The organism is Nonomuraea sp. NPDC048916 (genome assembly GCF_040649575.1).
Classification (GTDB): Bacteria; Actinomycetota; Actinomycetes; order Streptosporangiales; family Streptosporangiaceae; genus Nonomuraea.
The window spans coordinates 1-55,521 of sequence record NZ_JBEZFS010000024.1; the positions used below are offsets into that span (position 1 = coordinate 1).

The following is a 55,521-nucleotide window of genomic DNA, read 5'->3' on the forward strand; positions in this document are numbered from 1 at the left end:
GGGTCGTCCGGCCGCACGCCGATCGGGTCGTCCGGCCGCACGCCGATCGGGTCGTCCGGCCGCACGCCGATCGGGTCGTCCGGCCGCACGGCGATCGGGTCGTCCGGCCGCACGGCGATCGGGTCGTCCGGCCGCGCGGCGATCGGGTCGTCCGGCCGCGCGGCAACGGGGTCGTCCGGCCGTGCCTGAGCGAGGTCGTACGGGCGGACGAAGTCCTCGTCCTCGACGGGGAGCGCGCTCACGCGAACACCTCCAGGTGGATCGGGTGGGCCGGTGTGTCCGGCCGGGCCCCGAGCACCCGGCCAGGCATCACACACACGTGAACCGCAAGTGAGATCACCCTCGAATAGTGCTTTGAGGCCGTTTCGCCAACGGGTCTCTTCTGTTACCGCTGTGCTACATCACCCAGCCCGCGGGATTGATCACCGGACGGGTGGGAATCCTGCGGATGACGGCGCGACGAATCGGGGAGTTGCGGTGACAGTCCGGCCCATCCGTTTGTTCAGCGACCCTGTGCTCCGTTCGGTGGCGGAGCCGGTGCGCGATTTCGATCGTGAGCTGCGGGGGCTGGTGAAGTCCCTGACCGCGACCATCCGCGCGGGAGCCGGCCGAGCCGGTCTGGCCGCTCCGCAGATAGGGGTGCCGCTGCGCGTGCTCGCCTTCTCCTACGAGGGCAGGTCGGGTCACCTGGTCAACCCGAGGCTCGAGCTGTCGGAGCGGCGCATCACGGCCGACGAGGCCTGCCTGTCGGCTCCGGGCGTGTGGTGGCCGCTGGAACGCTCCTACCTGGTCACGGCGCGTGGCCGCGACATGTTCGGCAAGCCCGTGGTCGTGCGCGCGCTGGGCGTGCTGGCCAGGGTGCTGCAACACGAGAACGACCACCTCGACGGCGTGCTGTTCAGCGATCACCTCGAGGCGGACGAACGCGAGCGGTTCCTGGCCGCCGCCTTGCCCTCGGGTTGAGCGCGCCCCCGCGCGACCGGCCGCGCGGCGAGCGCGCGGCGTTGTGACGGATCGGCGCCACCCCAGATCCCGTAGGCCTGGCCGGTGCTGATGGCGTAGTCGAGGCAGGGCTGGCGCACCGGGCAGCCCTGGCAGATCGCCTTGGCGCGCTCCACCTGCTCCTGGCCCGGCCCTTCGGTCGAGATCGGGAAGAACAACTCCGGGTCCAGGGTCAGGCAGGCGGCTCCGCGCGACCAGTCGAACATCATCATGCCCGCCACGTCTACCCAGGCCTTTCGCGGTCATACCTGGCGAGTGTCGGCGCTTCGGCGGGCGCCGGGCCGATCATCACCAGCGGCTCCAGTCGGCCAGCCCGGTCCACAGCGCCGAGCCGGCCGCGGCGGCCGGGGCCGGCTGGCAGGTGTCGCCCCGCTGGGCGTCGCTCAGCACCCGGTCGACGGCCTCGGTCAGGTCGTCGGCCACCTCGGGGGCCTGCTGGATCTCCTCCTGCCGCGTCTCCCGTGTGGGCACCAGGATCCCGCGCGCCCCGGCGGCCCTGGCCGCCTCCATGTCCCTGCCGATGTCGCCGACCACCACGCAGTCGCGCGGGCTGACGTCCAGCACGGCGGCGGCCCTGATCAGCAGGCCGGGCGCGGGTTTGCGGCAGGTGCAGCCGTCGCCGTCGTCGTGGACGCAGATCGCCCACGCGTCGAACGGGCCGAGCAGCTCCTCCACCTTGGCGTTGACCTGATCCATCTCGTCGGGCGTGAGCAGCCCCCTGGCCACACCGGCCTGGTTCGTGACGACCGCCACCGGAACCTCGGCCCGGCGTAGCCGTACCAGCGCCTCGACCGCACCGGGCATGGGCTCCACCCGGTCCGGATCTCCGTTGTACGGGACGTTCCTGATCAGCGTCCCGTCACGGTCGAAGAGCACGGCACCTGGACGGCGTTGTTCGAACACCTCTCACCTCCGTTGAGCTGCCCGCCAGCTACCCGGAGCCCGCCCGCGCAAACAACCGCCGGCAGTGATCCGTGACCGCCGGATCCGCCTGTTTCCGCAGGTCCCCGGCTCCTTGATGTTTGGGGGCCGCTCCTGTCGGTAGCGACCCTCCAGTCTTGGGGGAGGACTTGGGGGAGGAAGAGATGAAGGCGCTGGTTACCGGCGGAGCCGGGTTCCTCGGTTCCTATCTGTGTGAACGCCTGCTGGACGCCGGAGCGGAAGTGGTCTGCATGGACAGCTTCCTCACCGGCGGGCCGCGCAACGTGGAGCACCTGATCGACCGGCCCGCTTTCCGGGTCATCGAGTGCGACCTGACCGGCTACGTGCACGTGCCCGACCGGCTGGACCTCGTGCTGCACTTCGCCTCGGCCGCCTCGCCCACCGACTACCTGCGCTACCCGATCGAGACGCTCCGGGTGGGCAGCGTCGGCACGCTGCACGCGCTGGGCCTGGCCAGGGAGAAGGGCGCCCGGTTCGTCCTGGCCTCGACCAGCGAGGTGTACGGCGACCCGCTGGAGCACCCGCAGCGGGAGACGTACTGGGGCAACGTCAACCCGGTCGGCCCGCGCAGCGTGTACGACGAGGCCAAGCGCTTCGCCGAGTCGCTGACCACCGCCTACCGCCACTCGCGCGCCACCGACACGGGCATCGTGCGGATCTTCAACACCTACGGCCCGCGCATGCGTCCCTACGACGGCCGGGCGATCCCGACGTTCATCAGGCAGGCGCTGACGGGCGAGCCGATCACGGTCACCGGCGACGGCTCGCAGAGCCGTTCCATCTGCTACGTGGACGACACGGTGTCGGGCATCCTCGCCATGGCCACCGGCGACTTCGGGGGCCCGGTCAACATCGGCAACCCGGACGAGCTGACCATGCTGGAGCTGGCCACGCTGATCAGGGAGCTGGCGGGGTCGTCCTCGCCGATCGAGTTCGTCGAGCGCCCGGCCGAGGATCCCATGATGCGCAGGCCCGACACGACGCTGGCCGCCGAGCGGCTGGGCTGGCGGGCCGTGGTCCCGGCGGCCGAGGGGCTGCGCCGTACCATCGACTGGTTCTCGGCGGAGTTGTCCGGGTTGTCCGGCGACAAGCGGCTGGAGCGGCTGGGCGCCTGAGCCCGCCGCCGGGGGGATCCGTCATGCCGAGGATCGCGATGATCGTGATCGACATGCTCAATCCGTATGGGCATCGGGATGCCGAGCGGCTCGAGCACGGGGTGGAGCCGATCGTGCCGCGGCTGGCCGAGCTGATCGGCCGGGCCCGCCGGCACGACGACGTGGAGCTGATCTACGTCAACGACAACCACGGCGACTTCTCGGCCACCCGCGACGACCTGGTTTCCAGGGCGCTGAGGGGGCGCCGCCCCGACCTGGTGGAGCCGGTCGCGCCACCGGACGACTGCGCGTTCCTGCCGAAGGTACGGCACAGCGTCTTCTACGGCACGGCCCTGGAGTATCTGCTGCGGCAGCTGGCCGTCGGCACCGTGCTGCTGACCGGGCAGGTGACCGAGCAGTGCGTGCTCTACAGCGCGCTCGACGCCTACGTCAGGCAGTTCGGCATCATGGTGCCGCCGGACTGCGTCGCGCCGATCCACGGCGATCTCGGCCGGGCCGCGCTGCGCATGATGGAGCGCAACATGTCGGCCGAGATCGTGCCCGCCCGCCGCTGCCTGCCCTAGAGGGCCGGCCCATCGGCCTGGAGCGCGACTCCGAGGAGGGCGTCGGCCAGGTCGCGGACCAGGCCGGGCGCCGTCTCGTCGGCGCCGCCGTGGCTGAGCGCCCGCTCGGCCCAGGCGTCGATCGCGGCCAGCGCTCCGGGCGCGTCGAGGTCGTCGGAGAGCCGCTCGCGCACCGTGGCCAGCAGCTCGTCGGCGGGCGGGGCGTCGGGGAGCGCCGTGGCCGCGCGCCAGCGGGCCAGCCTGTGCTCGGCCTCGGCCAGCTGGGCGGGGAGGTATTCCCAGTCGGCACGGTAGTGGTGGGCCAGCAGCACGAGCCGGACCGCCATCGGGTCGTGCTCGGCCCGCAGCCTGGACACGAACACCAGGTTGCCCTTGGACTTCGACATCTTCTCGCCGTCGAGCGCGACCATGCCGGCGTGCGTGTAGAACTTGGCGAACGGCCATTCGCCGGTCGCGGCGTGCCCTTCGGACGCGCCGCACTCGTGGTGGGGGAAGATCAGGTCGGAGCCGCCGCCCGCGACGTCGAAGCCGGAGCCCAGCCGGTCGAGCGCGATGCCGGTGCACTCGATGTGCCAGCCGGGCCGGCCTCTGCCCAACGGCGACTCCCAGGCCGGCTCACCCGGCCGTTCGGCCCGCCACAGCAGCCAGTCGAGCGGGTGGCGTTTGCCCGGCCTGTCAGGGTCGCCGCCACGCTCGGCGAACAGGGTGAGCATCCGTTCCTCGGCGTAGCCGGACACCTGACCGAACTTGGGCGCGTCGGCCGAGCTGAAGTAGACGTCGCCGTCGAGCACGTAGGTGAGGCCTTTGGCCGCCAGCCGCTCGACCAGGCCGGCGATCTGGCCGACGACCTCGGTGACGCCGACGTACTCGCGCGGGGGCAGGATGCGCAGCGCCTCCATGTCGGCGCGGAACAGCTCGGTCTCCCGCTCGGCCAGCTCCCGCCAGTCGACTCCGGTCTGCTGGGCGCGCTCCAGCAGCGGGTCGTCGACGTCGGTGGTGTTCTGCGTGTAGTGGACGTCGTGACCGGCGTCGCGCCACACCCTGCCGACCAGGTCGAAGGCGAGGTAGGTGTTGGCGTGGCCGAGGTGGGTGGCGTCGTAGGGGGTGATGCCGCAGACGTACATCCTGGCCGTGGGCCCGGGATCGGTCTGCCGTACCTGTCGTGCCGCGGTGTCGTGGAGTCGCAGCGGGACGCTCTCGCCGGGAAGCCTGGGAACCTTCGGGGCAGACCACGATCTCATAGCTTTGAGCCTATCTGTCCGGATCAGCGGTCAGGTCCGTGAACTCGTACGTCACGCCGCCCGGGTCCAGCTCGACCGTCATGACCGACAGGGACGCGAAGACCCTGCCGTCGGGCAGCTCGTGACGGACGATGAGCGCGCCGGGATCGTCGGAGGGCTCGCCGGTGATCAGCTCGCGCCAGTCGGCGCTGCTCTCGAACCTGGGCAGGAACCCGGCCACCCGCTCGCTGGCGGGGTCGAGGCCGGTGTTGACCACCATGCTGACGCCCTCGTCCAGCTCGGCCGTGGCGAGCCGGACGCCGTCCCAGCTGAACAGGCGAACCCCGGACGGCTCGGCGAGCACCAGGTGGAAGGGGTCGTAACCGGCGAGCGGGACCCGTGGCATGCCGCCGGTCGTGACCGCGCGGAGCGCCAGGTCGCCGCGGGAGATCCTGGCGGTCTCGGGGGCGGCCCTGCCCCGCCCGTTGAGCAGGGCGGCGGCGCGGCGGGCCGCCGGATGGACGGCCAGCCAGGTGCCGCCCGCCTTGAGGTCGAGTCCCCCGATCACGCCGGGGTATTCGGGCCAGTGCTCGCCCGGACCCTCCCATGGCCGGTCGGTGTGTTCGTCACGTACGCCCATCAGGGTCAGCGGTCGCCCCGTCTTCACGATCAGCGTGCACATGTGCCAAAGAGTAGTAAACCGGTTTAGATGGGCGGCCAGGGGATGGCAGGCCAGTCCTCCGACGGGTAGGGATGGACTCCGGTGTCGAGCAACCGCCTGACCCGCCGCCAGGTGGCCTCGACCTCGGCGAGCGACAGCAGCTCGCGCAGCCTGCGGCCCAGCGCGCCCGACTCGAGGTCGCGCTCCAGCTTGGCGAGCACGGCCACCGCCTCGCGTGCCAGCGGTTTGCCCCGCCACTGCCAGAGCACGGTGCGCAGTTTGTCCTCGACGGCGAAACAGACGCCGTGGTCGACCCCGAAGACGTGGCCGGTGGACAGGGGCAGCAGGTGGCCGCCCTTGCGGTCGGCGTTGTTGACCACGGCGTCGAACACCGCCATCCGGCGCACCACCGGGTTGCGGCTGCGGATCAGCCGTGTCAGGTCGATCTCGCGCTGGGTGTCGATCCACAGCTGGCACATGCCGGGCCCGAACGGGCCGTCGCGGTAGACGGTGGGCGGCACGATCTGCCAGCCGGTCGCCTGGGACACCTCGAACGCCGCCACCTCGCGGGCGGCCAGGGTGCCGTCGGGGAAGTCCCACAGCGGGCGCTCGCCGCGCACGGGCTTGTAGACGCAGGCGGCGGTCCGCCCGGCCAGCGTGACCGAGCAGTAGAGGGTCATGTTGGTGGCCTCGACCAGCCGCCCGGCCACCTCCAGGCGGCCGTCGCGCAGCAGGGTGAGCGCCCCCTCGGCCTCCATGGCCGACGGGGAGGATGGTCGGATGGCCGGCTCGCTCTCCGAGGCGCTCATGAAGCCGCTTCACCCCCGCGGTAGCCGTTGAGCCGGACACAGACGTGGCCTTCGGCGTCGAGCGGCTGCCCGCACAGGGGGCAGGGCGGCCGGCCCGCGGCGACGAGCCGGAGCGCCCGCTGGGTGAACGCCCGTGCGGCCCCGGCGCTGATGCGCACCCGGAGCACGGCCGGCTCGTCCGGATCGACGTCGTCGTCCTCGATGATCTCCTGCGCCTCGATGACCACCTGTGACGTCTCGGGATCCCAGGCCAGCGCCATGGTGCCGACCCGGAAGTCCTCGGCGAGCGGCACGTCAAGGGGGGCGTCGTCGGACAGGTCGGCGGGAGCCATGGCGGGCACGTGGGCGGTGCCCCCGCTGCGCCGCAGCACCTCGTCGAGCAGCTCGTCGAGCCGGCCCGCGAGCGCGGCCACCTGCAGCTTCTCCAGCGCGACAGTGGTCAGTCTGCCCTCGGCTCTGGCCTGCAGAAAGAAGGCCCGTGCACCCGGTTGCCCCAGGGCACCGGCCACGAACCTCTCCGGTGGGTCGTAGTCGAAGACCGGCATAGCCTGACCTTACGTGGTCCCGGGCCCGCCGCCGACGGCGGCATCGCTCCCGGTGATGTTTTCTCCCCCGTCTTTCTCCTCCGAATCCTCGGGAAGCCGCAATTCCCCCATATCGTTAAGTCGGAGAACAAAGGGACGCAAGGGGCTATAGCGAATCACGGTGAGGGCTCCCGGATCGGCGGTTATCCGCTGAAAGTGATCGAGGTGGAGCCCGAGAGCGTCGGCCACGATCGCCTTGATCACATCACCGTGACTGCACGCCAGGTAGACACCCTTCCCCCCGACGCGCTCGTTCCAGTCTCGGACCGCCTCCACCCCCCGCCGCTGCATGGCGGCCATGGACTCCCCGTCCGGGAACGTCACCGCGCTCGGATGCGCCTGCACCACCTGCCACAGCGGCTCCTTGGCCAGCTCGGCCAGCGGACGTCCGGTCCAGTCGCCGTAACCGCACTCGACGAACCGCTCGTCGGTCACCACCTCCATCCCCCGTTCCGCGGCGACGGCCTGCGCGGTCTCCTGGCAGCGTTCGAGCGGGCTGGAGACGACGGCGTCGAGCCGGACGCCCGCGATGCGCCGGGCGAGGGCCTCGGCCTGCCCCCGGCCGGCGTCGCTCAGCCGCACCCCCGGAGTGCGGCCGGCCAGGACGGGTCCGGTGAGCGCGGTGAGCCCATGACGGGCGAGAAGGAGGGTGGTCACGCACCAAGTGTCGCAGGCGTGGATCACGGCGTTCCAGCGGCCCGAGCGGTAACCTGGCGGGATCATGCAGCAACGCTATGTCGGCCGTAGCGGCCTGTCGGTGTCCCGTCTCGGGCTCGGCACGATGACCTGGGGGCGTGATACCGACGCCGACGACGCGTCGGTCCAGCTCCGGGCGTTCATGGACGCCGGCGGCACCCTCGTCGACACGGCCGACGTCTACACCGGCGGCGACGCCGAGCGGGTTCTCGGCCGGATGCTGCGCGACTCATTCCCCCGCTCGGAGCTGGTGATCTCCACCAAGGCGGTGGTGACCCCGGCGGGCCGCAGGCCCCGTGACGCCTCCCGGCGCCACCTGATCGCCGCGGTCGACGACTCCCTCAACCGGCTCGGCCTCGACTACGTCGACCTGTGGCAGCTGCACACCTACGACGAGGAGGTGCCCCTGGAGGAGACGCTGGCCGCGCTCGACGCGATCGTCTCCTCCGGCCGCGCGGTCTACGCGGGCGTCTGCGACTACACCGGCTGGCAGCTGGCCGCCGCCGGCGTCACCCAGCGGGCGATCCCCGGCCGGATCCCGATCACCTCCGCCCAGGTCGAATACTCGCTGCTGGCCCGCGAGCCGGAGCGCGAGCTGCTGCCCGCCGCCCATCACGTGGGGGCGGGCGTGCTGGCCTGGTCGCCGCTGGGCAGGGGCGTGCTGACCGGCAAATACCGCACGGGCATCCCGGCCGACTCGCGGGCCGCGACCCCGCACTTCGCCGAGTTCGTCAGGCCCTACCTCGACGAGCGGAGCCGCCGGGTGGTCGAGTCCGTCATGACCGCCGCCGACGGGCTCGGGGTGTCGCCGGTGGCGGTGGCCCTGTCGTGGGTACGCGATCAGCCGGGCGTGGCCTCGGCCATCGTCGGCGCCCGCACCTACGCCCAGCTCACCGGAGCGCTGCCCGCCGAGGACGTGGTGCTGCCGAGAGAGATCCGCGAGGCGCTGGACGACGTGTCCTCGATCGACTGACGGTGAAACGAGAACGGCACTCGCGTATCACTAGTCGATACCAAATCGCAACTTTCGCGAGAAACACCTGCCTCTTACCGCTGATGTCCGTAAAGATTTCCCCGAGGCGAATGCGGAAGGGGACTGATGGGGAGCAGGAGCGCGATCTCGGCCGGCGTCCTGGCGGTGACGCTGGCGGCGATCCCGCTGACCGCGCCACCCACGTCGGCGGCCGCCGCGGCCGCCGACTGCCCGAACGGAGGCGGCCTGCTCGGCGGCGTGACCGACGGTCTGTGCGACGTCGTCGACGTGGTCACCGGCACCGTCGACACGCTCACGGGCGACACGGTCAAGCCGGTCACCAAGGGCCTCAACGACACCACCGACGAGGTGCTCGGCACGGTGGGCAAGGTGGGGCCCACCGGCACTCCGTCCAGCGAGAACGCGCCCGAGCCGTCGCACGGCGCCACCCTGCTGCCCGAGACGCTCGGCAAGGTCTGCCTGCCCGTGCTGGCCTGCGGCGACCGCGACTCCGGCGACGAGGCCGCCCCCAAGCCGACGCCGAAGGTGTCCGACCCTGCTCCCGAGGCCACGGGCAGCGCCGACAAGCGGGCGCGCGAGGACGAGCGGGAGGACGCCACGGCGCCCACGACGGCGCCCACCATGGGGCCGACGCCGCCGCAGAGCGAGCCCTACCTGATGGACACCAGCGAGGATCCGGTCGCCGACGAGCCGACCGTCGACACCGACGACGCGCGCATCGACCTGCTGTGGCCGAATCCGTTCGCGCGGGAGCTGTCGGTGCCGATGCGCGAGCGGGTGGTGCGGCCGAGCGGCCCGGCGTCCGACGTGGTCGGCACCGGGCTGACGATCGCGCTCCTGGCCTCGGCCATCGCCGCCACCCGCATCGTGCAGCAGCGGCGGCAGCGCAGCGAGCGATCCGACTCGATCCCGTTCGAACCGGTCCGGGCGGCCGGCGGCCGGCACCGCCTGGCCTGACGCGCAGAAGTCTGACGCGCAGGGGCCTCGGCGCCGATCCGCGACGGTGACCCGAGACGGTGACCCCAGGCAGCGGGCACGGACGGGCGGCCGATCGCGGAAAGGGTCAGCCGCCGACCGCGTGGACACCGCCGTCCACGTGGACGATCTCGCCCGTGGTGGCGGGGAACCAGTCGGACATCAGCGCCACGCACGCCTTCGCGGCCGGGATCGTGTCGGCGAGGTCCCAGCCGAGCGGGGCCTTGGCCGGCCAGCTGTCCTCGAACTCCTTGAAGCCCGGGATCGACTTGGCCGCCATCGTGCGCAGCGGCCCGGCGGCGACCAGGTTGACCCTGATGCCCTGCTTGCCGAGATCGCGCGCGAGATAGCGGGAGGCCGACTCGAGACCGGCCTTGGCCACGCCCATCCAGTCGTAGACCGGCCACGCCTTGGAGGCGTCGAAGTCGAGGCCGACGACCGCGCCCCCCTCCTTCATCAGCGGCAGGCACGCGACGGCCAGCGACTTGAACGAGTAGGTGGACACGTGCAGGGCGGTCGAGACGTCCTCCCACGAGGTGTTGAGGAAGTTGCCGCCGAGGGCGGTCTGCGGGGCGAACCCGATCGAGTGGACGACGCCGTCGAGGCCCTCGACGTGTTCGCCGACCCTGGCGGCCAGGGTGTCGAGGTGGTCGGTGTCCTGGACGTCGAGCTCCAGCACCGGCGCCGGCGCGGGCAGCCGCTTGGCGATGCGCTCGACCAGGCTCAGCCGGCCGAACCCGGTGAGCACCACGGTGGCGCCCTCCTCCTGGGCCAGTTTGGCGACCGAGAACGCGATCGACGCGTCGGTCAGCACCCCGGTCACGAGGATCCGCTTGCCTTCGAGAATGCCCACGTCAGTGCCCCATTCCGAGTCCGCCGTCGACGGGGATCACGGCCCCGGTGATGTAGGAGGCGTCGTCGCTCGCCAGGAAACGGACGACACGCGCGACCTCGCCGGGCGACGCCTGCCGCCCGAGCGGGATGTTCTTCACGATGGCCTCGGTGTCGAGGTCGGCCGTCATGTCGGTGGCCACGAACCCCGGCGAGACCACGTTGACGGTGATGCCGCGCGAGCCGTACTCGCGGGCCATGGAGCGGGCGAAGCCGATCAGCCCGGCCTTCGAGGCGGCGTAGTTGGTCTGGCCCGCCTGGCCGAGCATCGCGATGACGGAGGAGACCAGGATGACCCGGCCCCGCTTGAGCTTCATCATAGGCCTGATGGCCCGCTTGGCGACCCGGTAGGCGCCGGTCAGGTTGGCGTCGACGACGTCGGTGAAGGTCTCTTCCTTCATCATCGCCAGCAAGGTGTCCTTGGTGATGCCGGCGTTGGAGACGAGGACCTCGACCGGCCCCTGCTCCGCCTCGACCTTGTCGAAGGCGGCCTCGACGTCGGCCATGCTGGTCACGTCGCACCGGACGCCGAACAACCCCTCGGGAGGCTCTCCGGATCGGTAGGTGACCGCGACGGCGTCGCCGTGCGCGGCGAGTTCACGGGCGATCGCGAGGCCTATGCCGCGATTGCCCCCGGTGACGAGTACTGAGCGTGCCATGACACATGACGCTATCCCCTACCGGCCGGTATCCGCTTATCCGGGTGACACAAGATCACGGGGTTAGGATCGTGGACATGCGCCAGATCGATCCCGATTTCCTGGAGCTGCCGCTGCGGCAGCTGGCGGAAGCCGCCCTGCAAAAAGCTCGTGACCTGGGCGCCGAGCACGCCGACTTCCGGCTGGAACGCGTCAGAGCCGAGACGCTCAGCCTCTACGACACCCGGCTCGAAGGCGCCATGGACGCCGACGACCTGGGCTACGCGGTCCGCGTCGTCAAGGGCGGCACCTGGGGGTTCGCCGCGGGCATCCACCTGACCCCGGAGGCCGCCGCGCGGGTGGCCGAGCAGGCGGTGCGGGTGGCGGAGGTGAGCGCTCCCATCAACAGGGAGCCCATCGAGCTGGCGCCCGAGCCGGTGCACGCCGACGTCACGTGGGTCTCCTCCTACGACGTCGACCCGTTCTCGGTGCCGTCGGCCGACAAGGTGACGCTGCTGGCCGACTGGTCGGCCGGGCTGCTCAAGGGCGCCGACCACGTCTCGGCCCGGCTGCACCAGGTCAAGGAGCAGAAGTTCTACGCCGACACGGCCGGCACCGTCACCACCCAGCAGCGGGTGCGGGTGCACCCGAGGCTCAACGCGATGAAGGCGGCCGACGGCGGCTTCGACGACATGTCGACGATCGCGCCGCCGGTGGGCCGGGGGTACGAATACCTGACGGGCACGGGCTGGGACTGGCCGGCCGAGCTGGCCCAGCTGCCCGAGCTGCTGGCGGAGAAGCTGGCGGCGCCGTCGGTGGAGGCGGGCGACTACGACCTGGTGATCCACCCGTCCAACCTGTGGCTGACCATCCACGAGTCGATCGGCCACGCCACCGAGCTCGACCGGGCGCTCGGCTACGAGGCCGCCTACGCCGGCACCAGCTTCGCCACCTTCGACCAGCTGGGCAAGCTCGTCTACGGCTCGCCGGTGCTGAACGTGACCGGTGACCGCACCGTCGAGCACGGCCTGGCGACGGTCGGGTTCGACGACGAGGGCGTGCGGGGCCAGAGCTTCGACATCGTCCGCGGCGGCATCCTGACCGGCTACCAGCTCGACCGGCGCATGGCGCTGATGAAGGGGTTCGGCCGCTCCAACGGGTGCGCGTTCGCCGACTCCCCCGGCCACATGCCGATCCAGCGCATGGCCAACGTCTCGCTGGCCGCGGCGCCCGGCGGCCCGTCCACCGAGGAGCTGATCTCGGGCGTCGAGCGGGGCCTCTACATCGTGGGCGACAAGAGCTGGTCGATCGACATGCAGCGTCACAACTTCCAGTTCACCGGCCAGCGGGCCTACCGGATCTCGCACGGCCGGCTGGCCGGGCAGGTCCGCGACTTCGCCTACCAGGCGACCACGACGGACTTCTGGCAGTCCATGGAGGCGGTCGGCGGGCCGCAGACCTACGTGCTCGGCGGCGCCTTCAACTGCGGCAAGGGCCAGCCGGGCCAGGTCGCGCCGGTCAGCCACGGCTGCCCCTCGGGGCTGTTTCGCGACGTCCGGATCCTCAACACGGTGCAGGAGGGCGGCAAGTGAGCGAGCGCGGATTCGCGGGGGGCGCCACGGCCTCCCCGCAGGAGATGGTGGAAAGGGCCCTGGAGCTCTCCACGGCCGACGGGTGCGTCGTGCTCGCCGACGAGGGCTCCACGGCCAACCTGCGTTTCGCGGGCAACACGCTCACCACCAACGGTGTCGCCCGTTCCGCGCAGCTGACCGTGATCTCGATCATGGGCGAGGGGGTCGGCGTGGTCTCCCGGGCCTCCGTACGACCGGAGCAGCTCGCCGACGTGGTCGCCGCGGCCGACCGGGCGGCCCGCGAGGCGCAACCCGCAGAGGACGCCCGGCCGCTGGTCGAGGGCGTGCCGGCGAGCGATGCCTGGGACGAGCCGGCGACGCCCACCGACATCGGGGTGTTCGAGCGCTTCGCGCCGGCGCTGGGCGACGCGTTCGCCGCCGCCGAGTCGGGCGGCCGCAAGCTCTACGGCTTCGCCGAGCACTCGCGCACGACGACCTTCCTCGGCACGTCCGCCGGGTTGCGGCTGCGCCACGACCAGCCGTCCGGGCGGCTGGAGCTCAACGCCAAGTCCGCCGACCTGAAGCGTTCGGCCTGGACGGGCGTGGCGACGCGCGACTTCTCCGACGTCGACGTGGCCGTGCTCGACGCGTCGCTGGCGCAGCGGCTCGACTGGGCCAAGAACCGCGTCGACCTGCCGGCCGGCCGTTACGAGACGCTGCTGCCGCCGAGCGCGGTGGCCGACCTGATGATCTACATGTTCTGGTCGTCGGGAGCCCGTGACGCGCTCGACGGCCGTTCGGTGTTCGCCAAGCCCGGCGGCGGCACCCGGGTGGGCGAGCAGCTGGCCGGCCTGCCGGTGACGTTGTCCGGCGACCCGTCCGCGCCGGGCATCGAGTGCGCGCCGTTCGTGATCGCGCACGCCTCCGGCCGCGAGACCTCCGTCTTCGACAACGGGCTGCCGCTGGCCCCGACCGACTGGATCAGAGACGGCAGGCTGGAGGCGCTGCTGCAGACCCGCTACTCCGCCGAGCTCAGCGGGCTGCCGGCGACGCCGACGATCGACAACCTGATCATGCGGGGTCCCGGCGACGGGCGGTCGCTGGAGGAGATGATCGCCTCCACCCAGCACGGCCTGCTGCTCACCTGCCTGTGGTACATCCGCGAGGTCGACCCGCAGACCCTGCTCGTGACCGGCCTGACCCGCGACGGCGTCTACCTGGTCGAGCACGGCGAGGTGGTGGGCGAGGTCAACAACTTCAGGTTCAACGAGAGCCCCGTCGACCTGCTCGGCCGGCTGAGCGAGGTCGGCGCCGCCGTGCAGACGCTGCCTCGCGAGTGGAACGACTACTGGACCCGTACGGTGATGCCGGCCGTGCGGGTGCCCGACTTCAACATGTCGACGGTCAGCCAGGCGAGCTGATCGCCGGCTCGATCACCCGGTCCCACCGCCGGCCGGGGACGAGCCGGGCGGTGCCGGCTTTCAGGTCGTAGACGACCGACCAGCGGGTGTGCGGCTGCGCGACCCGGCGCAGCAGGCCGAGGGCGTCGGCTTCGGTGCCGATGCCCTCGGTGAGCGTGCGGTAGCGGGGGTCGGCCAGGCGGGTGTCGCGGCTCGCGCCGGTCATCGTGATGTTGGTGAGCACGCGGTCGTCGATGACGTTCAGCCGGCCGTCGCCGTACTCGACGACGGCCGACCGGCCCGAGCGGTCGCCGATCAGGTAGTGGACCTGCGGGCCGCCGGAGAAGTCGAGGTCGTAGCGGCGCATGAGGGCGACGGCCTCGTCCACGGTGGCCGCCCGGTCGAGGAGGATCCGCATGATCCGCGCGCTGCCGACGACGGGGCGGCCGGGCGTGCGGGCGGGCGGCAGGGCGTCGGGCGTCTGGGCCAGGCCGACCGCCAGGCCCTTCTCGTTCATGCCGTCGAACGGGACCAGCACGGCGTGCGCCAGCCGCCGCCGGTCGCCGGGGTCGTCCAGGTCTGGGGCTCTCTGGTCGCCGAGGACGTACGAGACGTCGGAGATCGACAGGGAGGCGTAGCCGCCCGGCGGGCGGGCGTGCACCACCATGGCCGGGTGGGGGTCCCAGTCGAAATTGCGGCCGAACTCCGTGCCGCGCAGGAACAGCGAGCAGGCGAAGGCGTCGTCGCGGCGGGCCAGCTCCTGCTCGGTGAGCGGCGCCTCGGCGTCGTAGCCGCCGTGGAAGGTCATCTCGTACAGAGGCAGGTCGTCGAGCCGGCGCAGGCTCGCCGCCGTACGGGCCGCCTCCTCGGCGCTCTGGCGCAGGACGGGGCGCGGCTCCGGCCCTGACGCCGGCCGCGGCGGCGACGGGGCCGCCGCGCAGGCGGCGAGCAGGGTCAGGACCAGCAGGATCGGGACGAGCGCCGGCAGGATCCCCGTGGTACGGCTGCGCATGAGCGCAGTGTGGCGCGCCGCGCCGCGCCTGTCACGTTCCGCACGGAATCGTGGCAGAACGCGGAGCTCAGGCGTCCTCGAGGCGGAAGCCCACCTTCATCCCCACCTGGAAGTGGGCGACCTCTCCCGCGTCGATGTGCCCGCGGACCTCCGTCACCTCGAACCAGTCGAGGTGACGCAGCGTCTCGGACGCGCGCCTGATGCCGTTGCGGATGGCCTGGTCAACGCTCTCCCCCGACGTCCCGACTATCTCGGTGACCCGGTACGTTCGATCCGTCATCTCCACATCTCCTTACTAGAAGGCCATGATCGCATGACTCGCCGTACCCCTCCGGCAGGCGGTCGCAGCCTGCCCGTCGGAGGTCTAGCGTGGTAGGCATGAAGTGGTGGCGCAGAAAACAGGACGTCCACCAGGTCACTGACGCCAAACCCTCACTGACGGCGGACATCCGCCGCCGAGAGGTCAGCTACCTCATCAAGATGGGGATTCGCACGCTCTGCCTGATCCTGGCGGTGGTGGTGCCGGTGCCGTGGCCCTATCGGCTGCTGTTCATCGCGGGCGCCGTTTTTTTGCCATACATAGCCGTAATCGGGGCCAATGAGAGGGGCGCGGAGGTGCCACCTCCCACCTTTCACACACCCGAGGCTAACCAAAGCGAGATACCAAGGCACCGACGCGAGATCGGGTCGTGACTAAGTCTTGACGCATCCCATGGGTTGTAGGTGTACGCTTTAGCCAAGCGCTCCGGTCCCCCGTCGGAGTGCTGGTGCCGGCGTTCCGGGCCCCCGTCGGAACGCCGATGAAGCGACGCCGGGTGGTTTGCCCCCGTAACCACCCGGCGTCGCCCCTTTCCTGGGGAAACCTTTGTCTTTGGATGATCAGTCCGACAGCGGTGACCCGATTCGATAGGGCGTCTTTCCCGAAATCGTTTACGCTCCAACGCGTTCGGAATTCCCAGGAAATCTTCAGCTTCACGCAGAGGTTGACATCACGAGTTCGTCGGAGTGTCAGTCGTCGGTCAGCGTCTCGGCGGTGGCCTGCGCCCAGTTGCCGGCCAGGGTGGTCAGCCGGGCCACGGCGTCCGCCGGGGCGGTGCCGGAGCCCTCGGCGAGCCCCAGCAGATAGGCGGTCAGCGGCGCGGCGGGCCGGGCCACCCCGTGCGCCACCTCCTTGGTGAGGTCGAGGATCGCGTCGCGGTCGACGCGTGCGGGGTCGATGCCCAGCTCCTTGCAGGCCAGCGCGGTCCACTCGTTGAGCACGTTCATGTGAGCCTCCTTGAGATCGTCCATTGTGTCGCAGTCGAACGACGCCCTGCCGGGCAACGGCACCCGGCCGGCGACCAGTGGCCCGAGCAGCCCGCGCAGCGACCGCCCGTCGTAACCGTCCAGTGCCGCTCGCAGCGGCGCGACCCGCCACACGCCCAGCAGCCACTGCTCCCGCCCGCCGGCGTCGACGGCCACGACGCCGCCCGCGCCGGGTGTCCGCGCCTCCAGCAGCGGCGTCAGATGGGCGGGCGCCAGGAACGGCAGGTCTCCGGCCAGCAGCACCACCCAGGGCGCAGTGACCTCGCGCAGCCCGGCCCGCAGCGCGGGCACCGGCCCGCCGCCCGGAGGGTCCTCCCGTGCGGACACCACCCCGGCCAGCCGCCGCTCGGGCCCGACCACGACGACCCGCAGAGCGCCGGGAACGGCCGCCACGACCCGCTCGACCATCGTCCGGCCGCCCACGGCCAGGCCGGGTTTGTCCACCCCGCCGAGCCGGCGCGCCTGCCCTCCCGCCAGGATCACCGCGTCGTAGCCGCCGCTCACGCGCTCACCGTCCGTCGCACCGGCACAGGTCGCCACAGGCCGCGAACGGTCAGCCGCCGATGGCCGACATCGGCCGGGAGGGCTGCAGGAACGACGGATCGTCGATGCCGTGGCCGGCGCGTTTGCGTGACACGGCGGAGATCCAGCGCTCGGCCAGCTCGTCGTCCGAGGCGCCCGCGCGCAGGGCGGTCTTCAGGTCGGACTCCTCGGTGGCGAACAGGCAGTTGCGGATCTGCCCGTCCGCGGTGAGACGTACGCGGTCACAGGAGCCGCAGAACGGGCGGGTCACCGAGCCGATCACGCCGACCCGAGCGGGACCTCCGTCGACCAGGAACCGCTCCGCGGGGGCGCTGCCGCGCTCCTCCAGGTCGTCGGGGGTGAGCTCGAACGAGGCGGACAGCGAGGCGAGGATCTCGTCGGCGGTCACCATGCCCTCGCGGGTCCAGCCGTGCTGGGCGTCGAGCGGCATCTGCTCGATGAAGCGCAGCTCGTAGCCCCGCTCCAGGCACCAGCGGAGCAGGCTCACGGCCTCGTGGTCGTTGACGCCGCGCATCAGCACGGTGTTGACCTTGACGGGACGCAGGCCGGCCTCCTCGGCGGCGGCCAGGCCGGCGATCACGTCACCGAACCTGTCTCGGTGCGCGAGCCGCTTGAACACCTCGCGGTCGAGCGTGTCGAGTGAGACGTTGACCCGGTCGAGCCCGGCCTCGGCGAGCGGACCGGCCAGCTTGGCCAGGCCGATGCCGTTGGTGGTCAGCGAGACCTGCGGCCCGGGGCCGAGCGCGGTGGTGCGGCCGACGATGTCGACCAGCTCGCGGCGGAGCAACGGCTCGCCGCCGGTGTAGCGGACCTCGGTGATGCCGAGGCGTTCGACGCCGATCGTGACCAGCCGGACGACCTCGTCGGCGGTGAGCAGCTGGGCGTTGGGCAGCCACTCCAGTCCTTCGGGAGGCATGCAGTAGGCGCAGCGCAGATTGCACTTGTCCGTGAGGGACACCCGAAGATCAGTCGCCACCCGTCCGAACGAGTCTCGCAACATGGGGCGTCACCTCCTGTTCCGAATGGCCAGACGGCCAGCCTACGTGGCGCGCCGGCCGGCCCTCGAAGCCCGGGGTCAGCCGGGCGTCGACATCCGCCGAGCGGACGTGACCCCACCCTAGATCACCCTCGGGCACGGCACGCGGCCCGCCCGCCGCCCGCGCCGAGGGGGGGCGCCGAGCGGGGGGACAATGCAGGGGCGGGACCGATAAATGAGTGGGGATCCGCTCCAAGATCGCACAAACTGGATCATGTCCACGTAAGGAGATCCAGATCATGCCGAACCAGCCCGCACCGAACCTGCTGTCCTGGGCCAGTGAGATCGACGAAGGTGCGATCACGCAGGCCGCGCGCACCGCCCGCCTGCCGTTCGTGTCCGGCCACGTCGCTCTCATGCCGGACGCGCACGTCGGCATCGGGGCAACGGTCGGCTCGGTGATCCCCACCGAGGGAGCCATCATCCCGGCCGCCGTGGGCGTCGACATCGGCTGCGGCATGGTCGCCACCGAGACGACCCTGACGGCCGCGGACCTGCCCGACGACCTCGGCCCGCTGATGCCGCTGGTCGAGCGGCGCATCCCGGCCGGCGTCGGCAAGGGCCACGACGACCCGGCCCTCGACCGGGCGCTGAGCGACCTCGGCCGGCCGCACACCAGCCTCACGCCCCAGCAGGAGAAGAAGGTGTCGACGCAGTTCGGCACCCTCGGCTCGGGCAACCACTTCGTCGAGGTCTGCCTGGACGAGCGCGACCGGGTGTGGACGGTGCTGCACTCGGGCTCGCGCGGCATCGGCAACCAGCTGGCCGTCAAGCACATCGCCGACGCCAAGCGGCTGATGCGCCGCCAGGCGGTCGGCCTGGAGGATCCCGACCTGGCGTACCTGGTGCAGAACACGCCGGAGTTCACCGCGTACATCGAGGACATGCTGTGGGCGCAGCGCTACGCGATGGCCTCGCGCGCGCGGATGGACCGGGTGCTCAGCAACGCGCTGTTCCGCGTCGCCGGCCAGGGCGCCCGCGTCCGCACGATCAACTGCCATCACAACTTCACCCAGCAGGAGATCCACGGCGGCAAGGAGCTGTGGATCACCCGGAAGGGGGCCATCAAGGCCGACACCGGCGACGAGGGCGTGATCCCGGGCTCGATGGGGACCCGCTCCTACATCGTGCGCGGGCGCGGCAACCCCGACTCCTACAACTCCTGCTCTCACGGGGCGGGTCGGCGCATGTCGCGGAGCAGGGCCAAGCGGCAGCTGTCGGCGGCCTCGCTCACCGAGGCGATGCGGGGCCGCACCTGGAACTCCGGCCGGGCGGCCGCGCTGGTGGACGAGCACCCCGACGCCTACAAGCCGATCGATCAGGTCATGGCCGACCAGCAGGATCTGGTCGAGGTGCGGCACACGCTCAGCCAGGTGTTCAACTACAAGGGCTGATATCTACAAGGGCTGACATCGCTCCTGCGCGGTGGCTCAGTCTTCACTCCTGGGCCACCGCGGCGATCTACCGTACGCGCATGACGATGCGCAGGTTACTCGCGGGTGCGCTGGCGGTGCTGACCGGCGGTACGGTCGCCGTTGTGCTGATCCAGTCCGCCACCGCCGCCGCCACCACCACCTCCACCCCGGTCGCCGCCGAGCGCCGCGGCCAGGCCCCTCTCGTGATCGGGCATCGCGGCGCCAGCGCCCACCGCCCCGAGCACACGCTGCTGTCATACGAGGCCGCCATCGCGATGGGCGCCGACTACATCGAGCCTGACCTGGTCTCGACCAGGGACCACGTGCTGGTGGCCCGGCACGAGAACGAGATCTCCGGCACCACCGACGTGGCGCGGCGGCCGGAGTTCGCCGACCGGCGCACCACCAAGACGATCGACGGCCGGCCGGTCACCGGGTGGTTCACCGAGGACTTCACGCTGGCCGAGCTGAAGACGCTGCGCGCCCGCGAGCGCGTGCCGGACCTGCGGCCGGACAACACGGCGTTCGACGGGCTGGCCGAGATCCCCACGTTCGAGGAGGTCGTACGGCTGGCGCAACGCCACGGCGTGGGCGTCTACCCCGAGACCAAGCACCCCTCCTACTTCGACTCCATCGGCCTGTCGCTGGAGGAGCCGCTGCTCGCCGTGCTCGACGCCACCCGGATGCGCGAGGTCTTCATCCAGTCGTTCGAGACGGCCAACCTGCGCGAGCTGCGCACCAGGACGAAGCTGCCGCTGATCCAGCTGATCACCTGGGGCGGGGCGCCGTACGACTGGACCGCCGCGGGCGACCCGCGCACCTACGACGACATGGTGAAGCCGGACGGGCTGCGCGAGGTGTCCCGGTACGCCGACGGCATCGGGGTGGACACGCGGCGAGTGGTGCCCGTGGGGCCCGACGGGCGGCTGGGGACGCCGACCACGCTGGTGGCCGACGCCCACCGGCGGCGGCTGGACGTGCACGTGTGGACCGTGCGGAACGAGAACTCCCAGCTGCCGGCCGACCACCGGCTGGGTGATCCGGCGAGCCCGGTCTACGCGCGCGCCACCGGTGACGTGGCGGGCTGGCTCGCCAGGCTCCTCGATCTGGGCGTCGACGGCGCGTTCTGCGACGACCCGGCGATGGGCCGGGCGGTGGTCGCGCGCCGGACCGGCTGAGCGGTCATTGCCGGCCGGCCACGCCCGCGACGGCAGCGGCGGGCGGGTCGCGCCGCGGCCCCATCCAGACGTCGAGCGGGAGCCGCTGCCCCGGTGCCGGGGACGTGATCCGGCTGGGCCTGAGACCGGTTACCGGCGGGCGGCGCCGGTGCTCTCCCTGACCACGAGGTCGGGTTCGACCAGCCGCCGGGACTCGGCCGGCTCGCCCGCCATCCGATCGAGAAGCAGGTGGAAGGCGTGCCTGCCGACCTCGCGGAAGTCCTGGCGGACGGTGGTCAGCGGCGGGCAGTAGTAGGCCGACTCGGGCATGTCGTCGAAGCCGACCACGCTCACGTCCTCGGGGACCCGCCGGCCGGCCTCGCGCAGCGCCCGCAGCACGCCCAGCGCCATCTGGTCGTTGCCCGCGAAGACGGCTGTGACCGAGGGGTCCTCGGCCAGGCGCCGGCCGAGCTGGTAGCCCGAGCGGGGGCTCCAGTCGCCGCGCAGCGGGTCGGGCACCGGGCGGCCCTCGGCCTCCAGCACCCCTCGCCAGCCCTCGATCCGGCCGCTGGCGTCGATCCAGTCGACCGGGCCGCCCACGTGCCAGACCGTCTCGTGGCCGAGGCTGAGCAGGTGGCGGGTGGCCCGCGCGGCGCCGGCCCGCTGGTCGACCATGGCCACCGGGACCGGGCAGTCGTAGCCGGCGTCAACGGCGACCACGGGCAGGTCGGGAGGCAGGTGGAGCAGGCCGTCGGCCGCCGACTCGTGCGGCGCCACGATGACCACGCCGTCGACCGACTGCGCCCCGAGGCGGTGCACGGCCTCCTGGATGGACCGGCGATGCAGCGTGCTCAGGCTGGCGATGCTTACGGTGTAGCCGCTGAGCCTGGCCGCCTGCTCGATGCAGTAGAGGGTGGTGGCCGGGCCGTACAGGGTGGTGTCGATGCTGACCACGCCGAGCACGCCGGACCGGCCGGTGACGAGCCGGCGGGCGGCCGAGTTGGGCCAGTAGTCGAGCTCGCGCACCGCGGCGAGCACACGCTCGCGCGTCTCGGCGCGCACCCGGTCGGGGGCGTTGAGCACCCGTGACACGGTCATCGCCGAGACGCCGGCCAGCGCGGCCACGTCTCCCAGCACCGCGGGCCTGCCGCGCGGCCCCCGCCCCTCAGACCTCGTGGCCATCCGGCTCCACCCCCCTCAGGCGATAACGCTAACAGGCGGTCTGGCGGCGCGCGTCACCTGGGAGACCTCGGCCGACCGCGGTTGGGCGAGCGGCGAGATGATCGGCGGGATGTTTTGCCCTATACTGCCCGTCGTCCAGGCGCCGCGAGGATGAGGGTCTTTGACGGGCTCGGTGCCGGCCGCCCGAGAGGCGGCCCAGACGTTACGCTTCCCGGCGGGATCGCTGGTGATCCTCACCGGCCTGCCCGGCGCGGGCAAGACCACCCTGTTACGCCGCCTGTACGAACTCGACGGCACCGAACGCCGGCCGGTGGCGGCGGGCCCGGTCACGGTGATCGACTCGGCGCAGTCGCGCGTGCGGTGGGCCGGCCGGCTGGCCTGGGCGCCCAAACCGGCGCGCACCGCCGTCGTGTTCGCCACCCACCTGTGGCGCATCCACCGGGCCCTCGGATCCGGCCGCGCGGTGATCGCGCACAACCGCGGCTGCGGGCCGGGAGTGCTGCGGACCTTCGCCTGGCTGGCCCGGCGCTCGGGCGCGGCCTTCCACCTGCTGCTCCTCGACGCCTCGCCGGAGGCCGCGCGCGCCGGGCAGCGGGCCAGGAACCGGGTCGTCGGCGAGCGGACCTTCGCCTGGCACCGCCGCCACTGGGCCGCCCTGCTCGCGCGGGCCCGCGCCGGGCTGGCGGCGCCGGCGGCGGGCGCCGTCGTGCTGGACCGCGCCGGCGCCGATCTCCTGGCGGGCATCCGCTTCGACGGCCCGCCCCGGCCGCCCCGGCCGCCCCGGCCGAACGCGATGAGGTGATCTTGCTACGCTCGCCGCCGGTGCGCCGGGAAGCCTCGTCGGCAGGTCCGTGTCCCGTCGAGCGAAGGATTCGCCCGTGCACGCCTCCTCCCCCCTCCTCCTCCGCCCCGCCGCGGTCTCCCGATGAGCGGCCTCGCCTGGCTCAGCGTCGCCGTGTTCCTGGCCTCGTACGCGCTGATCGCCACCGAGAAGGTGCATCGGGTGGCGGCGGCGCTCGGCGGGGCCGGGATCATGCTGCTCGTCCACGCCAGCGACGCGGGGGCGGCGTTCTTCTCCGAGCACAGCGGCATCGACTGGAACGTCATCTTCCTGCTGCTCGGCATGATGGTCATCGTCGGCGTGCTGAAGCAGACGGGCGTCTTCGAATACCTCGCCATCTGGGCCGCCAAACGTGCCCGCGGCCGGCCGTACCGGCTGATGGTCCTGCTCGTGGTCATCACCGCGTCGGCCTCGGCGCTGCTCGACAACGTCACCACGGTGCTGCTGATCGCGCCGGTGACGTTCCTGGTCTGCGACCGGCTCGCGCTGCCGGTCGCGCCCTTCCTCATCGCCGAGGCGATGGCCTCCAACATCGGCGGCACCGCCACCCTGATCGGCGACCCGCCCAACATCATCATCGCCAGCCGCGGCGGGCTGACCTTCAACGACTTCCTCGTGCACATGGCGCCGATGGTCGTCGTGCTCATGGTGGTGTTCGCCGGGCTGTGCCGGGTGTTGTTCCGCGGAGCGTTCCGTTACGACCCCGAACGGGCGGCGGCGATCATGACGCTGGACGAGCGTGAGGCGATCGCCGACCACCGGCTGCTGTGGCAGAGCCTGGCCGTGCTCACCCTGGTGATGGCCGCGTTCGTGCTGCACCCGGTGCTGCACTACGAACCGTCGGTGGTCGCGCTGCTCGGCGCGGGCATCCTGGTCGCGGCCACCAGGGTGACCACCGAGGACGCCATCCGCGAGGTCGAGTGGCCCACCCTGGTCTTCTTCGCCGGGCTGTTCGTCATGGTCGGCGCGCTCGTCGAGACCGGCGTCATCGAGCAGATCGCGCGGGCCGCGGTGGCGGCCACCGACGGGCGGCCCGAGGTGACCGCGCTGGGCCTGCTCGGCGTCTCGGCCGTGCTGTCGGCCATCGTGGACAACATCCCCTACGTGGCCACGATGAGCCCGATCGTGGAGAGGCTCGTCGAGGCGGGCGGCGGCGAGCAGGCGCAGGTGCTGTGGTGGGCGCTGGCCTTCGGCGCCGACCTGGGCGGCAACGCCACCGCGGTCGGCGCCGCCGCCAACGTGGTCGTGATCGGCATCGCCGCCCGCAACCGCGTCCCGATCAGCTTCTGGCAGTTCACCAGGTACGGGCTGGTCGTCACCGCGGTCACGGTCGGCCTGGTGGCCCCCTACCTGTGGCTGCGTTATCTGGCGTGACGGCCGCCGGGATGCCCGCCGCCCTGCCGAGGTCGCCGGCGGAGGCCACGCCGACGTGGCCGAGAACCGAGCCGGCGGCCGGCTCACGAGCTGCAGTGGACGACCTCCCGCGACGAGCCGCGCCCCTTCGCCTTCCACGAATTTGTTTTACTAGTAAAATACAATTAAACTAGTAGAAGTGACCGCCACCACCCCGATCGAGAAGCCCGGACTCCAGGTCCGCATGCCCGTCCGCGCCGCGCTGCGGCTGCGGCCGCTCGGGGACATCTGGCACAAGCCGGCGCTCAGCGCCGTGGTGGCGACCGCGATCCCGCTCCTCGTCCTGCTGCTCGCCGGTCGGCTGGACGCCGCCCTCTACACCGTCGCCGGCGCGCTGTGCGCCCTGTATGGGCACGGCCTGCCGTACGCCACCCGCGCCAGGACCCTGGGCCTGGTCGTGCTGGGCATGCTGGCGGGCACCGCGGTCGCGCTCGTCACCTCCGCGCTCACCGACTCGACCGCCCTGCGGGTCGCCGTGGCCGCACTCCTCGCCGGGCTGCACAAGGCCGCCTGCGACGCCTCCCGGATCGGCCCGCCGGGCAACGTCGTGTTCACCTTCATCGCCGCGACCGCCGTCTTCACGCCGCAGCAGCTCACCGACGTCCCCGCGCACCTGGCGCTCGGCGTGGCCGGTGGGGCCGTGGCCTGGCTGGTGGGAATGGCCCCCAGCCTGGTCAGCCCCGACGGCCCCGAACGCATCGCGGTCGCGCGGGCCCTGGAGGCGGCCGCCCGCCTGCTGCGGGTGGGGCCGGCCGAACAGGACCGCCACCAGGCCGCTCACGCCGCGGCGGCCGCCGTCAACGCCGCGTGGCAGACGCTGCTGCGCGCGGATCCGGCCGCTCCCCGGCAGGCCGCGCTGCGGCGCCTGCTGATCCGCACCGAGTCCGCCGCCGCGCTCCCGGTCGCGCCCGCACCCGACCGGTCCGCGCCGCACGCGAAGCGCCACCCGGGGCACTCGGCGGACTCGACGCCGGACCGGCCGGCGCCGCACGCGGAGAGCGCCCAAAGGCACGCTTGGAGCGCCGGGCCGCCCGCTCTGGACGCCGACACGCACGCCGTGGACGCCGAGACGCAGGCGGAGCTGTTCGCGGGCTGGGCGCTGGACCTTCGCAAGGGGCGGACGATGCCTGCTCCGGCGCCGCCCTTCGCGCCTGACGAGGAGGCCGAACTGGCCGGGATCACGGCAGAGCGGGCCGAGTCGGCGGGGACGACGGCCGGGCGGGCGCGCGTGCTCCGGCCGGTGCGCGAGGTGGCCCGGAGGTGGCGCGTCGTCATGCTGGTCGCGGCGGGCAGCGCACTCGCCGGCTGGACGTCGATGGCGCTGGGCGTCGGGCGGCCCTACTGGGCCGTGGTGATCGCGACGGCGGTGTTCGCCACGAACACCACGCTGTCCTGGAGCCGCGCGCTGCAACGCGTCGTCGGCAACCTGCTCGGGGTCGCGCTGTTCACGGCGGTGGTGCCGTTGACCCGGCTCGGACCGCTCGTCCTCATCGCGGTCGTGCTCCTCATGCAGTTCCTCACCGAATGGGCGATCACCCGCAACATCTGGCTGGGCAGCGTCTTCCTCACGCCGATGGCCATCCTGATGACCCAGTTCGCCGCGGGCCAGCCGGTGCGCGTGCTCGTCACCGACCGCTGGCTCGACGTCTGCGTGGGCGCCGCCGCCGGGCTGCTGGTGTGCGTGCTCTTCCCCGACCGGCGCGCGAACCACCGGGTCCGGGAGTGCGTCGAGCGCCTGGAGCGCGCCGTCGCGGATGCCGGCCTCATGGAAGTGTCGTCCGCCGCGCGGGTCCGCGCCGCCCGCCACCGGCTCACCACCGCGCTGGTGGAGCTGCGCGAGGCCGCCGACGTCGCCGCGGGCGAGTGGTGGAGCGCGGCGCTCCCACAGGAGCGGATCGCCGCCGCCGAGCGCGCGGGCCACCGCACGCTCGCGGAGCTCACCCGCTGGTCCCGCATCCACGAGTCCGGCAGGGACGGCGCCGTTCACCACGGGTCAGCGTCGACCGAATGACGTGAGTCGGCCGATGTGGTTGCTGAGCCCCTCCACGTCACAGCCGTCTCCGATGTTGGTGTTCAGGTCCGGGAGCGCAGGTAGGTGGCCGGCGAATCCGGAGACCAGCACGAGGGTGCCAAGGTGCGGCCGCCCCTGCCGATACGGCGGGTGTGCGTACGATGTGTGCGCCCGGACATGCCCGGGACATACCCCAGACCTGGCAGCGAGGAAGCCGGCACGAGGAAAGGACGGGCACGTGGAGGACGCCGTGGCGATCGCGCTGCGCCAGTGGAGGCAGGTCCTGCCCGACACCGACCTCGACGCCATAGCGGTCATCGGCCGGCTCAACCGCTGCGCCGCGCTTCTCCAGCAGGTGGCCGAGGCCCCGCTCGGCCGGGCCGGAGTGAGCCGCCCGGAGTTCGACCTCCTCTGCGCCCTGCTGCGCGTCGGCGGCGAGCTCACCCCCGGCCGGCTGGCCCGCGAGACGTTCGCCTCCGGGGCCGCCGTGACCAAGCGGATCAAGCGCCTGGAGGTCGCCGGCATGGTCGAACGCCGGGTGGACGATCGAGATCGCCGGGTGACGCACCTGTCGCTGACCGGGCCGGGCAGGGAACTGGTCATGCGGCTGCTGCCCGAGCAGCTGGAGTACGAGAACGCGCTGCTCGCGGGGCTGTCCGCCGATCGCGAGCGGGAGCTGGCCGATCTGCTCGGCGAGCTGCTGCTGGTGCTCGAAGGCCGGCTGGGCGGCCTGCTCGGCTGAGACCGCCCCTCGGCACCGGGTGCTCGGGCCCGCGAGCGTGATCGGCCGTGAGGGCAACGGATCAGGCCGGGTGCGTGACGGGCTCGGTCAGGGTGGTCAGGGCGGTCGCGGCGCGCTCGCGGAACTCGGCGACGCGGGCCAGCTTGATGTCCTCGTAGCCGCGGATCAGCTCCGGCAGCGCCGCGATCTCCTCCACCGTGCCGGCGGTGTCGGGATTCAGCCGGTCGAGGGCCGCACGCACGAGGTCGCGGTATTCGGTGACGAGGCTCCGCTCGACACGGCGTACCCGGGCGTAGCCGAACACGTCGAGCGCGGTGCCCCGCACGACGCGGGCGGCGCGCAGCCCGCGGAACAGGATTCCGGCGGAGCGGCGCAGCCTGATCTTGCGCTTCATCCCCATCGCGCGCAGCAGCGGCGGGTGCAGCAGCACCGACACGACCGCGTCCGGCCCGAACTCCCGCTCCCGCCGCGCCTTCTCGGCCGGGTCCAGGTGCAGCCGGGCCACTTCGTACTCGTCCTTGTACGCCATCAGCTTGTGCAGCCCCTTGGCGTAGGCGAGCCCGATCCTCCCTCCGGCCTCCTCCCCCGCCTGCTCGACGGCGGCGGCCAGCACGCGGCGCACCTCCCCGGCGTAGCCGTCGGCGTAGGCCGCGTTCTGGTAGCCGGTCAGGTCCGCGACGCGGACGGCCAGCACCTCCTCCAGGTCGTCCAGGTCGTCCGGGTCGTCGCCCGCCCCGTGGCCGGAGCCGGCGAGCGAGAGGGAGCGGAGCACGGCGCCGAGGTCGGCGGCGGCGGCGCGGCCCCAGCGGAAGGCGGCCAGGTTCCGCTCGGCGGCGGCCCCGTTCAGCCGGATGGCCCGCTCGATCGAGGCGGCGGAGACGGGCACGCAGCCGTGCTGGAACGCCGCGCCGACGAGCAGCATGTTCGCCGGCAGGTGGTCGGCGAACAGCGCCTCGGACAGCCCGAGCGCGTCGAGGTAGAGGTTGCCGGAGCTCGCGGTGGCCGACTCGACGCGCGCGATGGCGCCGGCGGGTGTGCCGGGCACGGGGACGCGCCCGGTGACCATGGCGGCGGTCGGCACCAGGGTGGTGTTGACCACGGCGATCGTGCGCTCCGGTGTCGCGGCGGCCAGGTTGCCGTCGGCCGCGGCGCCGAGCAGGTCGAAGCCGATCAGCACGTCGGCGGTGCCGCGCGAGGCGCGCAGGGACCCGGTGACGGGCCGCGGGGAGATGCGGACGTCGCTGACGACGGGACCGCCCTTCTGCGCGAGCCCGGTCTGCTCCAGCCCGGCCGCGTGCAGGCCGTCGAGGTGGGCGGCCATCTGCAGGATCTGGGAGATCGTGACGACGCCGGTGCCGCCGATGCCGGGCATCCGCAGCAGCACCTCCGCGCCGGCGAGCCGGGTGACCGGCTCCGGCGGCTCGACCGGCGGCGACGGCGGGACCGGCCGCGCGCGCCCGCTGCCGGGCTCGACCAGCAGGAACGACGGGCAGTCGCCCTTGAGGCAGCTCAGGTCGGAGTTGCAGGACGGCTGGTGGATGCGGGTCTTGCGGCCGAACTCGGTCGGCACGGGCTGCACGGACAGGCAGGTGGAGACGTCACCGCAGTCGCCGCAGCCCTCGCACACCCGCTCGTTGACCACGACCTTCCGCACGGGTGTGGGCAGCTTGCCGCGCTTGCGCAGCCGGCGTTCCTCGGCGGCGCACCGGTCGTCGTGGATCAGCACGGTCACCCCGTCGATCGCCGCGAGCTCCCGCTCGGCCCCCGCGAGCTCGTCGCGGTGCCGGACGACGGCGATCGGGTCCAGCCGCACGCCCCGGTAGGTCTCCGGCTCGGGCGTGGTGATCACGATGCGCCGGACCCCCTCGACGGCCAGCGACCGTGTCAGCGCCGGCACGTCGAGCCGGCCCTCCGCGCGCTGGCCGCCGGTCATCGCCACGGCGTCGTTGTAGAGCAGCTTGTACGTCATGGTGACCCCGGCGGCGACGGCGGCCCGGATGGCCAGGGAGCCGGAGTGGTGGAAGGTGCCGTCGCCGAGGTTCTGCACGAAGTGGCGGTCATCGGTGAACGGCGACAGCCCGATCCACTGGGCGCCCTCGCCGCCCATCTGGGTGATGCCGACCTGGGTGCCGCGCCCGTCGCCGTCGATGGCGATCATGGCGTGGCAGCCGATGCCGACGCCGACCAGCGTGCTGTCGGACGTACGCGTGGAGGTGTTGTGCGGGCAGCCCGAGCAGAAGTACGGGGTGCGCGTGGCGACGATCGGCAGCGCGCGGCCGGGCTTCCCGGCGGTGGTCAGGCGAACGACCGCGTGCGGGAGCCGGTCGGGGCCGAGGAGACCGGCCAGCGCCTTGGCCACGTCCTCGGCGCCCAGGGTGCCGCGGGCGGTGAGCAGGTCGCGGCCGTGGACGGCGGGGGTGTGCCCGCCGCCGTAGAGCGCCTGCTTGACCTGGCCTTCCAGGAACGGCACCTTGTCCTCGACCACGAGCACCCGCTCGAGGCCGGCGGTCATCTCGGCGAGCCGGTCGGCGGCCAGCGGGAACGGCATGCCGAGCCTGATCAGCCGCAGCCCGAGGTCGTCCATCGCGCTCTCGTCCAGGCCGAGGTCGTTCAGCGCCCGCAGGAGCACCGCGTACGAGGTGCCGGAGGCGAGGAGGCCGAGACCCGTGCGCCCCTCGCCGGACATCACCCGGTTCAGGCCGCGGGCGGCGGCGTAGTCGCGGGCCAGGTCGAGCCGGCGGGTGAGCATGTCGTGCTCGGCGTCCAGCGAGGCGGGGCCGACCAGCGCGGGCGACGTGCCCCGGCCGGGGCCGGGAGCCGGGATGCCGTCGCGCAGCGAGCCGAGCTCGACGGTGGCGGAGGCGTCGGCGACGTCGGCGAGGATCTTCAGGCCGGTCCACAGGCCGGTCGCGCGCGACAGGGCGACGGCGTGCAGCCCGAACTCGATGATCTCCGCCACCGAGCCGGGGGCGAGCAGCGGCATGGACAGGCTCTGGCACATCGGCTCGCACGAGCTGGGCACCGTCGAGGACTTGCTGCCGGGGTCGTCGCCGATCCAGGCCACGGCGCCGCCGAGGGCGGAGGTGCCGGCCACGTTGCCGTGCCGGATGGCGTCCGCGGCCCGGTCCAGGCCGGGGTTCTTGCCGAACCAGAAGCCCGTCACGCCGTCGTGCCGGCGGCCGGGCAGCCCGTCCAGCAGCTGTGTCCCGGCCACGGCGGTGGCGGCCAGCTCCTCGTTCAGGCCGGGCCGGAACACCACGCCCTCGGGCTGGAGGAAGCGGGCGGCGCGCGCCATCTCCATGTCGACGCCGGCCAGCGGCGAGCCCTGGTAGCCGGAGACGAAGACGCGCGTGTCCAGCCCGCGTGACCGGTCCAGGCGGCGCTGTTCCAGCGTCAGGCGGACCAGGGCCTGGATGCCCGAGATCAGCACGCGGCCACTGCCGGCCGTGTACTTGTCCTCGAGCGACACCTCGGCGGGAACGGCGCTCACGCTAATCTCCTCGGCTTCGTGCACTGGGGGACCCCAGCACAGCAACCCGGCACGCCTTGCGCAAGTATGAGCCGGGAAAGCGCGACGAAGACGCAAACTCTTTGCGGGCTTTCTCTGCTCGGCTACTGTTCGTTTCACCCAGCGGAGGAGTTGCGCATGACCGAGACGTTCGCATGACCGACATAGACGACATCGATCACCGGCTGCTGCGCCTGCTGCGTGAGGACGGGCGCAGGACGTTCTCGGAGATGGCGGGCGAGGTCGGCCTGTCGGTGGCCGCCGTCAAGCGGCGGGTGGACCGGCTGCGGGAGCTCGGCGTGATCACCGGTTTCACCGTCCAGATCGACTACGGCAAGCTCGGGTGGAACGTCGAGGCGTTCACCGAGCTCCGCTACGTCGGCTCCACCCCGGTCAGCGAGATCGTCCGCACGGCCACGGACGCGCCCGAGGTCCAGGCGGTCTTCACCATCGCCGGCGACCCCGACGCGCTGATCCACATCCGGGTGCGCGACCTCGGCCACCTCCAGCGGGTGATCGACGACCTGCGCCGCACCGGCAACGTCACCGGCACCAAGACGTTGCTGGTGCTGGGCTCCTGGACCCGCGACGACCTCGGGGGGACGCCCCCTCGGGACGCGAGACGCCCGGCCCCCGATCGGGGGAGCCGGGCGCGGGCGGGCGAGGCGGTCAGCGGCGGTGGCCGACGACCTTGACCCAGTCGGTGGCCTCGGCGGGCTCGAGCCGGTGGTCGCCCTCGAAGACGGCGCGCCACGTGCCCGAGGTGTAGGCCGGGACCTTGGTGTGGAAGTAGCCCTTGCGGCTGGTCCTGACCGTCTCGACGTATTCCCACTTGCCGCTGCGGGCGGGCTGGAACAGGATCACGATCCGCTTCCAGCCGAGCCGGTGCCACGACTCCGAGTCCCTGCAGTAGTCGGCGTGGTGCACCGACACGAAACCGTCGATGTAGTCGTCGTCGCAGCGCACCGACAGCTTGCCGGTGAGCGTCAGCGGGTTGCCGCGCCAGGCGGGCTCGGGGCTCGCGTCGAAGGCCAGCTGGGTGTGACCGTCGTCGGGGCCGGGATCGGCCAGCGCCGGTGAGGCGGCCGCCCCTGCCACCGTGACTCCGAGGGCGGCGGCCGCCAGCCCGGCGGCGAGTCGTCGCATCATGAGATCAACTTCCTTCCCCGTATCGAACGCGCATCGAGACGAGGCGCGTCAACGCCAATGACGCGTAAGAGTAAGGAAAAGTTTCGGTAAAGTTGATCACGATTTCACAACGACCGGCCGGTCACACCGAACCGCGCGGTAGCGCTTTGTCGTTTATTGGGAGATTTGCTGAACTGAAGACAGCGCCGGCGCGTAGTGTCCGGTTCCCGGATAGCGGGCCCGCCAGTAGCCGCCGGACCGCCCCGTCACCGTCGCGCCGAAGTCGCCCCTCTCGCCGGTGGTCGCCACCCCCGCCCGCTGCCACGCGCCCGTGCTGTCCTGCCGCCAGAGGATCTCCACCTCCTGCCCGGCGAACGGGGCGTAGTCGACGACCCCCTTCGGGCCGACCCTGGTGAGGGAGCCCTCCACCCGCACCGACTCCGCGCCTCGCGCCCTGGACGCCCGCACCGCCGTCAGCCTCGTCTGCCTGCGCAGCTGGAACGAGGCGTACTCCGTCACGGTGGTCCCGTCCGCTCCCTTGGCGGTCGCCGTGACCGTCCAGGTGCCGGCCGGATAGAAGCGGTTGAGCCCCTTGTCGGGCAGGAACCGCCAGGTCTCCCAGCCGTCGGTCATACGGCCGGCGACCGGCGAGGCGGGCGGGGCGGGCGGGGCCGCCAGCCGCGCCACGGCCGGGGTCGTCACCTGGATCGGCCGCGGCTCGGGCCTGCGTTCCGCCGGCGGCATGCTGATGGCGGGCCGCCCGTCCGGCCTGGTCCGGTCCCAGGCGACCTGCGGGGCGGACACGGCCGAGGTCACCGGGGCCGGGCCGGGTGAGGCGGCGAGGGGGGGCTTGGGCGGCGTGCCGGGTTCGACCTTGATGGTCACCCCGTCCCGGCCCCGTGCCCCCTTGACGATCACGTCGACCAGCAGGCGGACCGAGTCGCCCGCTCCGACCACCGGATCGGCCGGTCGTACGTTGATCTCGCGGATGGTGAGCTCGGTCGCGGCGGAGTACGCCGGTGCGGGCACCGTGAGCGCCCCCGCCGCGAGCGAGACGAGAAGGAGTCTTCTGGTCATGGTCCAGACGGTAGAAACCGCACGGTCATGACCAGGTCCACGACACACGCCCCGGAAGGCAAAACCCGTCAGCCGGCGTAGAGCCCCTCGATGATGTCGGCGTACTTCGCGTGGATGATCCGCCTCTTCAGCTTCAGGCTGGGGGTCAGCTCCTCGGTCTCGGCCGTCCACTCGGCGCCGAGCAGCGCCCAGCGCTTGACCTGCTGCACCTGGGCCAGCTTGAGGTTGGCCGCCGCCACGGCCGCCTCGACCTCCTTCAGCACGTCGGGGTGCTCGGCCAGCTCGGCCAGGGAGTCGAAGGAGATGCCGCGGGAGCCGGCCCAGCCCGGCGCAACCTCGCCGTCCAGGGTGAGCACCGCGACCGGGTAGGGCCTGCCGTCGCCGTAGGCGAGCGCCTGGCCGATCAGGGGGTGCTCCTTCAGGTGGTTCTCGATCTCGGCCGGGGAGATGTTCTCGCCGCCGGCCGTGATGATGAGCTCCTTCTTGCGGTCCACGACCCGGTAGAAGCCGTCCTCGTCGACCGAGCCGATGTCGCCGGTGTGTAGCCAGCCGTCGGCGTCGATCAGCTCGGCGGTGGCCTCGGGCCGGTCGAGGTAGCCGCGGGTGTTGAGCGGGCTGCGGGTGAGGATCTCGCCGTCGTCGGCGATGCGCACCTCGGCGCCGGGTTCGGCCCGGCCCACGGTGCCGAGCCGGTAGCAGGCCGGGCTGTTGCCGGTGAACGCGCCGGTCGTCTCGGTCATGCCGTACACGTCGATGACCTTCAGCCCGAGGCCGGCGTAGAACCGCTGCACCTCGCCCGGCAACGGCGCGGCGCCGGTGGCGGTCCACTCGGCCCGGTCGAAGCCGATCATGCCGCGGATGATCGACAGCAGCGACTGGTCGGCCTGCTCGTAGGCGGCCTGGATCTCGGGGGTCATGGTGTGGCCGAACTGACCGGCCTCGATGTAGGCGACGCCCGCCGCCATGGCCCGGCGTACGGCGTCCTGCTGCTCGGCGGGCTGGGAGGCGAGGACCGCCTGCAGCCGGGCCATCATCTTCTCCCACACCCGCGGCACGCCGAAGAACATCATCGGCTTGACCTGCCCGAGCGTGGCGCCCAGGTTGGCCAGGTCGGTGCAGAAGTGCACGTGGGAGACCTTCACCAGCGGCAGGTAGAGGCTGAGCACCCGCTCGGCGATGTGCGCGTAGGTCAGGTAGGAGATCTGGGTGCCCTGCGTCGGCAGCGAGGTCAGCCGGTCGGTCGAGGCCACCTCGTAGAACACGTTGTGGTGGGTGAGCGGCACCCCCTTCGGCATGCCGGTGGTGCCCGAGGTGTAGAGGACGGTGACCACGTCGTCCTGGGTCACCGCCTGTGACCGGGCCTCGACGGCGGACGGGTCCTCGGCCAGCGCGGCCCGGCCGAGCTCGAGGAAGTCGTCCCACGCGAGGAAGCGCTCGTCGGCGGGGGCGCCCTCCAGCATGATGACCTTCCGCAGCCCCGGCAGCCGCCCCAGGACGGGCTCCCACCGGGCCAGGTCGGCGGCCCCGCCGAGCACCGCGAACTTCGCGCCCACGTCGCCCGCCACGAAGGCGATCTGATCGGACGCGAACGTCGAGTAGACCGTGCAGCCCACCCCTCCGGCGTGCACCGTTCCAAGGTCGGCCAGCACGTGCTCGCTCCGGTTGACCATCATCAGGGCGACCGAGTCGCCCGGTTCCAGCCCGAGCGCGACGAATCCGGCGGCGATCTCCAGCACCCGCCGGCGCGCCTCGGCGTAGGTGAGCGTGCTCCAGCCCCCCTCGACCGGGTCGGAGTAGGCGGGCGCGTCAGGATGACGCTCGGCGACCTGTCTCAGCTGTTCGCATACGGTACGGCCGGCGATCTCACGCTCGATCTCGGCCCGCACCTCGAGGACATCCGCCATGGCACCCGCCTCCAGTCAGTAATCACTTGCACAGGTGGCATGCATCGCACCACAACACCGAGGTAGCGGCAAGACCCCGCGAGGAAAGAAACCGATCCGTCACGTAGAGTGATGGGCGCACACGCGCATTCGTGCGGCCGGGGGGCGGGCATGAGTACGAACGGCAAGACCTTCTTCGGGCACCCGTGGGGTCTGGCCACACTGTTCGGCACCGAGATGTGGGAGCGCTTCAGCTGGTACGGCCTGCGCGCGATCCTGGCCACGTTCATGGCGGCCTCGCCCGCCCACCAGGGCCTCGGCATGTCGCAGCAGACCGCCCAGGCGGTGGTGGGCGTCTACGGCGCGCTCATCTACCTGGTGGCGCTGCCCGGCGGGTGGATCGCCGACAGGATCCTGGGCGCCCGCCGCTCGGTCTTCTGGGGCGGCTTCGTCATCATGTGCGGCCACATCAGCATGGCCGTCCCGGTCAGCTCGGCGGTCTTCGTCTGGCTCGGCCTGCTGCTCATCATCGCCGGCACCGGCCTGCTCAAACCGAACATCTCGGTCATGGTGGGCAAGCTCTACCCGGAGGGCGACGACGGCCGCAGAGACGCCGGCTTCTCGCTGTTCTACCTGGGCATCAACCTGGGCGCGTTCTTCGCGCCGCTGGTGGTGGGCTGGCTGGCCCGCGACGACCGCTGGCATCTGGGCTTCGCCGCCGCCGCCGTCGGCATGGCGCTCGGCCTGCTGCAGTACGTCCTGGGCCGCGGCAACCTGCGCGGCGTCGGCGACCGGCCCGGCATGCCGCTCACGCCCCGCGAGCGCGGGCACGTCACCCGCCTGGTCGCGGTGATCGCGCCGGCCGTCGTGGCCGCGATGGCGGTCTGGATCGCCACGGGCACCTTCACCTTCGACCGGTTCACGGTGGCGGTGACCATGGTCATCCTGGCAGTGCCGGTCGCCTACTTCGCCTACATCCTGTTCGGCAGCCACGACCTGACCGAGGACGAGCGCTCGAGGATGAAGGCGTACATCTGGCTGTTCGTGGCCGCCGCGATCTTCTGGATGATCTACGACCTGGCGCCGAGCAAGCTGCTGTTCTTCGCCCAGAACAACACCGACCTGTCGCTGTTCGGCGTCGACATCCAGGCCGCCGCGACGCAGTCGTTCAACCCGCTGTTCATCATGATCTTCGTGCCGGTCTTCGCGTCGCTCTGGGTCAAGCTGGGCACCCGCGTGAGCACGCCGCAGAAGTTCGCCTTCGCGCTCGTCATGGTCGGCCTGAGCTTCGTGGTGATGGCGCTGGCCGCCGCCCTGGCCGAGACCGGCAAGGTGTCGGTGTGGTGGCTGGTGCTGGTCTATCTCATCCAGGTGTTCGGCGAGCTGTCGCTCAGCCCGGTCGGCCTCTCGGTCACCACCAAGCTGGCGCCCCGGGCGTTCAAGGGGCAGATGCTCGGCATCTGGTTCATCGCGGTGTCCGTGGGCGACGCCGTGGGCGGGCAGACCGGGCGGCTCGGCCACGTCATGTCCGAGCCCGCCTACTACCTGCTGCTGGCCGCCATGGCGATCGTCGCCGGGCTGGCGCTGCTCATGTTCACCCGCAGGCTGCGGGCGATGATGTCCGAGCACCATGTGCCGGTCACGCCGCCGATCGGGTAAAGATGGCCACCGTGCCCGAACTTCTCGATCTCGCAGGAATCTTCGTCTTCGCCCTGTCCGGTGCCCTCATGGGCGTGCGCAAGAGGCTCGACGTGGTCGGGATGGGCGTGCTCGCCGAGATCACCGCGCTGGGCGGCGGCGTGCTGCGCGACCTCATCCTCAACGTCCCTCCCGCCGCCTTTCAGAGCCTCGGCTACGTGCTCGTGCCGCTGGCGGCCACGGCCATCGTGTTCTTCTGGCATCCGCACGTGGCCCGGGTGATGCCCGCCATCCTGGTGCTCGACGCCGCGGGCCTCGGCCTGTTCTGCGCGCTCGGCACGCTGAAGGCGCTCGGGCACGGGCTCAGCCCCCTGCACGCGACCCTGCTCGGCGTCACCACGGGCGTCGGCGGCGGCATGCTGCGCGACGTGCTGGCGGGCGAGATCCCGACCCTGCTGTACGACCGGCAGCTCTACGCGGTGCCCGCGCTGCTCGGCTCCGCCGCGATGGCCGCCCTGTTCACCTCGGGCCTGTACGGCTGGCCGGCCACCCTGGCGGCGGCCCTGCTCGCCTTCGGCCTGCGCATCGGGGCCATGCGCTTCAAGTGGCGCGCCCCGCTGGCCCGGGGCGTCAAACCGTCGGAGTGAGGCAGCTCGCCGGGCGGAGGGCGCCGACCGGGCCGAGGTCACGGGCGGTGACGATGCGGCCGACGGCCTCCTCCAGCACCCGGGCCGGCTGCGTGTACGGCAGCCGCAGGTAGCCCTCCAGGGTGCCGTCCAGGCCGAACCACGGGCCGGGCGCGAGGCGTACACCGTGGCAGGCAGCGGCCTCGGCGAGGGAGAGGGCCGAGCCGGCGTCCAGCCGGACCCAGAGCGTGCCGCCGCCGCGCGGCACGGTGAAGCTCCACCCGGGCAGCCGCTCGCGCAGCGCGGCCACGAGCGCGTCGCGCGAGGCGCGCAGCGTGCGGCGGCGCTCGGCCCTGGTCTCCTCCAGCCGGTCGAAGAGCCGGGCGACCACGAGCTGCTCCAGGACGGGGCTGGCGATGTCCACGCTCGCGCGGTGCTGGGCCAGCCGCCTGGTCAGCGCGGCGGTGGCGCGGATCCAGCCGATGCGCAGCCCGCCCCACCACAGCTTGGAGGCCGAGCCGACGCTGATCATCCGGCTGCCGGCGTCGAACGCCGCCATGGGCGCCGTCCGCGGCACCTCGTCCAGGGCCAGTTCCGACCAGGTCTCGTCGATCACCAGCGTGGTGCCGGCGCGCCTGGCGGCACCGGCCACGGCGGCCCGGATGGCGTCGTCCATGAGCGCGCCCGTCGGGTTCTGGAAGTCGGGCATCAGGTAGGCCAGCCGGGCCCCCGACTGGCGCATGGCGCCCGCCACCAGGTCGGCCTGCCAGCCCTCGGACGAGACGCCGACGGGCACGATCCGGGCGCCGTGCGCGCGGGCCGCCTCGACGGCGTGCGGGTAGGTCGGCGACTCGACCAGCACCGGGACGCCGGGGCCGGCCAGCAGCCCCATGACGAGCTGGACGGCGTGCTGGGAGCCGGTGGTGACCAGGATCTGCTCGGGCCGGGTGGCCAGGCCGCGCGCGGTGTAGTGGGCGGCGATCCGCTCCCTGAGGCAGGGCAGGCCCATCGGGTCGTAGCCGTTGCCCATGCCGTACCTGGGCACGTCCTCGACCGCCTCCGCCATCGCCTCGCGCAGCGCCGTGGGCGCGGGAGGGGCGGCGGCGCGCATCTGGATCAGCCCGTCGCCGTCGGTCGACAGCCAGGGGTTGTCCGCGGCGCCGGCCGGGTCGGGCAGTGCGGTCCAGCTCCCCGAGCCCTGCCGGCTCTCCAGGTAGCCCTGCTCGCGCAGCAGGTCGTAGGCGGCGGTCACGGTGGTGCGGCTGACCTTCAGCGTGTCGGCCAGGTGCCGCTCGGCCGGCATCCGCACGCGCACGGGGATCTGGCCGTCCATGACGAGCGTCCGCACGGCGCCGGCCAGCGCCCGGTAGTAGGGCCTGGCGTCCGGCGAGACGCCGGCCAGCCTGGCCACCTGGCTCGCGGTCAGATGCCTCATACGGCCGGACACCTCATGCGGCTAGATACCTCCATAAGGCCACTTTTCATGATTGGCTCTGGAATGGCAAGCCGGTGCGCGCCATCCTGGGAACACTATGAGCGAAACGACCGTCCCTTACCTCGGCACCCTGCCCGCCCGCCTCCTCCGCCTCTACGGCGGCCTGGCGCTCTACGGCGCGGGCATCGGCCTGCAGATCACCTCCGGGCTGGGCAACGCCCCCTGGGACGTCTTCCACCAGGGCGTGGCGATCAGGACCGGCCTGTCGATCGGCGCGGTCATCATCGTGGCCGGCGCGCTGGTGATGCTGCTGTGGATCCCCCTGCGGCAACGGCCCGGCTTCGGCACGATCAGCAACGTCGTCTTCGTCGGCCTGTTCGCCGACGCCACCCTCTTCCTGCTGCCCGCGCCCGCGCACTGGACACTGAGCTGGCTCTACCTGGCGCTCGGCGTGGTGTCGATCGCGCTGGCCACCGTGTTCTACATCGGCGCGGGCATGGGCGCGGGGCCGCGCGACGGCATCATGACCGGGCTGATCCGGCTGGGCCTGTCCGTGCGGCTGAGCCGCTTCCTGATCGAGATCACGGTGCTGGCGGCCGGCTGGCTGCTCGGCGGCACCGTCGGCCTCGGCACCCTGGTCTTCGCCCTGGCCATCGGCCCGCTGACCCAGGCGTTCACCCGCTGGTTCCCGCTGTCCCCCGCAGGCGTGGCCGCGCGACCGCCTCGATCGTGACGCGACATGATCGAAGGTGGCCTCGCGGTCGCCCCCACCGAGTAGCGTCGAGGGCATGCTGATCGAGGATTACGCCCTGATCGGGGATATGCAGTCGGCGGCCCTGGTCGCCAGAGACGGTTCGATCGACTGGCTCTGCCTGCCCCGGTTCGACTCCCCCGCGTGCTTCTCGGCGCTGCTCGGCAGCGACCGCAACGGCCACTGGTGGCTCGGCCCCGTCGGCCGGCGGCCCGCCACCCGGCGCCGCTACCGTCCCGACACGCTCATCCTGGAGAGCGAGTGGGACACCCCCACGGGCACCGTCCGGGTGATCGACTTCATGCCGCCGCGTGACGTCAACCCCGACGTGGTCCGCATCGTGGAGGGCGTCTCCGGCACCGTGGAGATGTCCATGCAGCTGAGGATCCGCTTCGACTTCGGCAGGATCGTGCCGTGGGTGCGCCGCACCGACGGCCACCTGCAGGCCGTCGGCGGCCCCGACGCCGTCTGGCTGCACTCCCCGGTCCCGCTCAGAGGCGGCGACTACGCCCACGTCGCCACGTTCACCGTCAAGGCGGGCGAGCGGCTGCCGTTCGTGTTCACCTGGCATCCCTCCCACGAGCCGATGCCGCCGCAGATCCACGCCGAGACCCAGCTCACCGAGACCGAGGCCATGTGGTCCGACTGGGTGGCCACGTGCACCTACCAGGGGCCGTGGCGCGAGGCGGTGGTGCGGTCGCTGATCACGCTCAAGGCGCTCACCTACTCCCCCACCGGCGGCATCGTCGCCGCGCCGACCACCTCGCTGCCCGAGGACCTCGGCGGCGTGCGCAACTGGGACTACCGCTTCTGCTGGCTGCGCGACGCCACGATGACGCTGGAGGCGCTGATCGGCAACGGCTACCTCGACGAGGCCGCCGCCTGGAGGGCGTGGCTGCTGCGCGCCATCGCGGGCAGACCGCAGGACCTCCAGATCATGTACGGCGTGGCGGGCGAGCGCCGGCTGCCCGAGATGACGCTCGACTGGCTCGACGGCTACGAGGCCTCCCGCCCGGTCCGCATCGGCAACGACGCGGTCACCCAGCTCCAGCTCGACGTCTACGGCGAGGTGATGAGCTGCCTGTACGCCTCGCGGACCTCCGGGCTGCCCGCCGACGAACGCGCGTGGTCCATCCAGCGGGAGCTGCTCAGCTACGTCGAGGAGCACTGGGACGAGCCCGACGAGGGGTTGTGGGAGGTGCGCGGCCCGCGCAGGCACTTCACCCACTCCAAGATCATGTGCTGGACGGCGCTCGACCGGGCCGTGAAGTACGTCGAGCAGTTCGGCCGGTCCGGCCCCGTCGAGCGCTGGAAGGCGACGCGCGCGGCCATCCACGCGGAGATCTGCGACAAGGGCTACGACTCCGAGCGCAACACCTTCACCCAGTCCTACGGCTCGTCCGAGCTCGACGCGTCGCTGCTGCTGATGCCGATGCTGGGCTTCCTGCCGATCGACGACCCGCGCGTGAAGGGCACGGTGGCGGCCATCGAGAAGGAGCTGATGGCCGACGGGTTCGTGATGCGCTATCCGACGGCGGCCGACAACGCGGTCGACGGGCTGCCGGGCGGTGAGGGCGCGTTCCTGGCGTGCAGCTTCTGGCTGGTCGAGGTGATGGCCCTGCAGGGCCGCAAGGACGAGGCCCGGGAGCTGTTCGAGCGGCTGCTGGCGTTGCGCAACGACGTGGGCCTGCTGGCCGAGGAGTACGACCCGAGATACGGCAGGCTGGTCGGCAACTTCCCGCAGGCCTTCAGCCACGTGCCGCTGATCCACGCGGCGCGGGCTCTCTCCTAGACGGCCAGGCGGGCCAGCACCCGCGCGAACTCCGGCGGCGGGGCGACGACCAGGCGGGTCTGGCCGTGCTCCAGCACCACGTCGGCCCTGATGAGCGTCAGCCGCTGGTCGTGCCACCAGTAGACCTGTGGGCTGAGCCCGCCGGTGCGGGCCGCGTGGACGCGCAGCCGCTCGATGGCCCGCACCACGGCGATCCCGTCGACCGGGTGCACGAGCAGCGTGTAGGGGTCGGGCAGGACGGCGAGCACGCCGTCGGGGGGCACCGGCAGGTAGTCGCGCAGCCAGCGCAGGTGCGTGGCCGTGGACGCGTCACGGCCGGACAGCCGGGTCACCGTCGTGCCGGACAGCTCGATGGTCTCCAGACAGAGCCTCTCGTCCCGCCGGACGTTGGCGACGGCCAGCTCCAGCGCCTCGCCCGACGGGACGGGCCAGCAGCCGGCCTCCTCCGGGCGCACCGGGCGGGAGGCGACGGTGAGCAGCTCCACCAGGTCGCCGTTGAGATGGCGGCCCACCACCCGGGTCAGGTCGGGCACCTCGTCGACCGCCTCGACGCGGGTGCGCAGCAGCGGCCCGACCTGGTCGAGGTCGCACACGTCGAGCAGGTCGCCGGCCGCCGCGACCGCGTTGGCGAGGTGCTCCGAGACGAGCGTCGGCCAGTCCTCGCGGGCTCTGCGGCCGGCCTCACGGCGCAGGCCGGTGAGCCTGACCCGGATCTCCCGGCCGCCGCCCAGCGTCAGCGAGCCGCCGTCGGCGGAGAACACGCAGGTGTGCCCGAGAGATTCGGCGACGAGCGCGAGGAGCGAGTCGAGGTCGACATCCTCGACCGCCCTGCGCGAGGGCTTCCGGCCGCGTCTGAACACGCCGTGTCCCCTTCTGTCCGCTTCGTCCCTATCTGTCTCTCCTACCTTGCCTGCTCGCCATTGCGGAACATGCCAGCCAGCGAGCACGATTCGGTATCGATAACACCAAGCGCCCCAAGCCACACACTCAGCTGTGGTGATCCATGGCCGACCGGGAGCCCGGCCAGGATCGGCACCCCGAGCGGCAGCAGCCGCTCGCGCAGGACCGGGAAGGGATCGCGGCAGTCGACCCACGAGCCGAGCACGATGCCCCGGACCCCGGCGAACGCGCCCGCCTGCAGCAGCTGGGTCAGCATGCGGTCGATCCGGTAGGGCTCCTCGCCGATGTCCTCCAGCAGCACGATCCTCCCGGCGAACGACGGCTGGTAGCGGGTGCCGCACAGCGAGGCGAGCAGGGACAGGTTGCCGCCGGTCAGCACCCCCTCGGCCCGGCCGGGCGCGAGCGCCCGCTCCGCGCGGACCGGCGGCGCCGCGCCGAAGAGCGCGGCCCGCAGGTGCTCCCAGGACGCGGGCTCCGGCCCCTCCTCGCCGGCGATCGTCGAGCAGGCCGGCATCGGGCCGTGCAACGTCGGCACGCCCAGCTCGGCGGCGAACGCCTGATGGAGCGCCGTGATGTCGCTGGACCCGATGAGGACCTTGGGCCCCGCCGCCCGCATGGCGTCCCAGTCGAGCAGGTCGAGCAGCCTGGCCGCGCCGTACCCGCCCCTGGAGCAGAAGACGGCGCGGACCGCCGGATCGCACCAGGCGGCCTGCAGGTCGGCGGCGCGGGCGGCGTCGGGCCCGGCCAGGAAGTCGAGCTCCTGCCGGTCGAGCACGTGCTCGCCGGTCACCACCTTCAGCCCGAGCTCCTCCAGCCGCCCGATCCCGCGTTGGAGCAGGACGGGGTCCGGCGGGCCCGACGGCGAGACGATCGCGACCGTGTCACCTTGCCGCATCGATCAACTCCTTGACGAGAACGGGCAGGACCTGACCGATCGGCTCGTTCGCCACCCGATCGGCGGAGATGCCGGCTCTTGTGAGCACCGACACCGACATTGGCTCGTACACGTGGCAAACGGTGTCACACTTACCTGTCGTATGCGACTTCCGCCCCACATCCTCGTGGTCAACGGCATCAAGGTCCGCAGGCCGGTCTTCCTGCTGGGAGCCCCGCACTCCGGCGCGGACCTGCTGGTCCGTGCCCTGAAACGATCGCCGGGCTTCCACCTGACGACGGGCCGCCCGTGCGTGGCGCACGTGGTCTACGCCTTCGCCCGCAAACCGTCGATCGGCCGCGGCTCCGGCGCCGTACGCGTGCTGCGTGACGCGCTGGCCGAGTCGTGGCAGGTGCTGCCCGGCGCGTGCGGGCAGTGCGCCGAGCCGTGCCGGGAGGCGGGCGGCGTCACCGGCAGCGGCCCGTGCGTGGCGACGGGCGAGATCACCCGCTTCGGCGACGGCAGCCCCGACCTGCTCTACAGCGCGCCGGTGCTGGACCAGGCCTTCCCCGACGCGCAGTTCGTGCAGCTGATCCGCGACGGCCGCGACGTGGTCGCCGACATGCTCGCCGACCCGGTCTGCCTGGCCTGGTTCAAGCCGGTGATGCTGGCCCAGCACACCGAGTTCCCCAACGACTTCCTGGGCGTCAACCGCGACGAGCACGTCGAGCGGTGGAAGACCATGCCCGCCGCGGGCAAGAGCGCGCTGCGCTGGCGCAGCGCCGTCCGGCTCAGCGCCACGCTGCGCCAGGAGCTGCCCGCCGGCCGGCTGCTGACGCTGCGCTACGAGGACCTGGTGCACAAGCCGGCCGAGTCGGTGGCGGCGCTCACGGAGTTCCTCGAGACGCGCGTCTCCAAGGTCGCCCTGTACGGCACGCGCGCCCCCGAGGTCGGCTGCTGGCGCACCCGGCTGCGGCCCGCCGACCTGGAGCTGGTGGAGAAGGTGGCCAGACAGGAGCTCACCCGGCTGGGCTACCTCACCGGCTGAACTGGGTGCGGTAGAGCTCCGCGTAGAGCCCGCCGCGCCGGAGCAGCTCGTCGTGCTCGCCCCGCTCGGCGATGCGGCCGTCCTGGACCACGAGGATCTCGTCGGCCTCCCTGATCGTCGACAGCCGGTGCGCGATGACCAGCGAGGTGCGGCCCGCCAGAGCGGTCTTCAGCGCCCGCTGCACGGCCGCCTCCGACTCGGAGTCGAGGTGCGCGGTGGCCTCGTCGAGCACCACCACACGCGGCGCCTTCAGCAGCAGCCGGGCCAGCGCCAGCCGCTGCTTCTCACCGCCGGACAGCCGGTAGCCGCGGTCGCCCACCACGGTCTCCAGCCGGTCGGGCAGCGACTCGACCAGGTCACCGATCTGCGCGGCCCTCAGCGCCTCCCACAGCTCCTCGTCGCTCGCCCCCGGACGCGCGTAGCGCAGGTTGGCCTCGATCGTGTCGTGGTAGAGGTGAGGGTCCTGCATGACCACGCCCACGCTCTCGCGCAGCGACGCGAGCGTGGCGTCGCGCACGTCGAGCCCGTTGACGCGGACCGCCCCCTCGTTGACGTCGTAGAGCCGCGACACCAGCGAGGTGATCGTGGTCTTGCCCGCGCCCGACGGGCCGACCAGGGCGATCAGCTGCCCGGGTTTCGCGGTGAAGGAGACCCCCTTGAGCACCGGCTGCGAGGGGCCGGTGTCCTGCCTGGCCACCGACTCCAGCGAGGCCAGTGAAACCTCCTCGGCCGACGGGTAGCGGAAGTGGACGTCGTCGAACTCGATCGTCACCGGGCCGCCGGACACCGGCTCCGCGCCGGGCCGCTCGGCGACCATCGGCTTCAGGTCGAGGATCTCGAAGACCCGGTCGAAGCTGACCAGCGCCGTCATCACGTCCACGTGCACGTTGGACAGCGAGGTGAGCGGGCCGTACAGGCGCATCAGCAACGCCGCCAGGGCGACCAGCGTGCCGAGCTCGAACACGCCGCTCACGGAGAGCACGCCGCCGATGCCGTAGACGAGCGCGGTGGCCAGCGCCGCGACCAGGCCGAGCGCGACCCGGAAGACCGTTCCGTACATCCCGACCGTCACGCCCACGTCGCGCACCCGCGCGGCCCGGCGGCCGAACACCGCCGCGTCGTCCTCGGGCCGGCCGTAGAGCTTGGCGACCATCGCGCCGGCCACGTTGAACCGCTCGGTGGTGACCGAGCTCATCTCCGCGTCGAGCTGCATCTGCTCACGGGTGAGCACCGACATGCGCCGGCCGACCAGCTTGGCCGGGATGACGAAGATCGGCAGGAGCACCAGCGCGGCCAGCGTCACCTGCCACGACAGCACCAGCATCGCGCCGAGCACGAGGACCAGGCTGATCACGTTGGCCACCACCGACGACAGGGTGCTGGTCAGGGCCCGCTGCGCGCCGATGACGTCGGTGTTGAGCCGCGAGACCAGCGCGCCGGTCTGCGCGCGCATGAAGAAGGCCACCGGCATCCGCTGCACGTGGTCGAACACCTCGGTGCGCAGATCGTAGATGAGCCCTTCGCCGATGCGGGCGGAGAACCAGCGCTGCGCCAGCGTGAGCCCGGCGTCGACCACCGCCAGCGCCGCGATCGCCACCGCCAGGCCGACCACCACGTCGCCGCGCTTCGGCAGGATGCCGTCGTCGATGATCGCCTTCATCAGCAGCGGGTTGGCCACCACGATGACCGCGCCCGCGACCACGAGCAGCAGGAACGCGCAGATCTGCCGGGTGTGCGGCCTGGCGTAGCGCGCGATGCGCCGCACCGTGCCCGGCGTGAGCCGCTGCTTGGTCACGGAGCCGTCGCGTCGCAGTGACGCCATCACATGGGGGCCGAAACCCCCTCCCATCATCGCCATCCGGGGCCTCCTCCCCCGGTATGAGCGCCGCCGGGGCACACGGCGATTCCCGGGTCAGCTCAGCGCGAAACTCACTCGGCGCCGAACAGTGCCTTGAGCCGCTTGATCTGCTCGGCCCCCTCGGCCGCGCTCTGCTCCTCCAGGGTGCGCCCCTGCGCACCCTGGAGGAGTCGCTTGGTCGCCGCCGCCGCGTCCCTGTTGGTCGACAGCAGCTCGGCGGCCTTGTCCTGAACGGCCTTGGCGAGGTCGCCCCCCGCGACGACTCGCTCGGCGAGGCCGATGCGCATGGCCTCGTCGGCCTCCACGAACCTGGCGGTCAGGCAGATGTCGATCGCCTTGGCCAGGCCGACCAGCTCGACCAGCGGCTTGGTGCCGGTCAGATCGGGCACCAGCCCCAGTGCGGGCTCTTTCATGCAGAATTTTACGTCGTCGGCCACGATCCGCAGGTCACAGGCGAGCGCGAGCTGGAACCCCGCGCCGATGGCGTGACCGTGCACGGCCGCGATGGAAACGATCTCTGGTCTGCGGAGCCACAGGAATCCCTGTTGGGCCGCCTGGATCCGCTGCCCGAACGATGCGCTGTCGAGTCGCGCCGCCGAGCCGAACGAGCCCTGTCCGGGCACTCCCTCAGGTGTGAACATACGCAGGTCGATCCCTGCCGAGAAGGACGGTCCCTCACCTTGCACCACGACGACGCGCACCTGCTCCGGCAGGCTGTCGCCGATGCGAGCCAGTGCCGACCAGGTCGCGAACGTCTGTGCGTTTCGCTTGTCCGGCCGGTCCAGCGTGATCGTCGCGATCTCACCGTCCACCTCGAAGCGCAGGCCGATCTCCGCCAGTCTTTCGGCAGAGACGTCCTCCGTTTGCCCCCCGCGCTGTTGTGGCGCCTTCGCTTCCGACATCGCCCGCTCCCTCTGTGCTTGGCCGTCGCGCCCGAGCTTACAGAATATGGTTCTGGCTCGGGCGCGACGGCTGGCTGACTAGGGACGGGCGGCTGCGGTCGCACGTTCCGAGGCGGCCGTCAGCGCTTGGACTTGCCTCGGGTCGCCCCTCCGCGCCCGCGCAGAGTCACACCGGACTCGCTCAGGATGCGGTGGATGAACCCGTAGGACCGGCCGGTCGAAGCGGCCAGCGCGCGGATGCTCTCACCCGCGGCGTAGCGCTTCTTGAGATCACCGGCCAGCTTCTCACGGTCGGCCCCGGTGACCCGGGTGCCCTTCTTCAGTGTCTCGGCCACGAGTACCTCCTGTAGTGCCGGACTTCCGCAGCGTTACTCCGCCATGATCAGTCATTTCAGCGGGATCGGCTACCTACTCCACGGGAAAAGATCCGTACCCACCCAAATTAAGATCAGGCAAGTGCCACAAGATCGGAAAATTCGGCGCTCCATGCGTCTTCAGTTCCGTCAGGTAGCAAGATCACCCTATCCGGTGAAAGGGCGTCAACGGCACCCTCGTCATGGGTGACCAGGACGATTGCTCCTGAATATGACCTTAGAGCGTTGAGAACCTGCTCGCGGCTGATGGGATCGAGGTTGTTCGTCGGCTCGTCGAGCAGCAGCACATTGGCGCTGGAGAGCACCAGCATGGCGAGCGCGAGACGGGTTTTCTCGCCGCCCGACAGCACCCCGGCGGGCTTGTCGACGTCGTCTCCGCTGAACAGGAACGAGCCGAGAACCTTGCGCAACTCGGTGTCGGTGAACTCGCCGCCCGCCGAACGCATGTTCTCCAGGAGGGTCCGGTCGTTGTCGAGGGTCTCGTGCTCCTGGGCGTAGTAGCCGACCTTGAGGCCGTGGCCGGGCCTGATCTCGCCCGTGTCGGGCTGCTCGACGCCGCCGAGCAGCCTCAGCAGCGTGGTCTTGCCCGCGCCGTTGAGCCCCAGGATGACGACCCGGTGGCCACGGTCGATGGCCACGTTGACGTCGGTGAACACCTCCAGTGAGCCGTAGGACTTGGACAGCCCCTCGGCCATCAGCGGAGTGCGGCCGCAGGGCAGCGGCGCGGGAAAGCGCAGCTTGGCCACCTTGTCGCTCTGGCGCTCCTCCTCGGTGCCCGCGAGCAGTCGGTGGGCGCGGCGCATCATGTCCTGGGCGGCCTTGGCCTTGGTGGCCTTGGCGCGCATCTTGTCGGCCTGCGCCAGCAGCGCGCCGGCCTGCTTCTCGGCGTTGGCGCGCTCGCGCTTGCGGCGCTTCTCGTCGGTCTCCCGCTGCGCCAGATAGGCCTTCCAGCCGACGTTGTAGTGGTCGATCACGCAGCGGTTGGCGTCGAGGTGAAGGACCTTGTTGACCGTCGCTTCAAGAAGGCCGACATCGTGACTGATGATCACCAAGCCCCCCTGATGCGATCGCAAAAAATCACGAAGCCACCCGATTGAGTCCGCATCTAGGTGGTTTGTCGGCTCGTCGAGAAGGAGAGTTTCCGCCCCACTGAAAAGAATGCGTGCCAATTCCACGCGCCTGCGCTGACCGCCGGAAAGCGTTTTCAGTGGTTGGCCGAGCACGCGGTCCGGCAGGCCGAGGCTGGAGGCGATCGAGGCGGCCTCGGACTCGGCCGCGTAGCCGCCGAGCACGTGCATCTGGTCCTCGAGACGGCCGTAACGCCGCACGGCCTTCTCCCGGGTGCGCTCGTCGGCGGAGGACATGCCGAGCTCGGCCTGGCGCAGCTTGCGCAGCACCTCGTCGAGGCCCCGGGCGGACAGGATGCGGTCGCGGGCGAGCACCTCCAGGTCGCCTGTGCGAGGGTCCTGGGGCAGGTAGCCGACGTTGCCGGTCATGCTGACCGCGCCCGCGGCGGGCAGGCCCTCCCCGGCGAGCACCTTGGTCAGCGTGGTCTTGCCCGCGCCGTTGCGGCCGACGAGGCCGATCTTGTCGCCCGGGTTGACCCGGAACGACGACTTCTCGATGAGCAGGCGCGCGCCGGCGCGCAGCTCGATGTCACTGGCGATGATCATGGTTGACGGAACACTCCCGAGCTAGGAAACGAGGGTTTGGGCGTGCGACGCCGGTCAATCGGGAGTGTGCATACAGATCAGTGTATGACCCCGGTCTGGGGCTCCACCTCCGGTTAAACCTCCGGCGGGCACTCAGCGGTCACGCAGGGCGGCGGATGGCCGCCGGGCCGGTTGCGCATTCGCCTCGATCGGCGGGCGTGGCCGCGGTGGCCAGCGCGCCGCGGCCGGGATCTCCCGCCCAGACGACGAAGTCGCGCAGCCCGCTCCAGTCGTCGGGCGCGCCGTCGGCGGCGTCGCGCAGGGCTTCGGCGAGGGTGGCCAACCGGAATTTCAGATTCCGGCCAGGCTTCGTCCGGGCCCACCAGGCGGTGATCGACCTGGCCGGGGAGGCGGGCGCCGCGCAGATCGTGACCGTATCGGTGCGCGACGCCACGCCCTCACATGGGCGCGCGCGGGGTCAGGCGGGGTCGACCACGCGGATCCGGACCGCGCGGAACGACTTCGGCGTGTCGCGCAGGACCACCAGTTTCGGATCGGGCACCACGAGGAACGGCTCGGACTCGAGGGCCAGGAGCGGCGCGAGCCGCCGGTCGGCCCGCAGGGTGTCGACCGCGCGGCGGTCTCCGCCGAACACGACCGCGTCCAGCTCGGCCAGGTGCGGCGACAGCACCCGGAGCGCGGTCTCCACGGCCGACTCGACGGCCTGGCCCGCTTGGTTCTGCCTGCGCCTGGCGAAGCGCTGCTGCGACCAGCCGCCGGCGGCGGTGCGCCCCTGGACCAGCCGGGAGCCGACCTTGGAGGCCACCAGTTGTGACCCGTGGAACACTCCCGCCGCGTAGCCGCCCAGCCGCACCAGCACCACGCCCACGCGCCGCTCGGCCCGGGCGTGCGTGACCAGCCGGGTGATGTGCGGCGGGCCGGGCGGCATCGGCGGGAAGGGGACGTGCAGCTCGGCCAGCGCCCCGTCGGCGGCCACCAGGCGCACGATCCGCTCGTCGCCGGAGGCCTCGAAGGCGCCGTGCCGGGCGGCGAAGCCGTCGATCCACGGGTGCACGCGCTCGGGCGGCACCGGCACCCACCGGCCGCCGCCCTTCGCCGGTCGCGCGTTCATTCTCGAAAGGCTACCGACCCGGCGGGCCTGCCCCGCACTCCGGCGCCTGAGGGAACAGGCCGACTCCTGAGGGAACATAACGAGAAATATCGGCGAATATCAGTGAATTTCGGCCCACAGGGGTTCTGGCAGGCGAGCGAGGCGCGGATCATTTCACCGTGTCTTCCCTGCTCACCGGCCTCATCGTGGATCTCGACACGGGAGCCGTCATCGCTCAGCCCGCGGCGGTCGACGCCGCCGGCCGCCTCCCGGCCGGCCCGCTGCCACTGGTGATCGAACTGCCGATCCGGGTCGTGCTGGCGGGCGCCGGCGCGCTCGCGCCGCTGCACGAGACCCTCCGCAGGTCCGGCAGGCACCCCCGTGAGGCCATGCTCCTGCTCACGGGGCCGTCGGGGCAGGCCGAGCGGCCGCTGCTGAGGGTCGGGCTCGACGGGCTGCGCAACCTCGGCTACCTCCTGGGCTTCGGCGGCGTGGGCGCGGAGAGCCTGCCGCTCGACCTGGTCGCGGACGCCTCGCCGTACCTGATCGGGCTGGCGCCCGAGCTGGTCGCGCGGATCCCGCGCGACCGCCGGGCGGCGGCGGTGGCCCAGGCGGTCGTGACGCTGGCGCGCGGCATCGGCGCGCACGTGCTCACCCAGGGGATCGAAGACGAGGCCCAGCTCGCGGTGGTACGCGGCTGGGGCGTGCGGCTGGCGCACGGCCCGCTGCTGGCGCCGGGGCCGGACGGCCGGGTCAGGGTCCCGCTCCCGGTCGCCGAGGAGCCGTCCGCCGCGATGGCGCTCGGCCCCCGGGTGCAGGAGCTGCTGCTGCCCGCGGTGACGCTGCCCGAGGAGGCGACGGCGGAGGACGCGGTGGAGGCGTTCGGCCACGAGCCGTCGATCACCAGCGTGATCCTGGTGGACGAGTTCCGGCGGCCGAAGGGCAGCCTCGACCGCAGCCGGTTCCTGCTGGCGGTGGCCTCCCGCTACGGTCACGCGCTGCACGGCTCCAAGCCCGCCCGGCGGCTGGCCGATCCCCCGCGCGCGGTGCCGAGGACCACCCCGGCCGTGGCGGCCATGCAGGCGGCGGGACGCGACTCGGCCCGCGTCTACGACGACCTGGTGGTCACCGACGAGCTCAACCGCTGCCTGGGGATCGTGCGGGTGTCGGACCTGATCCGGCAGGTGACGGCGGCGAACACCGGGGAACGCCGCGCCGGCCGCTGACGACCCGCGACCGGATCACCCGGCGTCTGGGCAAGCCGGACCGTCCCCCACCGGGAAGGCCACCCGTGACATGAACCGGGTCAGAGGCGGCAGGCGTAGATGTCGGTGACCAGGATGGCGCGCGCGCCGATGTCCCACAGCTGGTCCATCACCTGCTGGTGGCCCCTGCGGCGGACCATGGCGCGGACGGCGACCCAGCCCTCGCGGTGCAGCGGCGAGACCGTGGGCCCCTCCATGCCGGGCGTGAGGGCGATGGCCTCCTCTATGCGCTCGGCACGGATGTCGTAGTCCATCATGACGAAGTCGCGGGCGTGCACGACGCCCTGGAGGCGGCGCACCAGCTGGCCGACGCCGGTCGCCTCGGGCGCGCTGTGCCGCTTGATCAGCACGGCCTCCGAGCGCATGATCGGCTCGCCGAAGACCTCCAGGCCGACGTTGCGCAGCGTGGTGCCGGTCTCGACGACGTCGGCGATCGCGTCGGCCACGCCGAGCCTGATGGCGGTCTCGACGGCGCCGTCGAGCTTGATGACGCGCGCGTCGATGCCCGTGTCGGAGAGGTATTTGTCGAGCAGGCCGGCGTAGGAGGTGGCGATGCGCATGCCGTCGAGGTCTTTGACCGACGTCATCTCCCCCGCCCTGGAGGCCAGGCGGAAGGTGGAGCCGCCGAAGCCGAGCGGCATGATCTCCTCGACGGGCGCGCCAGAGTCGATCAGCATGTCGCGGCCGGTGATGCCGGCGTCGAGGGTGCCCTCGCCGACGTAGACGGCGATGTCGCGGGGGCGCAGGAAGAACAGCTCGCAGCCGTTGTCCTCGTCGACGACGACGAGCTCCTTGCTGTCGTTGCGGGACCGGTAACCGGCCTCCTTGAGCATGATCTGGGCGGCTTCGCTGAGCACACCCTTGTTGGGTACTGCCAGGCGGATCATGTGGGTCTTGTCCTTCGGTCTCGCGGATTTGAACGGGCGGACGGAAGCGGGCGCGGGCGCCCTAGAGATGCTTGTACACCTCGTCCAGCCCGATGCCCTTCGCGAGCATGAGCACCTGCACGTGGTAGAGGAGCTGCGAGATCTCCTCGGCGGCCCGGTCACTCGACTCGTGCTCGGCGGCCATCCAGCTCTCGGCGGCCTCCTCGACGACCTTCTTGCCGATGGCATGGACACCGGCGTCGAGGGCGGCGACGGTGCCCGAGCCGGAGGGCCGGGTCTGCGCCTTCTCTGACAGCTCGGCGAACAGCTCTTCGAAGGTCTTCATGATCTCTCTCGTCGGTCGGCTGACGTGCATGACAAGCCTAGTCTGCGCGCACGGGTCGCATGGCCCGGCGTCCGCCACGCGAGACGCCGCGCGCTGGAGCTCCGATCTTGACCACCCCCCATCACTCCTTTATTGTTCACACGAATAAATCATTTTATTAGGGTGATTTGAGCCGAATATGGAGACTTAGTGTCGACGGAAAGCCTCTTTCCACATTCGCTCCGCACGCTCCTCAGACCGGATAATCTCCGAAATCCCGCTCCCGTCTATTCCGCCTGGCGCGAGACCGACCCCTTCTTCTGGTTCGACGAACTCCGCACGTGGGTGCTGACCCGCCATGCCGACTGCGCCGAGGTGCTCAAGCGGCTGGACCGGTTCTCCTCCGACTGGCGGCGGGTCGGCGAGCGGATGCCCGACGAGCTGATCATGTTGCAGACCGTCGATCCGCCCGAACACCCGCCCGTGCGACGGCTGCTCGCGGCCGCCTACCGGGCCCAGGACCACGCCGCGCTGGCCGAGCGCACCGCCGAGCGCGTACGACGGCTGCTGGCCGGGCTGGGAGGCGGGACCGAGGTGGAGTTCGTCCACGAGGTGGCCGTCCCGCTCACCGTGCAGACGATCTGCGACCTGCTGGGCGTCGACCCGCCCGGCCTCGACTGGCTCAACTCCGTTTCCCCGCCGGTCATCGACACGATGGACGCCGGGCTGCGTCCCGAGGTGATGCCCGCGGGCATCGCCGCACGGGCGGAGATCGACGAGGTCATCGAGCGGTGGATGACCGACCACCACCCGGGCGGTATGTTTGCATTTGTCGCCGAAAAACTGCGCAGCGGGGACGTGGATCGACGGCTCCTGCTGAATTCCCTCCGCTCGACTTTCCACGCGGGTTTCGAATCGTCGGCCCGGTTACTGGCCCTCTCGCTCCTCGCGTTCACCGATAATCCTGGCAGTCTCCAAGATTTCCCGAAAAATCCGGACTCCGGGGTGGAAGAGCTGATCCGCTACACCAGCCAGGTCCAGGTGCTCGCCCGGGCCTGCCTGGCCGACACCGAAATCGGCGGCCACAAGGTGCGCGCGGGAGAGGGCGTGACCCTGATCATCGGGGCCGCCAACCGCGACCCCGCCGTCTTCGCCGACCCCGACACCCTGCGGCTGGACCGTGCCCCCAACCCGCATCTCGGCTTCGGGCGCGGCCTGCACGCCTGCCTCGGCGCCAGCGTCGCCTCGACGCAGACCCGGGTGCTCTTCACCGAGCTCGCCCGCGCCGGTCACCTGGTCCGCCCGCGCGCCGACCCGGTGATGTGGGACAGCGGAACCCTGCGCGGGGTGCGAAGCCTGCCGGTCACGTTCACCTAGGAGGTGGTCCCATGCGTTACGCCTACTGACCGATAGTCGCCGTGGCCGGCCAGGCCACGGCGAACGGCGCCTCCTCAGAGGAGCTCGATGAACCAACCGACGGGCGCCCGGGGCCGCTACCGCGACGCCCTCGCCGTACCCGAGTTCCGGACGCTCTTCCTCTCGCACGTGCTCTGCATGCTGGGCACGATCGTGACCCAGTTCGCCCTCACCGTGCTGGTCTACCGGCAGACCGGCTCTCCCCTGCTGGCCGCCCTGGTGTTCACGGTGGCGTTCGTCCCCTACCTGTTCGGCGGGGTGCTGCTGTCGGCGCTGGTCGACCGGGTGGCGATCCGCCGGCTGCTGGTGGGCTGCAACCTGGCGACCGCCGCCCTGGCCGCGGCGATGACGGCGCCCGGCCTGCCGGCCGCCGTCGTGCTCGCCCTGGCCCTCGGGATGGGGCTGGTGGCGCCGGTCTTCGCGGGGGCGCGCGCCGCGATGCTGCCGCGCATCCTCGACGGCGACGTCTACATCGCCGCCCGCAGCCTGTTCCGGCTGGTGGCGCAGGGCGCGCAGGTGAGCGGGTTCGCCCTCGGCGGGCTGCTGCTCATCGTGCTGACGCCGCGCGCCGCCCTGCTGCTCAACACCGGCGCCTTCCTGGTGTCGGCGGCGCTGCTCGCCACCGGGCTCGCGGCCCGCCCGGCGCTGTCCGCTCCCGGGTCGCTCTCCCTGGTGGGCGACTCGCTGACCGGGCTGGGCAGGATCTTCCGGCTGGTACGGCTGCGCCGCGTCCTCGTGTTCGGCTGGGCCGTGCCCGCCCTCGGGGTGGCGCCCGAGGCGCTGGCCGCGCCGTACGCCGACCTGGCCGGGTTCGGCACGGCGGGGCTGGGGCTGCTCATGTCGGCGCTGCCGGTCGGCACGGTCCTGGGTGAGCTGCTGTGCCTGTGGTTCCCGTCGCCCGCCCGGCGCCTTCGGCTCATCGTGCCGCTGGCCCTGCTGATGTTCCTGCCACAGACGCTCTTCGGGCTGCGGCCGGGCCTGCCGCTCGCGGTCACGCTGCTCGTCCTGTCCGGCATGGGGCTCGCCCACCACCTCGGCCTGGACCAGCTCCTCGTGGACGCCGCCCCCGACGAGCTCCTCGGCAGGGCGCTGAGCGTCCAGACCGCCGGGCTGATGTTCTGGCAGGGCGTCGGGTTCGCCGTGGCCGGCGCCGCCGCCCAGTTCGCCGCCCCCTCCGTGGTCATCACGGTGACCGCCGTGCTGGGCCTCGCGCTGGTGCCGTTCCTGCGTCCCCGTCAGGAGGGGCCCGGAAACGGCGCTGCCCGCCGTGGCGCCCCTTAGCGGAGACGTACGGCGGGCAGTGCGGATGTGGACTGGTGGTCAGCGGCCGTAGCGGCGCTCACCCTGACCGGAACGGTAGCCACCGTTGCCCCGGCCCTCGGTGCGGGAGCCGCCGGACCGGTAACCGTCACGGGGACGGTCGTCGGGCCGGGCGCGGTCGCGGTCGGCCGAGAACGGGCGGCCACGGTCACCGGTGGTGCGGGGACCACGGTCGTCCGAGCGGAAACCCCCGCCACGGGAGCCGCCGTCGTCGGACCGGAACCCGCGCGGGCCCCGGTCGTCGGGGCGGGCGCCGCGCGGACCGCGGTCGTCGGAGCGGTAGCCGCCCCGCGAACCGCCGTCGTCGGAGCGGTAGCCACCGCCGCGCGGAGCGTCGTCGGAACGGAACCCGCCGGTGCGGGGACCGCGGTCGTCGGAGCGGAAGCCACCGCCACGCGGGCCACGGTCGTCGCGGAACGGCCGGTCGTCGGAGCGGAAGCCGCCACGGCCGCGCTCGTCGCCGCCGGAGCGGCGGCGGTCGTCGCCGAAGGTGCGCGGCTCGGTGGAGCCGTCGGTGTGACGCCGGGGGTAGCGGTCCTCGCCGTCGTGGCGGCGGGGACGGCGGTCGTCGCCCGAGGCGGCCGGACGGTCGCCGTCCTCGTGGCGGCGCGGGCGCCGGTCACCGTCGAAGTCGCGGCGCGGGCGGCGGCCGCGACGCTCGGAGCCGCTGTGGCCGCCCTCGCGGCGCGGGCGCAGCGGCTTGCGGACGTCGGGCTCCCAGACGGGGATGGACTCGCCGCTCGGGGGCCGCGCGCCCGCCACCTCGGCGAGCCTGGGGTGACCGGGCGTGGCCTTGAGGCGGAACGGCTGGATGCCGGCGCGCCGGGTGAGCTGGTCGGTCGAGCGGCGCTCGTTGGGCAGCACCAGCGTGACGACGGTGCCCTTCTCGCCGGCGCGGGCCGTGCGGCCGCCGCGGTGCAGGTAGCTCTTGTGGTCCTGCGGCGGGTCGACGTGCAGCACCAGGCTGATGTTGTCGACGTGGATGCCGCGGGCGGCGACGTCGGTGCAGACCAGCACGTTGACGGAGCCCTCGCGGAACTCGGCCAGGATGCGG

Annotated in this window: 53 protein-coding genes and 2 pseudogenes (1 of these 55 only partly in view); 23 read left to right on the plus strand and 32 right to left on the minus strand. The window is 72.1% G+C overall.

All coding sequences use genetic code 11. The annotated features are described in order from the left end of the window. Positions 1–242, minus strand: a pseudogene (locus tag AB0C16_RS25315) (hypothetical protein); the annotation flags it as partial. Between the two features lie 295 nt (positions 243–537). On the opposite strand from AB0C16_RS25315, the gene AB0C16_RS25320 reads away from it, so the two are divergent. Then, entirely contained in the window at positions 538–963 is a 426-nt protein-coding gene (locus tag AB0C16_RS25320; RefSeq protein ID WP_357686391.1) for a peptide deformylase, read from the plus strand. On the opposite strand, the gene AB0C16_RS25325 is transcribed toward AB0C16_RS25320, so the two are convergent. Next, the gene (locus AB0C16_RS25325) at positions 906–1,208 is read right to left on the minus strand and encodes a WhiB family transcriptional regulator (RefSeq protein ID WP_357686481.1); all 303 of its coding nucleotides are present in this window, start codon (positions 1,206–1,208) and stop codon (positions 906–908) included. The genes AB0C16_RS25320 and AB0C16_RS25325 overlap by 58 nt on opposite strands. Positions 1,209–1,290: 82 nt before the next feature. Beyond that, a complete protein-coding gene (locus AB0C16_RS25330) occupies positions 1,291–1,905 on the minus strand; it encodes an HAD family hydrolase (protein WP_357686392.1) in 615 nt (204 codons plus the stop codon). 182 nt (positions 1,906–2,087) lie between these two features. On the opposite strand from AB0C16_RS25330, the gene AB0C16_RS25335 reads away from it, so the two are divergent. Then, a complete protein-coding gene (locus AB0C16_RS25335; protein WP_357686393.1) occupies positions 2,088–3,059 on the plus strand; it encodes a UDP-glucuronic acid decarboxylase family protein in 972 nt (323 codons plus the stop codon). A gap of 23 nt (positions 3,060–3,082) precedes the next feature. Continuing rightward, positions 3,083–3,622: an isochorismatase family cysteine hydrolase gene (locus AB0C16_RS25340; RefSeq protein WP_357686394.1), complete on the plus strand. Its 540-nt coding sequence runs from the start codon at positions 3,083–3,085 to the stop codon at positions 3,620–3,622. Here the strand turns inward: AB0C16_RS25340 and mshC are convergent. The 5 genes from mshC to AB0C16_RS25365 are packed head-to-tail and all read right to left on the minus strand — an operon-like array spanning position 3,619 to position 7,553. Further along, positions 3,619–4,863, minus strand: coding sequence for a cysteine--1-D-myo-inosityl 2-amino-2-deoxy-alpha-D-glucopyranoside ligase (gene mshC / locus AB0C16_RS25345; protein ID WP_357686395.1), 1,245 nt, complete (start codon positions 4,861–4,863; stop codon positions 3,619–3,621). The two genes, AB0C16_RS25340 and mshC, sit on opposite strands and share 4 nt — an antisense overlap. 10 nt (positions 4,864–4,873) lie before the next feature. Beyond that, entirely contained in the window at positions 4,874–5,524 is a 651-nt protein-coding gene (locus tag AB0C16_RS25350; protein ID WP_357686396.1) for an NRDE family protein, read from the minus strand. Between the two features lie 23 nt (positions 5,525–5,547). After that, positions 5,548–6,312, minus strand: a complete 765-nt coding sequence (locus AB0C16_RS25355) for an SCO1664 family protein (RefSeq protein ID WP_357686397.1) — start codon at positions 6,310–6,312, stop codon at positions 5,548–5,550. Next, positions 6,309–6,857 carry a DUF3090 domain-containing protein gene (locus tag AB0C16_RS25360; RefSeq protein ID WP_357686398.1) on the minus strand — a complete coding sequence of 183 codons (549 nt, stop codon included), beginning with the start codon at positions 6,855–6,857 and terminating at the stop codon, positions 6,309–6,311. Before AB0C16_RS25360 ends, AB0C16_RS25355 begins: the two co-directional genes overlap by 4 nt. Before the next feature lie 9 nt (positions 6,858–6,866). Beyond that, the gene (locus AB0C16_RS25365) at positions 6,867–7,553 is read right to left on the minus strand and encodes an MSMEG_4193 family putative phosphomutase (RefSeq protein ID WP_357686482.1); all 687 of its coding nucleotides are present in this window, start codon (positions 7,551–7,553) and stop codon (positions 6,867–6,869) included. A gap of 64 nt (positions 7,554–7,617) precedes the next feature. Between AB0C16_RS25365 and AB0C16_RS25370 the strand changes: the two genes are divergently transcribed. After that, complete coding sequence (locus AB0C16_RS25370; protein ID WP_357686399.1) at positions 7,618–8,565, plus strand: aldo/keto reductase; 948 nt, start codon at positions 7,618–7,620, stop codon at positions 8,563–8,565. Positions 8,566–8,691: 126 nt separating this feature from the next. Continuing rightward, complete coding sequence (locus tag AB0C16_RS25375) at positions 8,692–9,543, plus strand: hypothetical protein (protein ID WP_357686400.1); 852 nt, start codon at positions 8,692–8,694, stop codon at positions 9,541–9,543. A 106-nt stretch (positions 9,544–9,649) separates the two neighbouring features. Here the strand turns inward: AB0C16_RS25375 and fabI are convergent, their stop codons facing one another. Together fabI and fabG are read right to left on the minus strand one after the other, a co-directional pair. Further along, on the minus strand, positions 9,650–10,414 hold the full coding sequence (fabI, locus tag AB0C16_RS25380) for an enoyl-ACP reductase FabI (protein WP_357686401.1): 765 nt from the start codon (positions 10,412–10,414) through the stop codon (positions 9,650–9,652). Between the two features lies 1 nt (position 10,415). Then, entirely contained in the window at positions 10,416–11,111 is a 696-nt protein-coding gene (fabG, locus tag AB0C16_RS25385; protein ID WP_357686402.1) for a 3-oxoacyl-ACP reductase FabG, read from the minus strand. 77 nt (positions 11,112–11,188) lie between these two features. Between fabG and AB0C16_RS25390 the strand changes: the two genes are divergently transcribed. Beyond that, a complete protein-coding gene (locus AB0C16_RS25390; RefSeq protein ID WP_357686403.1) occupies positions 11,189–12,682 on the plus strand; it encodes a TldD/PmbA family protein in 1,494 nt (497 codons plus the stop codon). Between the two features lie 44 nt (positions 12,683–12,726). Then, positions 12,727–14,082, plus strand: coding sequence for a metallopeptidase TldD-related protein (locus tag AB0C16_RS25395; protein ID WP_357686483.1), 1,356 nt, complete (start codon positions 12,727–12,729; stop codon positions 14,080–14,082). Here AB0C16_RS25395 and AB0C16_RS25400 read toward each other — a convergent pair. Both AB0C16_RS25400 and AB0C16_RS25405 read right to left on the minus strand, forming a co-directional pair. Continuing rightward, positions 14,066–15,073, minus strand: a complete 1,008-nt coding sequence (locus tag AB0C16_RS25400) for a linear amide C-N hydrolase (RefSeq protein ID WP_357686404.1) — start codon at positions 15,071–15,073, stop codon at positions 14,066–14,068. The genes AB0C16_RS25395 and AB0C16_RS25400 overlap by 17 nt on opposite strands. A 67-nt stretch (positions 15,074–15,140) precedes the next feature. Further along, positions 15,141–15,353, minus strand: a complete 213-nt coding sequence (locus AB0C16_RS25405) for a dodecin (protein ID WP_357686405.1) — start codon at positions 15,351–15,353, stop codon at positions 15,141–15,143. A 98-nt stretch (positions 15,354–15,451) separates the two neighbouring features. Between AB0C16_RS25405 and AB0C16_RS25410 the strand changes: the two genes are divergently transcribed. Next, positions 15,452–15,766 carry a DUF3099 domain-containing protein gene (locus tag AB0C16_RS25410; RefSeq protein ID WP_357686406.1) on the plus strand — a complete coding sequence of 105 codons (315 nt, stop codon included), beginning with the start codon at positions 15,452–15,454 and terminating at the stop codon, positions 15,764–15,766. 315 nt (positions 15,767–16,081) lie between these two features. Here AB0C16_RS25410 and AB0C16_RS25415 read toward each other — a convergent pair whose 3' ends face one another. Together AB0C16_RS25415 and moaA are read right to left on the minus strand one after the other, a co-directional pair. Continuing rightward, positions 16,082–16,882: an NTP transferase domain-containing protein gene (locus AB0C16_RS25415; RefSeq protein ID WP_357686407.1), complete on the minus strand. Its 801-nt coding sequence runs from the start codon at positions 16,880–16,882 to the stop codon at positions 16,082–16,084. Positions 16,883–16,931: 49 nt separating this feature from the next. Continuing rightward, positions 16,932–17,921 carry a GTP 3',8-cyclase MoaA gene (gene moaA / locus AB0C16_RS25420; RefSeq protein WP_357686408.1) on the minus strand — a complete coding sequence of 330 codons (990 nt, stop codon included), beginning with the start codon at positions 17,919–17,921 and terminating at the stop codon, positions 16,932–16,934. Positions 17,922–18,196: 275 nt separating this feature from the next. Between moaA and AB0C16_RS25425 the strand changes: the two genes are divergently transcribed. Both AB0C16_RS25425 and AB0C16_RS25430 read left to right on the plus strand, forming a co-directional pair. Then, positions 18,197–19,351 (plus strand): RtcB family protein, encoded by a 1,155-nt coding sequence (locus AB0C16_RS25425; protein WP_357686409.1) that lies wholly within the window; start codon positions 18,197–18,199, stop codon positions 19,349–19,351. Between the two features lie 80 nt (positions 19,352–19,431). Continuing rightward, on the plus strand, positions 19,432–20,550 hold the full coding sequence (locus AB0C16_RS25430; protein WP_357686410.1) for a glycerophosphodiester phosphodiesterase: 1,119 nt from the start codon (positions 19,432–19,434) through the stop codon (positions 20,548–20,550). A 129-nt stretch (positions 20,551–20,679) separates the two neighbouring features. On the opposite strand, the gene AB0C16_RS25435 is transcribed toward AB0C16_RS25430, so the two are convergent. Beyond that, positions 20,680–21,711 (minus strand): LacI family DNA-binding transcriptional regulator, encoded by a 1,032-nt coding sequence (locus tag AB0C16_RS25435; protein ID WP_357686411.1) that lies wholly within the window; start codon positions 21,709–21,711, stop codon positions 20,680–20,682. 160 nt (positions 21,712–21,871) lie between these two features. On the opposite strand from AB0C16_RS25435, the gene AB0C16_RS25440 reads away from it, so the two are divergent. From AB0C16_RS25440 to AB0C16_RS25455, 4 genes are all read left to right on the plus strand, one after another. After that, positions 21,872–22,513: an AAA family ATPase gene (locus AB0C16_RS25440; RefSeq protein WP_357686412.1), complete on the plus strand. Its 642-nt coding sequence runs from the start codon at positions 21,872–21,874 to the stop codon at positions 22,511–22,513. Positions 22,514–22,636: 123 nt separating this feature from the next. Next, on the plus strand, positions 22,637–23,926 hold the full coding sequence (locus AB0C16_RS25445) for an ArsB/NhaD family transporter (RefSeq protein WP_357686413.1): 1,290 nt from the start codon (positions 22,637–22,639) through the stop codon (positions 23,924–23,926). Positions 23,927–24,104: 178 nt separating this feature from the next. Beyond that, the gene (locus tag AB0C16_RS25450) at positions 24,105–25,976 is read left to right on the plus strand and encodes an FUSC family protein (RefSeq protein WP_357686414.1); all 1,872 of its coding nucleotides are present in this window, start codon (positions 24,105–24,107) and stop codon (positions 25,974–25,976) included. A 238-nt stretch (positions 25,977–26,214) separates the two neighbouring features. Then, positions 26,215–26,718 carry a MarR family transcriptional regulator gene (locus AB0C16_RS25455; RefSeq protein WP_357686415.1) on the plus strand — a complete coding sequence of 168 codons (504 nt, stop codon included), beginning with the start codon at positions 26,215–26,217 and terminating at the stop codon, positions 26,716–26,718. Between the two features lie 61 nt (positions 26,719–26,779). Here the strand turns inward: AB0C16_RS25455 and AB0C16_RS25460 are convergent, their stop codons facing one another. After that, the gene (locus AB0C16_RS25460) at positions 26,780–30,208 is read right to left on the minus strand and encodes an indolepyruvate ferredoxin oxidoreductase family protein (protein ID WP_357686416.1); all 3,429 of its coding nucleotides are present in this window, start codon (positions 30,206–30,208) and stop codon (positions 26,780–26,782) included. Between the two features lie 173 nt (positions 30,209–30,381). Between AB0C16_RS25460 and AB0C16_RS25465 the strand changes: the two genes are divergently transcribed. Next, entirely contained in the window at positions 30,382–30,921 is a 540-nt protein-coding gene (locus tag AB0C16_RS25465; protein ID WP_357686417.1) for an Lrp/AsnC family transcriptional regulator, read from the plus strand. Here AB0C16_RS25465 and AB0C16_RS25470 read toward each other — a convergent pair. The 3 genes from AB0C16_RS25470 to AB0C16_RS25480 all read right to left on the minus strand — a co-directional run bounded on the left by AB0C16_RS25470 (position 30,896) and on the right by AB0C16_RS25480 (position 34,335). After that, on the minus strand, positions 30,896–31,375 hold the full coding sequence (locus tag AB0C16_RS25470) for a hypothetical protein (protein ID WP_357686418.1): 480 nt from the start codon (positions 31,373–31,375) through the stop codon (positions 30,896–30,898). The two genes, AB0C16_RS25465 and AB0C16_RS25470, sit on opposite strands and share 26 nt — an antisense overlap. Positions 31,376–31,528: 153 nt before the next feature. After that, entirely contained in the window at positions 31,529–32,431 is a 903-nt protein-coding gene (locus AB0C16_RS25475) for a hypothetical protein (protein ID WP_357686419.1), read from the minus strand. A 68-nt stretch (positions 32,432–32,499) separates the two neighbouring features. Then, positions 32,500–34,335 carry a long-chain fatty acid--CoA ligase gene (locus AB0C16_RS25480; protein ID WP_357686420.1) on the minus strand — a complete coding sequence of 612 codons (1,836 nt, stop codon included), beginning with the start codon at positions 34,333–34,335 and terminating at the stop codon, positions 32,500–32,502. A 150-nt stretch (positions 34,336–34,485) separates the two neighbouring features. Between AB0C16_RS25480 and AB0C16_RS25485 the strand changes: the two genes are divergently transcribed. Both AB0C16_RS25485 and AB0C16_RS25490 read left to right on the plus strand, forming a co-directional pair. Then, positions 34,486–35,973 carry an oligopeptide:H+ symporter gene (locus tag AB0C16_RS25485; protein WP_357686421.1) on the plus strand — a complete coding sequence of 496 codons (1,488 nt, stop codon included), beginning with the start codon at positions 34,486–34,488 and terminating at the stop codon, positions 35,971–35,973. Between the two features lie 11 nt (positions 35,974–35,984). Continuing rightward, complete coding sequence (locus AB0C16_RS25490) at positions 35,985–36,599, plus strand: TRIC cation channel family protein (protein WP_357686422.1); 615 nt, start codon at positions 35,985–35,987, stop codon at positions 36,597–36,599. On the opposite strand, the gene AB0C16_RS25495 is transcribed toward AB0C16_RS25490, so the two are convergent. Continuing rightward, on the minus strand, positions 36,583–38,013 hold the full coding sequence (locus tag AB0C16_RS25495; protein WP_357686423.1) for a PLP-dependent aminotransferase family protein: 1,431 nt from the start codon (positions 38,011–38,013) through the stop codon (positions 36,583–36,585). The genes AB0C16_RS25490 and AB0C16_RS25495 overlap by 17 nt on opposite strands. A 97-nt stretch (positions 38,014–38,110) precedes the next feature. Between AB0C16_RS25495 and AB0C16_RS25500 the strand changes: the two genes are divergently transcribed. Beyond that, positions 38,111–38,746, plus strand: coding sequence for a hypothetical protein (locus AB0C16_RS25500; protein WP_357686424.1), 636 nt, complete (start codon positions 38,111–38,113; stop codon positions 38,744–38,746). 55 nt (positions 38,747–38,801) lie between these two features. Then, positions 38,802–40,556, plus strand: a complete 1,755-nt coding sequence (locus tag AB0C16_RS25505) for a glycoside hydrolase family 15 protein (RefSeq protein WP_357686425.1) — start codon at positions 38,802–38,804, stop codon at positions 40,554–40,556. Here AB0C16_RS25505 and AB0C16_RS25510 read toward each other — a convergent pair. Together AB0C16_RS25510 and AB0C16_RS25515 are read right to left on the minus strand one after the other, a co-directional pair. After that, a complete protein-coding gene (locus tag AB0C16_RS25510) occupies positions 40,553–41,416 on the minus strand; it encodes a hypothetical protein (protein WP_357686426.1) in 864 nt (287 codons plus the stop codon). The two genes, AB0C16_RS25505 and AB0C16_RS25510, sit on opposite strands and share 4 nt — an antisense overlap. Positions 41,417–41,457: 41 nt before the next feature. Further along, positions 41,458–42,351, minus strand: a complete 894-nt coding sequence (locus AB0C16_RS25515; protein ID WP_357686427.1) for an LD-carboxypeptidase — start codon at positions 42,349–42,351, stop codon at positions 41,458–41,460. A 142-nt stretch (positions 42,352–42,493) separates the two neighbouring features. On the opposite strand from AB0C16_RS25515, the gene AB0C16_RS25520 reads away from it, so the two are divergent. Then, positions 42,494–43,378 (plus strand): sulfotransferase, encoded by an 885-nt coding sequence (locus AB0C16_RS25520; protein ID WP_357686428.1) that lies wholly within the window; start codon positions 42,494–42,496, stop codon positions 43,376–43,378. Here AB0C16_RS25520 and AB0C16_RS25525 read toward each other — a convergent pair. From AB0C16_RS25525 to AB0C16_RS25555, 7 genes and pseudogenes are all read right to left on the minus strand, one after another. Continuing rightward, on the minus strand, positions 43,368–44,249 hold the full coding sequence (locus AB0C16_RS25525; RefSeq protein ID WP_357686484.1) for an ATP-binding cassette domain-containing protein: 882 nt from the start codon (positions 44,247–44,249) through the stop codon (positions 43,368–43,370). The genes AB0C16_RS25520 and AB0C16_RS25525 overlap by 11 nt on opposite strands. A 42-nt stretch (positions 44,250–44,291) precedes the next feature. Then, positions 44,292–45,236, minus strand: a pseudogene (locus AB0C16_RS25530) (ABC transporter ATP-binding protein); the annotation flags it as partial. 71 nt (positions 45,237–45,307) lie between these two features. Then, on the minus strand, positions 45,308–46,138 hold the full coding sequence (locus tag AB0C16_RS25535; protein WP_357686429.1) for an enoyl-CoA hydratase/isomerase family protein: 831 nt from the start codon (positions 46,136–46,138) through the stop codon (positions 45,308–45,310). Positions 46,139–46,257: 119 nt separating this feature from the next. Then, entirely contained in the window at positions 46,258–46,473 is a 216-nt protein-coding gene (locus tag AB0C16_RS25540) for a helix-turn-helix domain-containing protein (RefSeq protein WP_020547488.1), read from the minus strand. A 113-nt stretch (positions 46,474–46,586) separates the two neighbouring features. Then, on the minus strand, positions 46,587–48,185 hold the full coding sequence (locus tag AB0C16_RS25545; RefSeq protein WP_357686430.1) for an ABC-F family ATP-binding cassette domain-containing protein: 1,599 nt from the start codon (positions 48,183–48,185) through the stop codon (positions 46,587–46,589). A gap of 139 nt (positions 48,186–48,324) precedes the next feature. Then, positions 48,325–48,618: a hypothetical protein gene (locus tag AB0C16_RS25550; protein ID WP_357686431.1), complete on the minus strand. Its 294-nt coding sequence runs from the start codon at positions 48,616–48,618 to the stop codon at positions 48,325–48,327. A gap of 24 nt (positions 48,619–48,642) precedes the next feature. Further along, entirely contained in the window at positions 48,643–49,296 is a 654-nt protein-coding gene (locus tag AB0C16_RS25555) for an acVLRF1 family peptidyl-tRNA hydrolase (protein ID WP_357686432.1), read from the minus strand. A 158-nt stretch (positions 49,297–49,454) separates the two neighbouring features. Between AB0C16_RS25555 and AB0C16_RS25560 the strand changes: the two genes are divergently transcribed. Then, positions 49,455–50,501: an EAL domain-containing protein gene (locus tag AB0C16_RS25560; protein WP_357686433.1), complete on the plus strand. Its 1,047-nt coding sequence runs from the start codon at positions 49,455–49,457 to the stop codon at positions 50,499–50,501. 80 nt (positions 50,502–50,581) lie between these two features. Here AB0C16_RS25560 and hisG read toward each other — a convergent pair whose 3' ends face one another. Both hisG and AB0C16_RS25570 read right to left on the minus strand, forming a co-directional pair. After that, positions 50,582–51,427 (minus strand): ATP phosphoribosyltransferase, encoded by an 846-nt coding sequence (gene hisG, locus AB0C16_RS25565; protein WP_357686434.1) that lies wholly within the window; start codon positions 51,425–51,427, stop codon positions 50,582–50,584. A gap of 61 nt (positions 51,428–51,488) precedes the next feature. Then, entirely contained in the window at positions 51,489–51,752 is a 264-nt protein-coding gene (locus AB0C16_RS25570) for a phosphoribosyl-ATP diphosphatase (protein WP_357686435.1), read from the minus strand. A 189-nt stretch (positions 51,753–51,941) separates the two neighbouring features. On the opposite strand from AB0C16_RS25570, the gene AB0C16_RS25575 reads away from it, so the two are divergent. Beyond that, the gene (locus AB0C16_RS25575; protein ID WP_357686436.1) at positions 51,942–53,108 is read left to right on the plus strand and encodes a cytochrome P450; all 1,167 of its coding nucleotides are present in this window, start codon (positions 51,942–51,944) and stop codon (positions 53,106–53,108) included. An 87-nt stretch (positions 53,109–53,195) separates the two neighbouring features. Continuing rightward, complete coding sequence (locus AB0C16_RS25580) at positions 53,196–54,428, plus strand: MFS transporter (RefSeq protein WP_357686437.1); 1,233 nt, start codon at positions 53,196–53,198, stop codon at positions 54,426–54,428. A 39-nt stretch (positions 54,429–54,467) separates the two neighbouring features. Here AB0C16_RS25580 and AB0C16_RS25585 read toward each other — a convergent pair whose 3' ends face one another. Then, positions 54,468–55,521: the 3' portion of a DEAD/DEAH box helicase gene (locus AB0C16_RS25585; protein WP_357686438.1), read on the minus strand. It continues 884 nt past the right edge of the window; the window shows 1,054 of its 1,938 coding nt (coding positions 885–1,938); its start codon lies beyond the right edge, outside the window; the stop codon is at positions 54,468–54,470.

Bases quoted from the DNA above. Each gene is read 5' to 3' on its own strand.
- AB0C16_RS25325 (WP_357686481.1), bottom strand. From the start codon at position 1,208: ATGTTCGACTGGTCGCGCGGAGCCGCCTGCCTGACCCTGGACCCGGAG.
- AB0C16_RS25335 (WP_357686393.1), top strand. From the start codon at position 2,088: ATGAAGGCGCTGGTTACCGGCGGAGCCGGGTTCCTCGGTTCCTATCTG.
- AB0C16_RS25340 (WP_357686394.1), top strand. From the start codon at position 3,083: ATGCCGAGGATCGCGATGATCGTGATCGACATGCTCAATCCGTATGGG.
- mshC (WP_357686395.1), bottom strand. From the start codon at position 4,863: ATGAGATCGTGGTCTGCCCCGAAGGTTCCCAGGCTTCCCGGCGAGAGC.
- AB0C16_RS25350 (WP_357686396.1), bottom strand. From the start codon at position 5,524: ATGTGCACGCTGATCGTGAAGACGGGGCGACCGCTGACCCTGATGGGC.
- AB0C16_RS25355 (WP_357686397.1), bottom strand. From the start codon at position 6,312: ATGAGCGCCTCGGAGAGCGAGCCGGCCATCCGACCATCCTCCCCGTCG.
- AB0C16_RS25360 (WP_357686398.1), bottom strand. From the start codon at position 6,857: ATGCCGGTCTTCGACTACGACCCACCGGAGAGGTTCGTGGCCGGTGCC.
- AB0C16_RS25370 (WP_357686399.1), top strand. From the start codon at position 7,618: ATGCAGCAACGCTATGTCGGCCGTAGCGGCCTGTCGGTGTCCCGTCTC.
- AB0C16_RS25375 (WP_357686400.1), top strand. From the start codon at position 8,692: ATGGGGAGCAGGAGCGCGATCTCGGCCGGCGTCCTGGCGGTGACGCTG.
- fabG (WP_357686402.1), bottom strand. From the start codon at position 11,111: ATGGCACGCTCAGTACTCGTCACCGGGGGCAATCGCGGCATAGGCCTC.
- AB0C16_RS25390 (WP_357686403.1), top strand. From the start codon at position 11,189: ATGCGCCAGATCGATCCCGATTTCCTGGAGCTGCCGCTGCGGCAGCTG.
- AB0C16_RS25395 (WP_357686483.1), top strand. From the start codon at position 12,727: ATGGTGGAAAGGGCCCTGGAGCTCTCCACGGCCGACGGGTGCGTCGTG.
- AB0C16_RS25400 (WP_357686404.1), bottom strand. From the start codon at position 15,073: ATGCGCAGCCGTACCACGGGGATCCTGCCGGCGCTCGTCCCGATCCTG.
- AB0C16_RS25405 (WP_357686405.1), bottom strand. From the start codon at position 15,353: ATGACGGATCGAACGTACCGGGTCACCGAGATAGTCGGGACGTCGGGG.
- AB0C16_RS25410 (WP_357686406.1), top strand. From the start codon at position 15,452: ATGAAGTGGTGGCGCAGAAAACAGGACGTCCACCAGGTCACTGACGCC.
- moaA (WP_357686408.1), bottom strand. From the start codon at position 17,921: ATGTTGCGAGACTCGTTCGGACGGGTGGCGACTGATCTTCGGGTGTCC.
- AB0C16_RS25425 (WP_357686409.1), top strand. From the start codon at position 18,197: ATGCCGAACCAGCCCGCACCGAACCTGCTGTCCTGGGCCAGTGAGATC.
- AB0C16_RS25430 (WP_357686410.1), top strand. From the start codon at position 19,432: ATGACGATGCGCAGGTTACTCGCGGGTGCGCTGGCGGTGCTGACCGGC.
- AB0C16_RS25435 (WP_357686411.1), bottom strand. From the start codon at position 21,711: ATGGCCACGAGGTCTGAGGGGCGGGGGCCGCGCGGCAGGCCCGCGGTG.
- AB0C16_RS25445 (WP_357686413.1), top strand. From the start codon at position 22,637: ATGAGCGGCCTCGCCTGGCTCAGCGTCGCCGTGTTCCTGGCCTCGTAC.
- AB0C16_RS25465 (WP_357686417.1), top strand. From the start codon at position 30,382: ATGACCGACATAGACGACATCGATCACCGGCTGCTGCGCCTGCTGCGT.
- AB0C16_RS25470 (WP_357686418.1), bottom strand. From the start codon at position 31,375: ATGATGCGACGACTCGCCGCCGGGCTGGCGGCCGCCGCCCTCGGAGTC.
- AB0C16_RS25475 (WP_357686419.1), bottom strand. From the start codon at position 32,431: ATGACCAGAAGACTCCTTCTCGTCTCGCTCGCGGCGGGGGCGCTCACG.
- AB0C16_RS25480 (WP_357686420.1), bottom strand. From the start codon at position 34,335: ATGGCGGATGTCCTCGAGGTGCGGGCCGAGATCGAGCGTGAGATCGCC.
- AB0C16_RS25485 (WP_357686421.1), top strand. From the start codon at position 34,486: ATGAGTACGAACGGCAAGACCTTCTTCGGGCACCCGTGGGGTCTGGCC.
- AB0C16_RS25495 (WP_357686423.1), bottom strand. From the start codon at position 38,013: ATGAGGCATCTGACCGCGAGCCAGGTGGCCAGGCTGGCCGGCGTCTCG.
- AB0C16_RS25500 (WP_357686424.1), top strand. From the start codon at position 38,111: ATGAGCGAAACGACCGTCCCTTACCTCGGCACCCTGCCCGCCCGCCTC.
- AB0C16_RS25505 (WP_357686425.1), top strand. From the start codon at position 38,802: ATGCTGATCGAGGATTACGCCCTGATCGGGGATATGCAGTCGGCGGCC.
- AB0C16_RS25515 (WP_357686427.1), bottom strand. From the start codon at position 42,351: ATGCGGCAAGGTGACACGGTCGCGATCGTCTCGCCGTCGGGCCCGCCG.
- AB0C16_RS25520 (WP_357686428.1), top strand. From the start codon at position 42,494: ATGCGACTTCCGCCCCACATCCTCGTGGTCAACGGCATCAAGGTCCGC.
- AB0C16_RS25525 (WP_357686484.1), bottom strand. From the start codon at position 44,249: ATGACGGCGCTGGTCAGCTTCGACCGGGTCTTCGAGATCCTCGACCTG.
- AB0C16_RS25535 (WP_357686429.1), bottom strand. From the start codon at position 46,138: ATGTCGGAAGCGAAGGCGCCACAACAGCGCGGGGGGCAAACGGAGGAC.
- AB0C16_RS25545 (WP_357686430.1), bottom strand. From the start codon at position 48,185: ATGATCATCGCCAGTGACATCGAGCTGCGCGCCGGCGCGCGCCTGCTC.
- AB0C16_RS25555 (WP_357686432.1), bottom strand. From the start codon at position 49,296: ATGAACGCGCGACCGGCGAAGGGCGGCGGCCGGTGGGTGCCGGTGCCG.
- hisG (WP_357686434.1), bottom strand. From the start codon at position 51,427: ATGATCCGCCTGGCAGTACCCAACAAGGGTGTGCTCAGCGAAGCCGCC.
- AB0C16_RS25570 (WP_357686435.1), bottom strand. From the start codon at position 51,752: ATGAAGACCTTCGAAGAGCTGTTCGCCGAGCTGTCAGAGAAGGCGCAG.
- AB0C16_RS25580 (WP_357686437.1), top strand. From the start codon at position 53,196: ATGAACCAACCGACGGGCGCCCGGGGCCGCTACCGCGACGCCCTCGCC.